This window comes from Actinokineospora auranticolor, from assembly GCF_002934265.1.
Classification (GTDB): Bacteria; Actinomycetota; Actinomycetes; order Mycobacteriales; family Pseudonocardiaceae; genus Actinokineospora; species Actinokineospora auranticolor.
In genome coordinates this window covers 1-57,671 of the sequence record NZ_PTIX01000034.1, presented here as the reverse complement: position 1 = coordinate 57,671, position 57,671 = coordinate 1, and the positions used below count along the sequence as shown (strand labels likewise).

Sequence of the window (57,671 nt, the reverse complement as noted above, 5' to 3'; positions counted from 1 at the left end):
TCGCGTCGGTGCACGTCGTCTTCGTCGGGGTCGCGCAGCGCTACCAGGCGGGGGAGCTGGATGAGGGGTGGGTGCTGCGCTACGTCAGCCGGCTCGTCCGCGACCACTGGCACGCGGACGACCTCGTCCGGGAACTCCCGATGGCGCGGCTCTTCGGCGGTGACGACGCGTGGAGCCGCGGTTGGGGGCCTGCCAAGCCCGAACTCCGGGCACTGGTCCGTCAGGCCTGCGCGGACGAGTTGGCCCTCACCTTCAACGCGGAGAGCTGAGCCCCGGTCAACCGGTCCGACCGGGCCACCGCGGTGTACCGGCCCGATGGATCCCGGTGCAGGGCAACGGGATCGGTGAACATGGGGAACCGCGACGCGTCGGCCAGGGCCAGGGTCGCGCGGTCCGGGGGCCAGCCCAGTGCCGATGCCAGGTCGTCGGCGGTGATCGGGCCGCCCGCGTGCATCACGGCCGCCACGACGGTCAGCATGTCGGCGGTCGGTGAGCCGGGGCCGCCGTCCATGTCCTTGTTCAGCCGCTCCAGGAAGTGCGCCATCTCGGCCAGCCGGTCGCCGACGGGGGTGCCGGGGCCGTAGAGCCGGGCGCCCTCGTGCGCGGCGTCGGCCCAGGCCGCGTTGGAGCGGGCGCTGGCCAGCCACGTGCGGGTCCACATGTCCGGGCCGACCAGGTACCGCTCCCGCCGGGCGGTGCGCTCCCGGGTGACCAGCCCGATCCGCTCCAGGTACGCCACCGCCTTCGACACCGACGCCGGGCTCACGCCCAGCCGCGCCGTCAACTCCGTCGCCGTCAGCCCGCCCGCCGTGCTGGTCACCAGGCCGACCAGCACCCGCGCGGCCATCCGGGGCAGGCCCATCTCCACCAGCGGTGCCGCCAACCGCTCGGCGAAACCCCGGTCGGTGGGCGAGACCGCCACCCGGTCCGTGCCCGGTGGCCGCCGCCGGGCCCGCTCACCCGCCGCCGCGCTCGCGTCCGACGCCCGGTAGTCGGCGCCGCCGCCGTTGCGCGCGACCTCCCGGCTCACCGTCGACGTCGGCCGGTCCAACCGGCGCGCGATCTCCGCGTACCCCAGCCCCGCGGCCAGTCCCTCGGCGATCACCCGCCGGTCCGCCGCCGTCAGCCTGCCACCCGGCATCCGTCCTCCACTCTCGCGGGCACCAGTGTGCGTTCACCGGCACGACAACGCAACGGTGATTGCGTTCACCGTCAACACCATTGCAATGATTGGCACAAATCGGCTCTGATAAGCCAAAACTCGCCGCTCCAGCCTTGACAGATCCTGAAACGCAACGTAGCTTTCGAAGTACGTCAACGATCCAGGGGGAGAGGACATGACCACCTCGTTGCCCGCGCCCGCCCCGCTGCCCTTCGGCCAGTCACCGGAGCGGCCGTTCGACCCGCCCGCGGGCCTGGCGGAGCTGCGCGCCGAGCACCCGCTCAGCAGGCTGACCTACAACGACGGCCACATCGGCTGGCTGGTGACCAACCGCGAGCTGATCCGGGCCGTCATGGCCGACCCGCGGTTCAGCTCCCGCACCGAGCTGATGCACTTCCCGTTCCCGGGCGTGCCCACCGACAGCACCCCGCCCGCGGCCCCGCCCGGCGCGTTCGTCGACATGGACGCCCCCGAGCACACCCGCTACCGCAAGCTCCTCGTCGGCCAGTTCACCGTCCGCCGGATGCGGCAGCTGACCCAGCGAATAACCGAGATAACCGCCGACCGGCTCGCCGCCATGCGCGCGCACGGTCCCGGCGTCGACCTGGTCGAGGCCTTCGCCCTGCCCATCCCGTCCCTGGTGATCTGCGAGCTGCTCGGCGTCCCCTATGACGAGCGCGCGCACTTCCAGCAGCACGCCGCGACCGTAGTCGGCGAGTCGTTGGACATGGCGGCGTGGGGCGACGCCTTCCGCGCGCTCCAGGAGTACCTGGGTGTCCTGGTCACCGCGAAGCGCGCCAACCCGACCGACGACATGCTCAGCGGCCTGGCCGAGTCCGACCTGACCGACGAGGAGCTGACCAACATCGGGGTCGTGCTGCTCGGCGCGGGCATCGACACCACCGCCAACGTGCTCGGCCTCGGCGCCGCCGCGCTGCTGCGCGACCCCCGGCAGGTCGCCGCCCTGCTCGACGACCCGGACCGGGCCGTGGAGGAGCTGCTGCGGTACCTGACCATCGCCCCCACGACCGTGCGCGCCGCGCTGACCGACGTCGAACTCGGCGGTCAGCTGATTCGCGCGGGCGATTCCGTCACCCTTTCCCTGGAATCGGGGAACCGTGATTCCGCGCACTTCACCGAAGCCGACAGCCTGGACGTCGGCCGCGGCGGCAGCGGGCACCTGGCCTTCGGCCACGGCATCCACCAGTGCCTCGGTCAGCAGCTGGCCCGGGTCGAGCTGCGGGTCGCGTTCCCCGCGCTGTTCAAGGAGTTCCCGTCACTGCGCCTCGCCGTCGCCGACCGCGAGGTGCCCTACCGGACCGGTGGTCTCATGCGCGGCGTGCGCGCGCTACCGGTCGCCTGGAGCGATTGATCGTTATGCACTGCCCCTTTCGGAAGTTTTGTTTTTGTGCTATAATCAGGAGAACGCGGGATATGTTCCACAGGTGAACTCCTCGCCTGAAGAATCAGAGCAACCCAGCGCTTCCGCCTTGTTCGCCGCCGCCGCGCGCGCGGCCCACCTGGTCGTCGACGAACCACCGGTCATCTTCCGCGACACCGCGGCGGCCGGGTTGCTCGGCGACCGCGCCGACGAGCTGATCGGCTACCACCGCGCGCACGGCTCGCACCCGGTCCTCGCGGGTGCCCGCGTCCAAGTGCTCGCGCGGGCCCGCTACACCGAGGACCACGTCACCGCGACCCGACCCGCCCAGTACGTCGTGCTCGGCGCGGGCCTCGACACCTTCGCCCTGCGCGGGGGCGTCGAGGGGACCGCCGTGTTCGAGGTCGACCACCCGGCCACCCAGGCGTGGAAGCTCTCCCGCCCGGGTGTGCCCGGTGGGGCCGCCACGTACGTGCCGGTCGACCTCGCGGCGGACCCGCTGCTGGACCGCCTCGTCGACGCGGGCTTCGACCCCGGTGTGCCCGCGGTCGTGAGCTGGCTCGGCGTCACGATGTACCTCACCCGCGACGCGGTCGAGCGCGCGCTCGCCGACCTCGGCCGCCTCGCCCCCGGCACCGAACTGATCTTCGACCACGTCCTGCCCGACCACCTCCGCGACGACGAGGGCCGCGCCTACGCCACCGCGGTCGCCGCCGCCACGGCGGAGAACGGCGAACCCTGGCGCACGACGCTGACGCCGGAGGAAGCGGGCGCGCTGGCCGCGACCCACGGCTTCCCCGAGGTCCGCCACCTCCACCTCGCCGACGCCGTGCCCGCCCGGCTGTGGGACCGCGCGGACGCCCTGCGGCCCAGCGAACTGCTGGTGCTCACCCACGCCGTCCGCCGCGGCTGAACCCGGGACGGCACCCGATTGGGTGGGATGTGCGGCAGGCCCGCGCGATCCGGTGCGGCCGACGGCAATGTCCTGGGGTGCGGCACCGATCCCGGTGCCGCACCCATCGTCCTCTATGGACTGTCCGGCCAGGAGACCCGCATGCCGCTCCCGCTGTCCGCCCCGCTGCTCGCCATGGCCGCCGTCGCCGGGGCCGTGCCCGCCGCGGCCACCGTCCCCGTCGGCCCGGTGCCGGGCATCGTCGCCATCCGCTCCGCCGCGGGCGACGGGTGCCTCACCAGCCCCGCCCGGCTCGGTCCGGTCGCGGTCGCCGACTGCCGCGCCGACGGCAGGCGCCAGCAGTGGCGGGCGAGCAGGCCCACCGACGGCGAGGTGTGGTTCGCCGCCCAGGGCCCCGACTGGTGCCTCGGGCACGACGCGGCCGACGCGGTCCTCGTCGACTGCGACGTCGCCGACCGCGCGCAGGCGTGGAACGTGGTCGAACTGGGCGACGCGGCCTACCTCGTCCAGGCGGCCGAGGCGCCGTACGCGCGGGCGGGCGAGTGGTGCCTCTGGCACGTGCCGGGCTACGTCGGCCTCCAGCCGTGCGACGCGGACGTGGCGAGCCAGCGCTGGGAGCTGCCCGGCACCGACGACGAACGCTGATCCGCGCCCGAGCACCGCTCCCGGTCCCCATCGACCCCAGGGCCGAACGGGTGAAGCGGATACCGGACAGGACTGTCGCGATCGCCCACCACCGCGCCGGGCCCCGGTGTCCCGGATCGCCCGGACGGCCCGCCGCCACTAGACCGAACGCACCACCGGGACCGCCCGTTCCAACCGAGACAGCCCCGCCACGGTGCGGGAACGGCCCGCCGCGGCGACCCGGAGTGGTCGCTCGCCAACCGCTCCCGGTCGCGGGTGAACCAATCGATCGCCGAGGGGTAGCCGAGTTGGCACCCGATTCTCGCACCGAACAGGCTAATCTGAGGAAGATCGCCATGCCGTTCACCGCGCGGTCGCTCCGGACGGGCCGGTCCAGAGTAGAACTGCGGTAGAAATGGACGCGGGCGCGCCGCACCGTGGCGGACGCGGCACGCCCGGTGGCGGTGTGGCGGTGTGGACCGCGGCGGCGGGCCAGGGCGGGTCCCGGCGGCGCGGGTGGGCGACGAGCGGCGGGAGAGATGGCGCATGGAAACGCGACGGAAGCGGCTCGCGCAGGCGCGCAAGGCCGCGGGCCTGTCCCAGGAGAAACTCGCTGAGCATTTGCGCCTGCATCCGGGCACCATCCACCGCTGGGAGTCGTGGGGCCGCGAGCCGCGCGGGTACGTGCTGCCCAAGCTCGCGCACCTGCTCGGCGTCACCCGCGAGGAACTCGACGAGATGCTGGCCGAGGGCCGCGACCCGTCGCGCACCCCGGGGCCGATGCGCAGGCGCCCCGGCTCGCGGGCCGCGCAGCGCGAGGCCGAGTCGGTGGCCACCCCCGCCGAGGGCGGGGACGCGGGCGACCCCGCGCCGTAGCCCGAGCCGCCGCGACCATCGAAGTCCACAAAGGACTTCGATGGTCGCGGACTTGCCTCGACGAACCTCCCCGCGCCGACGGCGGCTTCGAAGTCCCCGCGGCCGCGGCGCCAAGCCGGGAACGGCGCCGGGTGGTGGGAGAAAGTGTTACAGCGCGGCGGAGTAGTGCGACGCGTCGCCGGTGCGCACCACGCTGGGCGTGCCGTCGATGCTCACCGGCACGTCCCCGGCCAGGGTGATCCGGTGCAGGCGGCGCGCCTGGTCGTCGTAGTCGGCGATGGCGTAGTGCTGGGTGGCGCGGTTGTCCCAGATCGCCACGTCGCCGTGCTGCCACTGCCAGCGCACCGTGTTCTCCAACCGGGTCACCCGCTGCTGCAGCAACTGGAACAGCGCCTGCGACTCGGTGGAGGTCACCCCGATGAGCCGCTTGACGAAGTGGCCGAGCAGCAGCGAGCGCTCACCGGTCTCCGGGTGCACGCGGACCACCGGGTGCTCGGTCTCGTAGAGGTCGGACTGGAACTCCTTGCGGTACTGCTCGGTCTTGACGTCGACGCCGCCGATGCGCAGCTCGTCGATGTTGGCCGCGTAGTCGTAGGAGTTGGTGTGCACCGCCCACAACCCGTCGACGAGCGCCTTGAGCGAGAGCGGCAGCGACTCGTAGGCGGCGACGGTGTTGGCCCACACGGTGTTGCCGCCGTACGGCGGCAGGTGCACCGCGCGCAGGATGCTGACCGCCGGGACCCGGTCGACGAAGGTGACGTCGGTGTGCCAGCTGTTGGCCTTGCCGTACTCCGAGTCGATCGGCAGGATGTTCGGGTTCTGCACCCCGCGCACGGTGGGGTGCGCCAGGGTCACCTCGCCCAGCAGGCCGCCGAAGGCCAGCTGGCCGTCGTCGTCGAGGTGGTCCTGGCCGCGGAAGAAGATCACCTTGTTGGCCAGCAGCGCGGCCCGGATCTCGGCCACGGCCTCCGGCGAGAGGTCACCGCCGAGCCGGACGCCATCGATGCGGGCGCCGATGTTGGAACCGAGCTTGACGACCGAGACCCCGGTCTCCACAGGCGTGCTCACAGCAGCAGTCCTTTCCAGGTGGGGGCGCCGCGACCGCGGCGAGAGGCGGGGGACCCCGCACCACCGAACCTACGAACGGCGCGCGCGGCCCAACAAGCTTCCGTCAAGCACTGAAATTAAGTGATCCTCGATATTCCATATCCCGGACGTCGTTGACATCCCGTGTGGACACACGGAGTCTTCCCCTGTGCGCCGTTGTTGATCCACCCCACCGCCCCCGTGCCGGGCGCCCGCCCCCGACTTCTTCTCGCCCGCGAATAAAAGCGGGCAAACAGTTATGCCTAGAAAGGGCATCCGTGACCGACATGCGACCCGCCAGGCCCGGGGTGCGCGCCACCAACGCCGCCGCCGTGCTGGCCGCGATCCGCCGCGAGGGACCGCTCTCGCGCGCGGCGATCGGTGAGCACACCGCGCTGAGCATGCCCACGGTCAGCAGGCAGGTCGCGGTGCTCATCGAACTGGGGCTGCTGCGCGAGTTCCCCGAGCTGGTGCCGGTCGGCGCGATCGGCCGCCCGCGCGTGCCGATCCACCTCGACGACACCCGCTACGCGGCGTGCGGCGTGCACATCGGGGTGAGCACCATCACCTACGGCCTGGCCGACCTGCGCGGCACGCTGCTCGACTCCGAGGAGATCCCCACCCCGTCCGGCAGCGCCGAGGACGTGCTCGCGCACATCGCGGGCAAGGTGCGGGCGTTCCTGCGGCGCTGGTCGCGGCGCCGGGTGCTGGGCATCGGCCTGGCCACCGGCGGCCTGGTCGACGCCGAGCGCGGCCTGCTCGACCACGACCGGCTCGGCTGGCACCGGGTACCCGCCGCCGACCTGCTGCGCCGGGCCACCGGCCACCCCGTGCACCTCGACGGCCACGTCGCGGCCATGGCCAACGCCGAACTGCTCTTCGGCTGGGGGCCGCGGGTGTCGAGCCTGCTGTACTTCTACGCCCGCGAGGTCGTCGGCGTCGCGCTGTCGGTCGACGGCAAGCTGCACCGCGGCCCCGGCGGTGGCGGCAGCGTCGCGCACCTGCCGATCGGCGGCGACACCCGATGTCCCTGCGGGGCCACCGGCTGCCTGGAGGCCACGGTCGCCGACCGCACCGTCGCCGAGCGCGCGGTGCGCGACGGCGTCGTCGCCGAACCCGACATCCGGCTGGTCCGGCAGGCGGCGCGCGCGGGCGAACCGCGCGCCGAGCAGCTGCTCGCCGACCGCGCCACCGCGCTGGGCCGGGCCGTCGGGCTGCTGCGCGACGCGTTCAACCCCGACCGCGTGGTGCTCGGCGGCCAGGCCATCACCGACCAGGCCGAGCGGCTGCCCGACCTGCTGCGCGCCTACTCGGCCACGACGACCCTCCCGGGCGCCGACATCGTGTCGGTGACCCGCTTCGGCGCCACCCTGCAGGCCACCGCGGCCTGCACCGGACTGCTCAACCGGCTGTTCGACAACCCCCTGGACCTGTTGGAAACAGCCAAGGTCTCCACCACAGACGACAAGCACGCACGAAAGGCCCCCACCCGATGAACGTATTGCCCAGACGCGCGACTCTGCGGGCGCTCGCGGCGGCCGCGCTGCTGCTGACCACCGCTGCCTGCCAGTCCGCCGTGGACGCCCAGACCGCCCCCGCCGGCGCGTCGGCGGCCCCGAAGTCGGGCGGCGTGGCCGAGCTCGGCGTCAACCTCGACCTGGTGCCCGCCAACCTGTTCACCAACAGCAACGTCTCCATCACCACCGTCGTCGGCCTGGTCTACGACAGCCTGGTCCGCTACGACCGGCAGAAGCTGGAGGCCAAGCCCCGGCTGGCCACCGCCTGGGAGCAGGCCGACGGCGGCAGCACGCTGAACATCACCCTGCGCAAGGGCGTGAAGTTCCACAGTGGACGCGAGTTCACCTCCGCCGACGTCAAGTTCTCGCTCACCTCCTACGCCGACCCGAAGTGGAACGGCCAGCTGGCGGGCACGGCCAAGACCATCACCGCCATCGAGACCCCGGCGCCGGACAAGGTGGTGCTCAAGCTGGCGCACCCGGTGAGCAACCTGCTCGACCTGCTCGACACCGTGCCGATCATCGACTCGGAGACCGCCGCCGAGATCGGCACCGGCAAGAAGTTCGTCGGCACCGGCGCGTTCAAGTTCGACTCGTGGCGGCCCAACACCGACCTCACCTTCTCCCGCAACGACGACTACTGGGGCGGCAAGCCCTACCTCGACGGCGTGCACGTGCGGGTCATCCCCGACGCCCAGTCCCTCGCGGCGGCGGTGAAGTCCGGCCAGGTGCAGCTCGCCCGGGGCGTCGGCTACCGCGACGCCGAGGCCGCGGAAGCCGCGGGCGGGCTCAAGGCGATCCCGCTGGAGGGCGCCGAGTTGCAGGCGTACGTCGGCATCAACGTCTCCGCCCCCGGCCTCGACGACCCGAAGGTCCGCCACGCCATCGCCTACGCGCTGGACAAGGAGCGGATCGTCAAGGAGGTCTACCGGGGCAAGGGCTACCCGGTGTCGCTGCCGTGGCCGCGCACCAGCCCCGCCTACGACCAGGAGCTGGACAACCGCTTCCGCCGTGACGTGGCCAAGGCCAAGTCGCTGCTCGCCGAGCACGGCGCGGCGCTGCCCGAGGTCCCGCTGGCCTACCCCGGCACCGACGGCGTGCAGGCCAACATCGCCCAGATCGTGCAGAACAACCTGGCCGAGGTGGGCATCGCGGTGAAGCTGGAGCCGGTCGACTCCACGCAGTTCATCAAGCAGCTCATCGGCGCCCAGTTCCCCGGCCTCTGGGTCACCAACCACTCGTGGGCCCAGTTCACCCCGTCCACGCTGACGGTCAGCGCGTACCCGTTCAACGCCAAGCGCAACTCCTCGCACTTCAGCTCCCCGGCCTACACCGCGGCGGCCGACAACGCGTGGAAGCTGCCCGACGCCACCGGCGCCGCGGCCACCGCGGCCTACAAGGAGCTGTCGAACCAGCTGCTCGACGGCACCTTCCTCGCCGAGATCGGCGTCGTGTTCGAGCAGGTCGTGGTCCGCGACGGCCTCCAGGGCGTCGACTGGACCCGCAGGCGCGAACTCGACCTGAGCAAGGCGTTCCTGGCGTGACCCGGTACCTGCTGCGCCGCGCGCCGTCGGCGCTGATCGTGCTCTGGCTCGCGTCCGTGCTGATCTTCCTGGTCATCCGGGCGATCCCCGGCGACGCGGCCGCGGTGCTGGCAGGTGCCGACGCGCCCCCCGAGGTCGTGGCGGCCATCCGGCACGACCTCGGGCTCGACCTGCCGGTGGTCAGCCAGTACCTGCACTGGCTGGGCGGGCTGTTCACCGGCGACCTCGGCCGCTCCTACCTGATCGGCGGCGACATCGCCGACCTGGTCGGGGCCGGCCTGGGCAACACCCTCACCCTGACCCTGGCCGCGCTGGTGATCGCGGTGCTGGTCGCGCTGCTGCTCGGCCCGCTGTGGGCGGCCACCCGCAACCGCTGGGTGGACCGCGCGCTCACCGCCTTCCACACCGCGGCGGTCGCGCTGCCGACCTTCGTCACCGGCGTGGTCCTGATCATCGTGTGCGGCGTGTGGTTCCGGGTGCTGCCCACCGGCGGCGTGCCGCCCAAGGGCATGTTCGACCGGCTCGACATCACCGCGCAGTACCTGGTGCTGCCCGCGGTGTGCCTGGCCCTGCCGGTGGCGGGCGTGCTGACCGGCTTCCTCGCCGAGACGCTGCGCGCGGAACTGCGGCAGGACTACATCACCACCGTGACCGCCGCCGGTGTGCGGCGCCGGGAGGTGGTCGTGCGGCACGCGCTGCGCGGCGCGCTGCCGGTCGTGGTGACCACGCTGGGGTTGCAGACCGGGTCGCTGCTGGGCGGCGCGGTGCTGGTCGAGTCGATCTTCTCCTGGCCCGGGCTCGGGCTGCTGGTGGAGCAGGGCATCACCCGCCGGGACTACCCGGTGGTGCAGGTGCTGCTGATCCTGTCGGTCGCGGTGTTCGTGCTGGTCCAGCTGCTGACCGACGTCGTGCACGCGTACCTGGACCCGCGCGTCCGGTTGGGGGGCAAAGCGTGACCGCCGTGCTGGAGGACCCGGTCGAGCCGGTCGAGGTGGCCGTGCCCGCGCGGCCGCGGGTGTTCGCCCGGGGCAAGGGGCTGATCGGGCTGGTCCTGGTCGGCGTCGTGGTGCTGGCCGGGTTGGTCGGGCCGCTGCTGGTGCCGTGGGACCCGTACGCGCAACTACCCGACGCGAACCTGCTCGGCCCGTCCGGCGCGCACCTGCTGGGCACCGACGACCTCAACCGCGACGTGCTGGCCCGGCTGCTCGCCGGGATCCGCGTCGACTTGCTGATCAGCTTCACGGCGGTGCCCGTCGGGGCGCTCATCGGGTGCGCGGTCGGCGCGCTGGCCACGGTCAACAACGTCCTGGACGTGGCCGTGCAGCGGCTGTTCGACGTGCTGCTGGCGTTCCCGCAGCTGATCCTGGCCATCGGCTTGGCCGCGGTGATCGGGCCGGGCACGAGCTCGGTGATGGTCGTCGTGGTGTTCATCGAGATCCCGGTGTTCGGCAGGCTGCTGCGCGCGGCCGTGCTGAAGGTGCGGGAGGCGCAGTACGTCACCGCCGCCGAGGTCGTCGGCGCGCGCAAGGCGCACGTGCTGCGCACCCACGTGCTTCCGAACTCGCTGGAGCCGGTGCTGGTCCAGTTGGCACTGTCCATGTCGGTCGCGGTGTTCATCGAGGGCGCGATGAGCGTGCTCGGCATCGGCGTCAGCCCGCCGGAGCCGTCGCTCGGCGCGGTGCTCAAGACCGCACTGGGCTATTTGGACCTCAACCCGCTTTTCGCGGCCGGACCCCTGGTGGTCACGGCCGTGCTCGTGCTGGGCTTCCAGTTGATCGCCCAAGCCGCGAACGCCGCCCGCGGCGCATAGAGAAGGACAAAACGCATGACTCTCCCAGACAACGCACGGGGCTACGACGGCTTCACCGGCAAGGTCGGCCGGGTCTTCGCCGAGTCGCGCCCCGGCTGGCCCGCCGAGCGGCGCGCGAAGGGCCCGAACATCGTCGTGGTGCTGGTCGACGACCTCGGGTACGCCGACATCGGCCCGTTCGGCGGCGAGATCGCCACCCCGACGCTGGACGCGCTGGCCGCCGGTGGTCTGCGGCTGACCAACTACCACACCACCCCGCTGTGCTCGCCGTCCCGCGCGGCGCTGCTCACCGGCCTCAACCCGCACCGCGCGGGCTTCGCGTTCCCCGCCAACTCCGACCCCGGCTACCCCGCGTACTCGTTCCAGTTGCCGGACAACGCGCCGTCGCTGGCCGAGTCGCTGCGCGCGTCCGGGTACGCCACCTTCGCCGTCGGCAAGTGGCACCTGACCCGCGACGCGGCCAGCCACGACGCCGCCGACCGCGCGTCCTGGCCGTTGCAGCGCGGCTTCGACCGGTACTTCGGCAGCCTCGAGGGCTTGACCAACCTGCACCACCCGCACCGGCTGGTCTGGGACAACAGCCCGTACGACGGCGACTTCCCCGAGGGCTACTACCTCACCGACGACCTCACCGACCGGGCCGTGCGCATGATCGACACGTTGCGCGCCAACGACCCGGACAAGCCGTTCTTCCTCTACTTCGCCCACCACGCCATGCACGGCCCGTTGGGTGCCAAGGAGTCCGACCTCCAGCGGTACAAGGGCCGCTACGCCGCGGGCTGGGACGCCATCCGCGAGCAGCGCTTCGCCAAGCAGCTCGCCGAGGGCCTGTTCCCGGAGGGCACGCTCCTGCCGCCGCGCAACAGCGAGCCGGGGCGGGACGTGCCGCCGTGGGATGAGCTGTCGGACGAGCAGAAGCAGCTCTTCGCCCGGTACATGGAGGTCTACGCCGCCGCGCTGGACAATGTGGACCAGAGCGTCGGCAGGCTGGTCGAGACCTTGCGCAGGCACGGGGAACTCGACGACACCATCATCGTGTTCACCTCCGACAACGGCGCCACCGCCGAGGGCGGGCCGGCGGGCACGCGCAGCTACTTCAGCCAGTTCGTGCACGTGCCGGGTGTGCCGGGCTCGTGGGACCGCGACGTCGAGCGGGAACTGGACCTGCTCGGCGGCCCGCAGACCACCATCCACTACCCGCGCGGCTGGGCGCAGGCGTCGAACACGCCGTTCCGGCTGTACAAGTTCGACACCTACGCGGGCGGGGTGCGCACGCCGTTCATCGTGCACTGGCCCGCCGGTCTGGCACCGGGGTTGCGGCACCAGTACGTGTACGTCACCGACGTGACCCCGACCCTGCTGGAGCTGGCAGGCGTGCCGCGCCTGCCGGAGCGGCACGGCCTCGCGGCGGCGGAGGTCGACGGTGTGAGCGCGGCCTCCTTGCTGCACGACTCCACTGTGGATAGCAGGCACACCAGCCAGTACACGGAAACCGGTGGCAACCGCGGCTACTACGCGGACGGCTGGAAGATCGTCACCCGGCATATCCCAGGAACCCCTTACGACGACAGCGAGTGGGAGCTGTACCACGTCGCCGAGGACCCGACGGAGACCACGGACGTCGCCGCCGCCAACCCGGAGAAGTTGGCCGAACTCGCCGCGGCGTGGGAGAAGGCCGCGTGGAACAACGCGGTGTTCCCGCTCAACGACTACAGCCCCGCCAACAACCTGCGCAGGCCCGACGACGAACGCCTCGAGCGGCCGGTGACCCTGTACCCGGGCACGCCGCTGCTGGAGCGGTACCGGTCGGCGCAACTGGTGCAGTTCCGCGACTTCACGGCCATCGCGGCGCTGGAGTGCACCGTGGGCGACCGGGGTGTCCTCTTCGCGCACGGTGACCAAGGCGGCGGCTACGTGGTGTACGTCGAAGACGGCGCGGCCTACCTCAGCTACAACGCTTACGGTGTCGTGCACCGCACCGCTGGCGTACCGCTGGGCACCGGCCCGGTCGAGGTCCGCCTGACGGCCGAGGCGTTGCCGGAGTTCCGGTGGAACCTGGTACTGGACACCGGTTCCGGCACCGGCGAGGTCGGTCCGGTGCCGCAGATGATCGGCTTGGCCCCGTTCACCGGCATCAGCGTCGGCGCGGACCGCGGCGGCCCCGTCGACTGGGACCTGCACACCCGCGAGCGGACCTTCCCGTACTCCGGCGCGCTCCGGCACGTCCGCTACGAACCCGGCAAGCAGGCCGACTACGACCCGGCCCTGGTGGCCCGACTCTGGGCGGAGGCCGAACGTGTCTACGACTGAGCGGAACCCGGTGCTGGCGGTGCGCGGGCTGGAGGTCTCCTTCGGCCCGGCACCCGCCGTGCGCGGCGTCGACTTCTCGATCGCGCCAGGGGAGATCCTGGCGCTGGTCGGGGAATCCGGCTCCGGCAAGTCCGTGACCGCCCGGGCCGTGCTGGGCCTGCTGCCCGCCACGGCCGCGGTGCGCGGTTCGGCCAAGCTGAAGGACCGGGAACTGGTCGGGGCGGGGGAGGAGGAGCTGCGCGAGGTCCGCGGACGCGGGATCGCGATGGTCTTCCAGGAACCGGCCACCGCCCTGAATCCCGTGCACACCATCGGTTGGCAGCTCTCGGCGGTCCTGCGTGCGCACCGGAAGGCAACGCGTGCCGAGGCCCGTGCGGAAGCGGTGCGCCTGCTGGAACTGGTGGGCCTGCCCGCCGCTTCCGTGGTGAAGTACCCGCACCAGCTCTCCGGCGGGCAGAAGCAGCGGGTCGTGATCGCGCTGGCGCTGGCCAACGAGCCGTCGCTGATCATCGCCGACGAGCCGACCACCGCGCTGGACGTGACCGTCCAGGCGGAGATCCTGGCTCTGCTGCGCGACCTGCGCGACCGGCTCGGCACCGCGATCCTGCTGATCACCCACAACATGGGCGTGGTTGCCGACCTGGCGGACCGGGTCGCGGTCATGCGGCGCGGCGAGCTGGTCGAGCAGGCCGAGGTGGGGGACCTGTTCGCGCGACCGTCGCACACGTACACCCGGGAACTGCTCGCCGCCGTGCCCCGCCTGGGGCACCGGGACCCGGCGTCCTACTCCGCCGAGTCGACCACGGACGCCCTGCGGCTCGCCGAGATCGTGGTGCGGTTCAAGGACTTCACCGCGGTCGACCACGTCGGCCTGCGGATCGGCCACGGCGAGGTGCTCGGGCTGGTCGGCGAGTCCGGCTCGGGCAAGTCGACCATCGGCCGGGTGGCCGCGGGCCTGCTGCGCCCGGCCTCGGGCACCGTCTCGGTGTTCGGCGGCGACCCCGTGGCCGCTCGCCGCGACCTCGGCTTCGTGTTCCAGGACGCGGGCGGCTCGCTCAACCCCCGGATGACCGTCGCGGACTGCGTCGGCGAACCCTTGCGGGTCCACAAGGTCGCTCGCGGCGAGGAGTACCGCCGCCGGGTCGCCGAGCTGCTGGACGCGGTCAAGCTCCCCGCGTCCTACGCCCGCCGCAGGCCCCGGGAGCTGTCCGGGGGCCAGCGGCAGCGGGTCGGCATCGCCAGGGCGCTGGCGCTGGGACCCCGGCTGGTGATCGCCGACGAGCCGACCAGCGCGCTGGACGTGTCGGTGCAGGCGGCGGTGCTCGACCTGGTGACCGGCCTGCAGCGCGACCTCGGATTCGCCTGCCTGTTCATCAGCCACGACCTCGCCGTGGTCGACAGCGTCGCCCACCGCGTTGTCGTGCTGTGGCAGGGGAAGGTGGTCGAGGAAGGCGCCCACCACGAGGTCCTGCGGGCGCCCCGCGAGGAGTACACCCGACGGCTGGTGTCCTCAGTGCCCGATCTCGACCGGGCGTTCGCGCGGGTGTGACAAGGTACAGTTCCACGCGGACCAGCGCCGAACGCACCGGGATGGCACACGTGTGGGACACCATGACCGACATGATCGCTTCGGCGCGTGACCACCTGGCGCGGTACCCGGCGCTGTCCATCGGCAGCGTCGGGGTCTCGGCCACCGACCTCGGGCCGCGGCAGGTCGAGGTCTACGTCCCCACCGGCGCGCACGCCGAGGTCTGCGCCCACCTGCTGGCCTGGTGGGACAGCCTCGACGACACCTCCCTGCTCCTCAAGGTCGGCGACGACCCGGAGGACGCCCGGGTCCTGCTCTACGGGCGGCTCGTCGACGGCATCGCCATCACCGTCGTGGGACTGGTGGAGGAAGACGCGCTCGACGGCGTCCTCGACGACCAGTTCGGCGAGTGGGTCCTGCACTGGCTGCGCGAGCACGCTGTGTGAATGGCCTCGGCTCCGCCGAGGCGGCGAGATCGCCCTTCAGCCGATCTCTTCCCCCGCGGTTCAGAGACCGGCGCGATCTCGCGGGTGTTCAGCGTCCTGCCTGGTAGTGGGAGTTGACCTGGGTCGCGGTCAGCGCGAACGGGTAGTACGAGATGAACGCCAGGTGGTCCCACCAGTGCGCCGCGGACTGGTCGGTCCCGAACCCGTTGGTGAAGCCGTTGGTGTTCTCGTACCCGATCCGGAGGTACCCGGTCAGCGCGGTCGGGTGCACGCCCGACTGACTGGCCGCCAGGGTGTTGTCGAGGTAGAGCTTGAGCCCGTAGGACGCGTCGTGCACGGCGACGACGTGGTGCCACGAACCGTCGTTGATGCTGTAGCCGCTGACCAGTTCGTAGGTGACACCGCTGCCCTGCACGGCGAACACCAGCCTGCCGGTGCTGTTGACCAGCACCAGCAGGTTCTTGCTCGGCGACGCCGCGGTCTGGGTGCTGCCGATCGCGACGGCCACGCCCTGGCTGTTGACCGTGCGGACCCACGCCTCCTGGCTCGAACTCGTCGTCGGGGAGATCGAGATGGTGCCCGGGGTCGACACCCAGTGCGTCTGGTCGACCCGGGGGTAGGCCTCCAGGTTGCGCACGCACGCGTACGGCGACGCGTTCACCGTCTGCCGACCACCCTGGTAGGTGCCGTTCTGCGCGCTGGAGGACTCGTCGATCGCCGTGGTGCCGGTGGTCTCGTTGAGCGGGTAGAGCCGGGTCGCGCCGTCGGACAGCGGGACGTAGTGGCAGTCCGGTGGGGCCGAACTGACCGTGTCGGTGGTGTTCACCAGCCGCGCCAGGTAGGCGCTGATGGTCGAGTTCGTCCCCAGGTAGGCGACCAGCACGAGGACCCCGGACAGCGCGAGCAGCCGCCGCTTGGTCCTCGCGGTGGTCATCGGAGCCTCCGCTGCCGGTAGAGCGAGATCAGGAACGGCACCGCGCACAGCACCAGGCACACTGTCCACCACTGCCACGGCATGTGCGCGTTGACCGTGATGGGGATGCGGCCGTGGTCGTCGGCGGCGTTGCTCAGCAGGTCGGCGACCTGGCCGGAGTGCAGGTCCGCGAACACACCGTCGGGGGTTTCCACCCGCACGGGCAGGATTCCCGTCGACACCACGGTCGCCCGGGTGCCGTGCTCGTCGCCCATCGTGGTGAGCAGGGTCGCGTTCACCAGGGGGCGCAGCACCACGATCGCCGCGCTCACCGCCAGCGGGTACCCCACGAGCCGCAGCGCGCTGCGCCAGCGCGGCGCGGCGCGGCGGGTGAGCAGCCAGATCAGGCCGCACCCGGGGATCAGGATCGGCAGCGACTTGATCAGCCACGCGATGCCCCACCAGCGCGCGACGACCTTGCCGACCAGGTTCTCCTGGGTGACCGGGGTCGGGTCCATCGCCCCGTTGATGTCGCCCTTGGTGTGCACGCCGCCCGCGGTGTCCATCACGCGGTGGGTGTGGATCCGGCTGTCGCCCGGGGGGATGAAGGAGATGATGTCGCCCGTCCGCAGGTCGGCCACCCGGGCGGGGCGGGTCAGCACCAGCGTGCCGACCGGGGCGGCCTCGCCCATCGACGGGGTGTCCACCGACATCCAGCGGCCCCCGGTGATCGACCACCCCAGCACCATGACCACCCCGGCCAGCACGATGGCGGCCAGGGTGGTCAGCAGGCGTCGGTGGTCATGGCTCAGGGAGGCGCGGTGCTTGCCGCGCCTCCCCGGGCGCTGGCTGAGAACCAGCGCCCGGACTCGGATCAGGAGCTGAACGTCCATGTGAGTGGCTGCGAAGCGGTGAGTCCCATGTAGCTGTTGCCGAGGGACGAGGGCAGGCTCACCACAAAGGTGTACTGCTGGGTGGCCGACGGCGCCAGCGCGGTGAGCGAGATGGGAGTGGTGAACGCGGCCAGGGTGCCGTTGTAGGAGGTCGGGCCGGTGGCGGTGGCCGCCGCGTAGATCTTCAGGGTGACCTGCGAGCAGAAGTCCGACGCCGGGGTGATGCCCGAGACCGAGCCGGACTGCGAGCAGGTGCCCGGGGTCAGGGTGAAGGTGGCCGGGGTGATGGTGCCGTCGTTGGCCAGGGTGACGGTCTTGGTCGCCGAGCCGCCGGGCAGCAGCGTCGAGCCGCTGTACTTGTTGATGGTGGCGCAGTTGGCGGCGTTGGTCGACGAGCTGGTGCTGGTGCAGGTGTTGCTGCCGTCGGTCTCCCGCAGGATCAGCGACCCGGTGGACAGCGTGTCGGTGGTGTTGGTGATGGCCGCGGTGAAGGCGGACAGGGTCCCGGTCAGCGCGAGGGCGAGCAGGGTGGTGCCGACCAGACCACCCGCGATGACGAGCAGAGCCGACTTGCGGTCGCTGAGGCGACGACGGGTGACCGAGGCCATGGCCTTAACCTTTCTCGACCCGGCGGGTTGTGCTGCCGGTTGGCGGGGACGCTCGTGGGGCGCGGGAGCCGTTTCACTATCCATCGCGGACTGTGAGCCGGTTCTTATGCCAGACACGAACGAGTTTGCCCCGCATGACGGACGCTGCCGCCGGGTCGAGTGGTTTTAAGGGGTCCAAGTAGGACGCTGCGTAGCACTGCACGGTCGGCGGGGTGGGTGCCCCCGGCTCCAGTGGCCACAAAAGGCGGAAAATTACACTCTGGGTATGAATTTCCCGGGTACTGCGTCGCCCGTCACCGGGAAGGGTGAAGTTTAGGTGTCGACCAGTGACGGAACGGGTGTCACCACCGGGTGTCTTCACTCGATCGCGGTAGGTGTGCGCTCCATACGAGTTCACCATAGCTTTGACAACACTATGCCCGGGGGATTGAGCGGGTCTCAAGTGCCAACCGGTTGCGACCCGGTTGCCGCCCGCCTCGTCGCGGGTCCTACCTGGGGCCCGTGACGGGCCACTCAGCACTCCTGGCGCCTAGCCCTGCCGGACCGGCAGCCCGGTGCCGGTCTCCAGCAGGGACTTCAGGCTGGCGATGATCTCCGGCCAGCCGTGGGTCACGCCCGCGAGCAGCTCGCTGCCCGGCTCGAAGCCACCGTGCACCACGGTCAACCGGACCCGCTCGCCCAACTGCTCGATCTCGAAGGACACCCGGGACCGCGGCTCCGCCGCGAACCTCGCGGCCACCTCGTGGTCGAAGTCGTGGGAGTCGCGCCACTCGTCGGAGATGGTGTGCCAGGTGTAGGAGAGCCGCCGGGGCGGGTCCGACTCCAGCACGACCTGCTCCGGGTCGGTGATGGTCACGCCGTTCTCCACCCACGTCATCGGCGTGCCCGCGGTCCAATCTGAGGTGAACTCGACGCCCCAGTACCGGCGCGTGAACGCCGGGTCGGTGAGCGCCTGCCACAGCTTCTCCGGCGTGGTGGCGATGTACGTCGTGTACGTGAACTCGGTGGGTGCGGCCATCGGTTGCTCCAGTGCTCTCTTCAGGTCGGCGAGCGCTTGAACCCGCCCGCGGTCGTAGCGCTTGATCCAGCGGTCGGCGATGGCGTTGACCGGCTCGGCGTTGAGGTGGTGCAGCTTCTCCCTGCCCCGCCGCGCGGTGGTCACCAGGTTGGCCGCCTCCAGCACGGCCAGGTGCTTGCTGACCGACTGCCGCGCCATGTCCAGCCCCGCGCACAGCTCGCGCAGCGTCTGCCCGTCCCGCTCGTTGAGCGAGTCCAGCAGCCTGCGCCTGCTCGGGTCGGCCAGCGCCCGGAACACCTCGTCCATCCCGCTCCCGGAAAAAGGCAGCCAAGCGGCTGCGTGTTCAGCATAGGCAGCCGGACGGCTGCCTGTAAACCCGGCCGGGTCAATGCGCGACCCGGCCGGGTGGAGTCGCGGGCCGGGGTGACGACGCGGCGGCGGCGCTCCGGTAGGCCGGTCAGTGGGCGCGGTCCGCCCGGGCGCGCCCGCCGAGGTGAGAGGACCGACATGACCCAGGTCGACAGCCGCCCGTCCGCGCTGCGCGGGGACGTGTTCACCGACGACATCGCCATCCCCAGCCAGGAGGTGTGGAGCACCTACCCGCCCACACCGCCCACCCCCGACCAGCTCAAGCTCAAACGGACCGGGTTGACCCCGGCCGAGCGCGCCGCCGCGCTGGACCGGCTCGCCGCCTACGTCGAGTACAAGCGCGACCACCTGCTCGGCTACCAGATCAACTCCGACATGAACGGCTACGCCGAGGACCTGTCGCGGTTCCTGCGCACGCACATCAACAACATCGGCGACCCGTTCCAGGACGGCGGCCTCAAGGTCAACAGCAAGGTGGTCGAGCAGGCGGTGCTCGACTACTTCGCCGAGCTGTGGCACGGCAAGCCGTACGTGCAGGCCGACAAGGAGTCCTGCTGGGGCTACTCGCTGAGCATGGGCTCCACCGAGGGCAACATGTACGCGCTGTGGAACGCGCGCGACTACCTCTCCGGCAGGCGGCTGCTGGGGGAGGAGGAGTCCGACCAGGCGGGCGCGCTGACCTACGCCAGCCCGCAGGACGCCACCGCCGACAACCGCGCGTACCAGCCGGTGGTCTTCTACTCCGAGGACACGCACTACTCGTTCAACAAGGCCGTGCGGGTGCTCAGCCTGCCGACCTTCGGCGAGCTGGGCCGCGACCTCTACAAGAACGAGTGCCCGATCAACAACGGCGTCTGGCCGGACGAGGTCCCGTCGGCGCTGCCCGAGACGAGCAACCCCGACGAGCGGTACTCGACCTTCGGTCCGGGCTCGATCGATGTGGACAAGCTCGTCGTGCTCGTCGACTTCTTCGCCCGCAAGGGACACCCGATCATCGTCAGCCTCAACTTCGGCAGCACCTTCAAGGGCGCCTACGACCCGGTGCGCGAGGTCAGCGACCGGCTGCTGCCCATCTTCCACGCCAACGGGTTGATCGACCGCGAGATCCACTACGGCCACGGCCGCCGCACCGACCACCGCCGCGGCTTCTGGATCCACGTGGACGGCGCGCTCGGCGCGGGCTACGTGCCGTTCCTGGCCAAGGCGGCGAAGGAGGCCAAGTACGGGTACAACCCGGACGCGCCGGTCCCGGAGTTCGACTTCGGCCTGCGGTCGCGGCACGTGCCCGAGCACGGCGAGCCGGTGGAACTGGACATGGTCGCCTCGATCGTGGTCAGCGGGCACAAGTGGATGGGCGCGCCGGTGCCGTGCGGCATCTTCGCGACCAAGGTCAAGTACCAGATGCAGCCACCGAGCAAACCGGACTACATCGGCTCCCTCGACACCACGTTCGCGGGCTCCCGCAACGGGTTCTCGCCGATCGTCATCTGGGACCACATCGCCAAGAACCCCGACGACCGGCAGATCACCCAGGCCACGCACGCGCAGCGGATGTCGGCCTACCTGGTGGACCGGCTGGTGCAGGTGGAGCAGTACCGCAAGGCCAAGTTCAACGAGGACAGCCTGTTCATCGACCGCACCCCGCTGGCCATCACGGTCCGCTTCCGGCGGCCCGGCGCGCGGCTGGTCGCCAAGTGGTCGTTGTCCACGGTGAGCCTGCGGATGCGGCCGAACGACGACAGCAGCATCCGGCACATCGCGCACGTGTTCCTGATGCCGTCCACCACCCAGGAACAGATCGACGCGTTCACCGCCGACCTGTACGCCTATGACGCGTTCGACCCGATCGAACCGCAGTCCGCGCTGTCCCGCGCGACCGCCGTGCTGGCCGAAACGCCCTTCGTCGACCGCGGCTTCGCCTGAGCGCGCGTGGCCCGGCCGCGCGCGGCCGGGCCACGTCGACGATTCCCGGTCGACGGGTCTCGCGCGCGGACAATCGCGGCCCCCTGCGAGGTGAACCACACAGCACGCGGGCCCGCTCGATTCCGGCAATCGAGCGGGCTCGGGTGTTCGGTGAATTGTTGCCGTTGTCCAGACCATTAACCTCGGCTGGAGTGGTCCGTGCCCCAATCAATCGGCCCGCGCCGCAGGTTCGCCATCGCCCGGGCCGCTATCGTCACCGCCAGGAACACCGCGACGTCGGCCATGTAGGCCTGCCGGTCGCGCAGCAACCCGACGACCGTGCGCACCCCGGTCGGGGGGCCCGCCGCGCGGACCAGCCGCGCGTTCCCGCTGTGCACGCGCTGCCGCCTGCGCACCAGGCTGCCCAGGTCCCGGGGCGCCCGCACGGTCACCACGGCCTCGGGTACCACCACCCGCCGCTCGATCGACGCGCTCACGTGGCCGTCGTCGCTGATCAGGTCTCCCGGCAGGGGGAACAGGCGGTCGTGCGCGCGGGCGTCCAGCACGTACACGCCCCGCCCGGCGCTGGACCGGTGGACGGCGGGCAGCCGCTGCCACACGGCGTAGTAGCGCCGCACCGCCCAGGACGCCCCGGTTAGGTCGATCCGAGCAGCGGGCACGGCCGCCTCGAACTCCGGCCGGGCCGCCGCGGCGGCCAGCGCGTCGAGCGCGCGTCCGCCGAGTTCGACGTCGGCGTCCAGGTACGCGCGCGGGAACCCGGTGCAGCGGGCGTCCCCGGCGTTGAGCGCGGCCGCTTTCCCGGCGGTTCCCAGAACCACCACGTCGGGCGCGCTCGAATGCGCGCGCGCCACTTCCGCGGTTCGGTCGGCGCACCCGTTGGCCACCACCACGACTTTGCCCACCGCGGTCGATTCCGCGAGCCGGTCCAGGCAGGCGCTGATACCGGCTTCCTCGTTGTGCGCGGGCACAACGACATCCATGCTCATCCCCCTTGCGCGATGCCGCAAACATTCTCTTAATCGCCGCGCGGCCGGTCGCGTTACCGAATTCGCCGAGCGGTCACGCCGACTTCGTGGACTCGTTCCCCGGGACCGTTGGGCCATTCGAATGAAAAGTCCCTGGACGTTCCGGGCGTTCGGGGACAAACAATCCGCGCGAGTGCGCGCACCGCGCGCACCGGCCGCGACTTCTTTGGTGCCAACGGGCAGCGAAAACGCGACAGAGCTACACTCCGTCGGTTGTCGGTCGCTTCCTCAACGCGGCAAACAATCCAAGAGGAAAATAACAACCAATGTCGGTCAGTGGTTGTCCTCGTTGCCATTACCAGCGGCGTCGTCGGCGCCGATCGCGGAACCGCGGACCCGGACGACGAACAGCGCGATGCCCGCGAGCAGGAAGACGCCGCCCGCGAGGTACCAGCGGTTGCGGTTGGCCCAGGAGTCGTCCGCGGACCCGGCCTCGCCGCGCAGCCGCGCCGAGTGCGACGCGCACACCAGCGGCGGCGCCTCGTCCGCGGTGCGCGCGCAGGCCACCGTCGCCGCCCTCGGCTGGCCCGCGTCGGATTCGAGCACGGTCATGGTGGAGTGGATGACCGTCTCGCCCGCGGGCTCGATGTCGACCTGCCAGCTCACCCCGGACCCGGCCGCGGTGCCCGCCGGTTCGGCGGTGTCGAAGCGCAGCCCGGCGGGCACGCTCTGGGTGAGCCGCAGGTCGGTGACGTCGACGGTGCCGAGGTTGCGCAGCCGCAGGGTGTAGGTCATCCGGTCGCCCGCCGCGGCGTCGGCGCGCGCGTTGTCCACGGAGATGCTCAGCACCGGCGCCGCGGCCACGTTCGCCTCCCCCTCGCCCGCCACGGGCGGGGACGCGAGGAGTGCGGCGGAGAGGAAGGCGGTGGCGATCACGTCGTCTCCTAGCTCGCGGACTGGTCCGCGGCCGGACACCGGTGCCGGGCGGATGGGGTCGTGATCAGCGCCCGCCGCGCCGATCGCGGCACGCTCCGGGCGCGGCCCCACCCTACGGATCACGGTGGGAAATGCCCGGTCGAGCCACCCGATCGTGTGGTCGCCGCCGGTCGGTTTCCCTGTGGCAGTACCGGTCTTGACCTATGCGCCTATATGGGGTTATCTATAGGGGTACACGAACGAGAGGGGTTGGCGATGCCGAAGATCAACGTCTACCTGCCCGACGACCTGGCCGAGGCCGTCAAGGAGTCCGGGGTGCCGGTGTCCGCGGTGTGCCAGCGGGCGCTGGAGCAGTCGGTGAAGCGCGTGACCGCGATCCGCGCCACGGTGCTGGGGGAGCTGGCGTCGGGGGACCCGACGGAGCGGTTGACGCAGTTCACCCAGCGGGCCAGGGAGGTCATCCGGCTGGCCGTGGACCGGGCCCGCGCCGACGGCGCCGCGCAGGTCGGCACCGAGCACCTGCTGCACGCCCTGCTGGTCGAGGGCACCAACCTGGCCCTGCACGTGCTGCGCGCGGTCGAGGTCGACCCGACCGCCATCACCGTCCCGCTGTCCACTGGGGACGGGCGGGCGGACCGCTTCGGCGGCCAGGCGGCCAACGCGCTGGAGCTGGCCGTCACCGAGGCCGTGAGCCTGGGGCACAACTACATCGGCTGCGAACACCTCCTGCTCGGCCTGCTCGGTGAACCGGACGGCGCGGGAGGTCAGACCCTGCGCGCCGCGGGCGCCGACCCGCGCGCGGTCCGCGCCGCCGTCGTCGCGGCCCTGGCGGGGTACGTGCACCTGCGGGCCCAGACCGGCGCGACCGACCCCGCGGCAGCTATGGCCGCCGCCCTGCGCAAGGAACTCGCCCCCATCCTCGACCGCCTGACGCGGCTGGAGGAGAGCGCGGGCCTGGCCGGGGCCTGACCACCCCGGGGAACGCGCGCTCCACTGTTGTCGCCGTGGGAAAACCGGCCGCGTTCGGCACCGGTTGGTGCGGCAGGCATGACCCGAACGGGTGACTCAGGCCACATCGCTCCCCCTTCGGTGTGGCGCGGGTGGGGGTGGGGTACCTGCACGGTGGGATCAGACCGACGCCGAGAGGGGACCGTCCAATGTGGATCGCGCTCACCATGCCGTTCGTGCTGATGCTCGGCGCCGTGGCGATGCAACGCCTGGAGCCGACGCCGTTGGCGCCCGTGACGAGCGACGATCCGTTGCAGCACGCGGAAGTCTGAGGCGCCACCGCGACGTCGGACCGCCGGGCCCGACTCGCCCGGACAGCCCAGGTCAGTCCCTTGTGGACAACCGTCACCCGGGCTGTTCCGGTGAATCGGCCGCCACACCCCTTCCCCACCCACCGACCCGGCTGCTTCCCTGTCGTCCGCCAGCACCCCCGACGACATGAACCCGCCATCATCTGGCCGGTCATCGCCGCCGCTGTCGACCATGCCTTGACGCGCTTGGCCGCGTTGCCGAAACGACCGAGTACGAGGCCGTTGGGGCGCCTTGCCTGCCACACCGTGGACGAGCCCCGACCACTAGAACAGCGGCGCGATCACCGTGAGGTCCAGCCCGTCGGCGCGGGCCAGGTAGGTGGTCGGGCGCGGCGGCCCCGCCGGGGAGCCGGGCCAGTCGGTCGTGGCGAGCAGCGCCGCCGTCGCCGGTTGGGCTCTGGGGGCGGTGAGGTCGCCTGCCGCCGCCAGCGCCGCGGCGAGGTGGACGCCGTCGTAGCAACCCTCGGCGTAGGCGTCGAGCACGGGAGCCCGGGGTCCGAAGAGCGCGCGGTGCCGCTCCGCCAGCGCGACGCGGCGCTCGTCGCCCTGGCCCGCGAACGACCGCATGGCCGCGTACAGCTCACCCGTGTCGTCCCCGCCCGCGGCCAGCAGGCCGTTCTCCTCCAGGGACCCCGACAGCCGCACCACCCTGGCGGCCAGCGGCGACTCGGCGAAGACCCGGTTGAACGCCACCAGGTCGCGGCCGACCAGGCTGAGCAGGATCGCGTCCGCGTGCGCGCGGCCGATGGCGTCGACCAGCTCCTCCGCGGCCACCCCCGACCCGGGGAACGGCACCAAGCGCTCTGTCACGACCTCCGCGCCCAGCCCCCGCACGATCCCGCCCGCGACCCGGTGCACGGCGCGCGGCCAGATGTAGTCGCTGCCGACCAGCGCCCACCGCCGCAGGCCCCGGTGGTTCACCAGCCAGCGCACCGCCGGGGCGAGTTGCCTGCCGGGGCTGTCGCCGAGCAGCACCACCCCCGCGCGCCGGGTGCCGCCCTCGTGCGGCGGCGTGAAGATGTACGGGACGCGGTCGCCGAGCGCGGTCTCCAGCGCGCGGTGCACGTCGCTGGTGTGGAAGCCGACGAAGGCGTCGACCGCCGTCTCGACGGCCTCGCACGCCACCTCGGCGGGCGCGCGACCCGCGTCGACCAGCACCAGTTCGACCGGCCGACCCGCCACCCCACCCGCGGTGTTGACCTCGGTCGCGGCCAGCGCGGCGGCCATCAACCCGGACGGCCCGGTCAGCCCGAGCGCGCCGGAGAGCGGCAGCAGCAGCCCGAGCCGCAGCACGGCCGGGTCCGGCCCGCCCACGGCGACCGCCACCCGGTCCCGCACAACCGCGCGCACAACCGAGGTGGGGTCCATGACCGGACAGTATGCTCGCCGTGTCGTCCACGGCGGAAGGCTCATCATGGCTGGTCAACGCGATACCCGCGTGCCCGACCTGGTCGATCTGCTGACCAGGGCGCAGCGGGCGCTGGCCCGGGACCTGGGCACCCGCCTGGAGGAGGAAGGCGCCTCCGTCGACCAGTGGCGCGTCCTGCGCGCACTGGTCACCGCCCCCGACGGCCGCTCGATGGGCGAGCTGGCCGTGGCCGTGGAGATCCCCCACCCCACCCTGACCCGCCTGGTCGACGGCCTGGTCGACGCGGCGCTCCTGTTCCGCGGCCACTCCCCCCAAGACCGGCGCCGGGTGTCGGTGCACATCTCGGAGCTGGGCCGCACCAAGCTGGACCGCCTGGAAGCCCTCGCCGCCGCCCACGAGCACAGCGTCGCCGAACGCCTCAGCCACCAGGCCGTCGACGAGTTGTCCGCCCTGCTGCGATCCCTGGAGGGCTAGCCCCGCGGGCGCTGCGATCCCCGGCTCGCGCCCGGCCCCGGCGGCCGGTCCGCGCACGATCACGGCGTCGCCGCACGGCCCAACCACCGGGCACCTTCGAGCCGCTCGTCCACGAACTCGCGGGCCGGGTCTCCAACCAGGCGTTCGGCCGTTGCCCACCCATTCCCCGGAAACCGCAGCAGAACCCCAGCCCCCACTCAGCGCGACATGTCCCCGCCGCAGCTCCAGGCCGTTCTGTTCCTCTCCGGACCGCCCCCTCAACCGCCGCAGAAGCCCAACCCGCCACTCGGCGCAACGTGTTCCCGCCACCCGGTCCGAGCTGTTCCGTTCCTCCCCGGACCCACCCCTCAACCGCCGCTTGAGCCCAAGCCCCCCAGAACGCAACGCGGCCCTGCCACACGCCTTGATTGGGTGGACTTGCTTTGCGTGGGGGGACGGGCCTGCCAAGCTCGCCTGCGGGTGGGGTGGGCTTGCCCCTCCCACCGCTTTTCCCCACCGCAGGTTCGTAGGGGCCCCGCGCAAAGCAAGTTCGCCCAATCGAGGCCGCGCATCTTTTCCGCGAACAGCCGGACAAACCCAACGCGCACAGCCCACCCACGCCCACACGCCCAGCAGCCCACCGCAGGCTCGTAAGGCCCCACGCAAAGCAAGTTCACCCGATCAAGGCCACACAGCTCTCCGCGAACAGCCAGACCGATCACCCCAGCCACCGCCCCAAGCAGCACCCTGACACGACTCGGCGAGGCTCGACGTCGCCGAACGCCCCAGTCGCCAGACCACGCCAACCTGCGCCCCGGGAGAGCTAGCCCCGCAGACGCACCGGCAGCGTCTCCACCCGCGCTCCCTGAATCGTCCCCGGCATGACCTGCCGCAGCTCGGACCCCGGAACCAGCAACCGCGCATCGGGATAGTCCGCGCGCAGAACCTCCACCAACACCGTCAGCTCCAACTGCGCCAAATGCACCCCCAAGCAGTAGTGATGCCCCGCGCCGAACGTGAGGTCGCGGGCGGTGGTCTCGTTGATGCCGTCCGTGTGCGCCAGGATCGGGGCCCCGGCGGGCACCCGGACCCCACCCAGATCCACCTCCGCCGTCGTGAACCGCCACAGGCCGAACGGCGCGGCCGGGTGGTCGCGCAGAACCCCTCGGACGAACTCGGCGGCGGGCTCATCGGTCGGGGCGCTCAAGTGCCGGGCCACGACGAACCCCACCGACCGGTCGGTGGTGATCTGACCCGCGACGAGCATGGCCAGCACGTAGTAGGTGACCTCGTCGTCCGGGGTATCGTCCGGCATGCGCTGCCGCAGCTGCTGGGCGATCCCCGGTCCCTCGGCCGTCCCCGCCACCGCCAGCAGCCGCCGGATCGCGTCGCCCTGGTCGAGTCCGAGTTGCCCGCAGGCCGCCTTGGCCTCGTCGACCTTCGAGCGCGGCACGCCGAGCAGGTCGAGGACCACCGTCAGCGGGAACCGCACGCTGAAGTCCGCGACCAGGTCCGCCTCGTCCGCTAAGGCCGCCAGCAGCTCGCGCGCCACGGACCGGATGTGGTCGGTGTACTCCTGGATGCGCGCGGCGGTGAACATCGGCGCGTGCGCCCGGCGGGCCTCGGCGTGCGCGGGCCCGTCCAGCGTGGTCAGCGACGGGTGGTCCGCCGCCGTCGGCTCCAGGCCCGCGCCGACCCGGTCCCAGGCCGTGGGCGCGCTGCCCGGGTCCTTGACCACACCGGGGTGCACGAGCAACTCTCTAGCCACCGAGTCCTCGGTGACGACCCACACCCGGCCGCCCGCCGGGGCGTCGACCTGCACCACTGGCCCGGCCGCGCGCAACACCCGGCGCAGCGGGCTCGGCTCCTCCAGGCCGCGCACGGATGCCGCGGTCAGGTCGACGTCACCCAGGTATGGAGCTTCCCGCATAACCCCTCCTGCATGGTGAAGTAGCTTCACTGTGAAGCTATCGAGTCCGGGGGGTAGGTTGTCAACACCCAACCGCGCTCGACGGAAACGAGATCCGGTGACCCACTCGCACCAGCCCGCCGGCCGCGGCGAGCACGCAAACCGCGTACTGGAGGGGTTCCGCGCGTTCGGCGCGGACTACGGCGAGTTCGCCAACAGCTTCGCCGCGTGGCTCGGCCTGCACTCGACCGACGCGACCGCGCTCGTCGAGATCTTCTACGCCGAGGACAAGGGCGACCCGCTCACGCCGACCCGGCTCAGCGAGCGCGTCTCGCTGACCACCGGCGCGACCGCGAACCTGCTCAACCGGCTGGAGCGGCTCGGCTACGTCGTGCGCACCCGGGAGAACGCCGACCGCCGCGTGGTGACCCTGCGGACCAACCCCGCCATGGCGCACCCGGCCAAGGTGTTCTTCGGCCCGTTCGTCGACCGGGTGCAGGCGCTGGTCGACGAGTACCCCGCCGAGCAGGTCGCCCAGTTCGAGGAGTTCCTGTTCAAGATGAGCGCCACGCTGACCGCGGTGCTCGCCGAGGGGCCACCCGAGCCGGTCCCGCCGACCGTGTGACCTGCGCGGACACCGGTTCGCGGACGACTATTTCCAAATGGAAGGAATCTGTCTACGCTTCGCCGCACACGCGCACCGCGTCGGCGAGGAGGGTCCATGAGCGAACAGGCCGGGTTGGCGCAGTACGGCTACACCCAGGAGTTGCGTCGATCGCTGGGTTTCCGCGACCTGGTGGTCTACGGGCTGGTGTTCATGGTCCCGATCGCGCCGTTCGGCATCTTCGGCACCGTGTTCTCCGGCTCCGGCGGCATGGTCGCGCTGGCCTACGCCATCGGCATGCTGGCGATGCTGTTCACCGCCAACTCCTACGCCCAGATGTCGCGCGCGTTCCCGATGGCGGGCTCGGTCTACACCTACGCCGGGCGCGGCATCGCGTCACCGGTCGGGTTCCTGTCCGGCTGGATGATCCTGCTCGACTACGTGCTGGTGCCGAGCCTGCTCTACCTGATCGCGGGCATCGCGATGAACTCGCTGCTGCCCGCGATCCCGGTGTGGTTGTGGCTGGTCGTGTTCGTGCTGCTCAACACCGCGGTCAACTTCTTCGGCATCGAGATGACCGCGAAGGTCAACCGGGTCATGCTGGTCGGCCAGTTGATCATCCTGGCGATCTTCCTGGTGATCGGCGTCGTGGCGCTGGCGCAGGGCAAGGGCCGCGGCTTCGACCTCACCCCGATCTTCGACAGCGGCACGTTCTCCTGGCCGCTGATCTTCGGCGCGGTGTCCATCGCGGTGCTCAGCTTCCTCGGCTTCGACGGGATCTCCACGCTGGCGGAGGAGAACCGCGAGTCGGCCAAGGCGATCGGCCGCTCGATGATCGCCGCGCTGCTGCTGACCGGCGTGCTGTTCATCGTGCAGACCTGGGTCGCCGCGCTCCTCGTGCCGGACCCGGCCGCCCTGATCGCCAACGGCGACGCGGCGGGCACCTCGTTCTACGACGCGGCCCGGGTCGCGGGCGGCGGCTGGCTGGCCACGCTGACCGCCGCGGCGACCGCGGTGTCGTGGGGTTTCGCGAACTCGCTGGTGGCCCAGGCCGCGACGTCCCGCCTGCTGTTCGCGATGGCGCGCGACCGGCAGCTGCCGAAGTTCCTGGCCAAGGTGCACCCGACCCGGCGCGTGCCGGTGAACGCGACCCTGCTGGTGGCGGCGGTGTCGCTGGGGTTCGGGCTGTACATGCAGTCGCGCGACGACGGGGTCTCGCTGCTGAGCTCGCTGGTCAACTTCGGTGCCATGACGGCGTTCCTGGTGTTGCACGTGTCGGTCGTCGTGCACTACGTGGTGCGCAACCGCAGTAAGGACTGGTGGAAGCATCTGATCGCGCCGGTCATCGGGTTCGGCATCCTGGCGTACGTGGTGATCAACGCGCAGGTGGCCGCGCAGACCACCGGGTTCGTGTGGCTGGGCATCGGGGTTGTCGTCCTAATCGGACTTTTGGTGACCGGACGTCGTCCGGAGCTGTCCGGGATCGCGGGGGAGTCGAAGTGAGGGTCGTCCGTCTGGAATCCGAGCCCGCGTACGCGTTCGGCGGTCGCGCGCCCGCCATGACCGTGGCACCGGGTACGGTTGTCGAACTATCCACAGAGGACTGCTTCGGTGGCGCCGTGCGCGGGATCGATGACCTGCCGAGCCAGGTCTGCACCTTCCCCTACCTCAACCCGGTCACCGGCCCCATCGCCGTCGAAGGCGCCGAACCCGGTGACACCGTCGCCGTGCACTTCGTCGACATCCGCCCGACCCGCGACTGGGCCATCTCCACGACCTTCCCCCACTTCGGCGCCCTGACGGCCACCCACACCACGGCCATGCTCCACGACGCCCTCCCCGAACGGGTCTGGCGCTACGACGTCGACGCGGAGCGCGGTATCTGCCGCTTCAACGCCCGCGACTCCGACCTGTCGATCGAACTCCCCCTGGACCCCATGCACGGCACCGTGGGCGTCGCCCCGGCGGCCCACGAGGTGATCATGAGCATCACCCCGGGCGCCCACGGCGGCAACATGGACACCCCGGAAATGCGCGCGGGCACCACGGCCTACTTCGGCGTCAACGTCCCCGGCGCCCTCATCTCCCTGGGCGACGGCCACTGCCGCCAAGGCGAGGGCGAGGTCTGCGGCACCGCGGTCGAAGCGGCCATGTCCACGGTCATCGTCGTCGACCTGATCAAGGGCGTGTCCACCCCCTGGCCCCGCCTGGAATCCGACACCCACCTCATGTCCACCGGCACCGCGCGTCCCCTGGAGGACGCCTTCCGCATCAGCCAGCACGACCTGGTGACCTGGACAGCCGACCTCCTGTCCCTGGACGCCCTGGACGCGTACCAGTTCGTCAGCCAGGCGGGCCTCGCGCCTGCGGGCAACGTCGTGGACACCAACTACACGATGCTCGCCAAGCTCCCCAAGCGGTACCTCGCCGAAACCCGCGCCTACGAGGACGTCCACACCCGCCTCCGCACCACCGCGACGCACTACCTGAACCAACGCTGAGCCGGGAGAGGCGGGGTCCGCGCAGGGTGACCCCGCCTCACCCACCCGCTCGGCCCAACGCGAAGCGGGCACTTGCCGACTCGGTGGGCGAAGCGCCGTTTTCCCCTCGGTGGCACAGCCCGATCGTGCGATGGATTTCCGGCACCGGGACCGGTCATGATCTCCCCAAGCCAGTTGCGGATTGTGGTCTGGAGGCGAGTGGATGTTCGGGGTCGATCGGCGCGCCCTGCGCCCGAGCCGCGGTCGCTACTGCAGGACCTTCGCCAGCGCCCTGCCGCCCGCCCGGTACCACCGGCCGACCCGCATGGGGCCGCAGCCGCTGAGGTCGACCTCGACGACGACGCGGTCGGGGCCGTACTGGAAGACCAGGTCGAACTGGGAGCCCCCCATGGCGGTGCAGGCATCGGGCCACGGGGCGGGCAGGTCGTTGATGGTCTTGACGAGTTCGGCGGTCTTCTCCCGGACCTCTCGGGCGGGCATCGTGTGCTCCGCCCGGGTGGCGCAGATCCACACCGTGTCCGGGGGCGTCGCCGGGAGCAGCGGGCCGGGTGGGCCGACTTGGTCGCGCCCGAAGTCCGGCTCCGGCGGAAAAGGAGCGCGCGGCGGCGGGCAGCCGACGCCCGGGGTCGGGATGGCCGGGTCGCCCGGGGCCGCCCCGGCGGGCTCGTCGCCCGCCCCGGCGATCACCAGGGCCGTGACCGCCACGACGGCCGTCGCCGCTGTCGCGAGCCACAGCTCGCGTTGTCGGCCACCGGCCACGGCAGGCTCCTTGTGTTGTCCCGCCACCACGGTAGCGCGATCACACCCCGCTCAGCGGCAGCCAGACCTGGAACCTGGTGTCGCCCGGCGCCGACTCCACCTTGATGTCCCCGTGGTGCTTGTTCACCACGATCCGCCACGAGATGTCGAGCCCCAGGCCCGTGCCCTCGCCGACCGGCTTGGTGGTGAAGAACGGTTCGAAGATCCGTTCCCGCACCTCCGCCGGGATGCCCTCGCCGGTGTCGCCGATCTCCACGACCAGGTCCCGCTCACCGTTGCGGAATGTCCGCACGGTCAGCGTGCCGTCGCCGTCCATCGCGGAGACCGCGTTGTCGATGAGGTTGGTCCAGACCTGGTTCAGCTCGGCGGCGTAAGCCGAGATCCGGGGCAGGCCGCGGTCGTAGTCCCTGACCACGCGCACCCGGTCGCCGATCTTGCCGCCCAGCATGACCAGCGTGGAGTCCAGCAGCTCGTGCACGTCGACGACCTGGAACGGGGCCCGGTCCATCTGCGAGTACTGCTTGGCCGCGCCGACCAGCGTCGACACCCGCGTGGTCGCGTCGGCGATCTCGTTCATCAGCATCTCGGTCTCGACCGTGTACGCCAGCCAGCGGATGGCCGGGTCGGCGACCGGCGACGGGCACTCGGCCACCGCCGTGGACAGCCACTCCACGTCCAAGCCGCCGCCGACCAGCACCGGCGCCAGCAGCCACGGGTCGGAGATGCCCCGGTCCTCCAGCCAGTCGCTGAGCTCGTCCTCGGCGTCGCTGGTCTCCAGCGCGCCCAGTTCCGGCGCCTTGGCGACCCGCTCCACCGCCGCTTCCTGGAGCTTGACCAGCGCGGGCAGCGCGGTCGGGTCGATGGCGCCGCCCGCCAGCATGGCCAGCTTGTGCCGCATGCCCGCCACCCGCTCGCGCAGCGCGGCCGTGGCCCGCACCGCCGCGGCGGCCGGGTTGTTCAGCTCGTGCGTCAGCCCGGCGGACAGCGATCCCAGCGCCACCAGCCGTTCCCGGTGCGCGACGACGGCCTGGCTGTTGCGCATGCCCCAGAGCAGGCCCTCCAGCAGGTGCATCGCCATCGGGAACCACTCGCGCATCACCGCGCCGAACTCGGTGGCGGGCAGCTGGGCGAGTCGCACGTCGGTGACCGCGCGGACCGTCATCTGGTAGGTGTGCCGCTCCTCGATCTCCAGGTATGCCTGCGTGGCACCGAAGTACGCGCCGCGCGTGTCGCTGCGGGAGATCTCCGGCTGGTCGCCGCCGATGGTGCGGTGCAGCGAGACCGTGCCGTCGAGCAGCAGGTAGAAGCAGGTAGCCGGGGCGCCCTCGGTGAGGATCTCCTCGCCCGCGGCGAAAGTCGTGGTCTCGACGTGTTCGGCCAGCCAACCGATCCGGTCGTCGTCGAGGCTCTCGAACAGGAACAGGGTGCGCAGCTCGTCGGGGGTCACAGCTTCTCCAGGTACCGGTGGACCAGGCTGACTGCCATGGCGCCCTCGCCGACCGCGGACGCCACGCGCTTGACCGACTCGGCCCGCACGTCGCCCGCGACGAAGACGCCGGGCACGGAGGTTTCCAGGTGATACGGGTCGCGGTCGGGATACCCCGCGGGGCGGCGGCCCCCGATCACCAGATCGGGTCCGGCGAGCACGAAACCCCGCCCGTCGCGGGAAAGCGTGCCGTCGAGCCAGTCGGTGCGCGGCGCGGCGCCGATGAACACGAACAGCCACGACGCGGGCACGACCTCGGACGCCCCGGTGCGGTTGTCGCGGATGGTGATGGTCTCGAGGTGGTCGGTGCCGTCGCCGCCGGTGACCTCGACGCAGGTGCGCACCTCGATCGCGTCGACGGCCTCGATCTGGTCGATGAGGTAGCGCGACATGGACCGGTCGAGGGAGTCGCCGCGCACCAGCATGACGACGCGGCGGGCGTGCCTGGCGAAGTACATCGCGGCCTGACCGGCGGAGTTGGCGCCGCCGACGATGTAGACGTCCTGGCCGACGCAGCTCGGGCCCTCGGTGGTGGCGGCGCCGTAGAAGACGCCGCGGCCGGTGAGGTCGGGCAGGCCGGGGGCGTCGAGGAGGCGGTAGGAGACGCCGGTGGCCAGGATGACGGTGTGCGCGGCGAGCTCGGTGCCGTCGGCGAACCGGACGACCCGGGCCGATCCGCGCGGTTCCAGCCCGACGACCTGGCGCGTGGTCAGCATCTCGACCGCGAACTTGGCCGCCTGCCTGCGCGCCCGCTCGGTGAGCTGCTCGCCGGAGACGCCGTCGGGGAAGCCGAGGTAGTTCTCGATGCGGCTGCTGGTCCCGGCCTGGCCGCCGGTCGCCATGCGCTCGACGAGCACCGTGCGCAGGCCCTCGGACCCGCCGTAGACCGCGGCGCCGAGGCCCGCGGGTCCGCCGCCGACGACGATGAGGTCGTAGAAGTCGGTGGAGGGGGTGGTCGACAGCCCGACCCGCGCGGCCAGCTCGCCGTCGGACGGCTCGACCAGCGCGTCGCCTTCCTCGGTGACGACCACGGGGAGCCGCGTGCCGTCCTCGCCCGCCGCGGTGAGCAGGCGGTCGCCCTCCGGGTCCTCGCCGAGCGCGTGCCAGCGGTAGGGGACGGAGTTGCGGGCGAGAAAGTCCCGTACAGCGTACGACCTGGCGGACCACCGGTGACCGACGACCCGGATCTGCCGGACGGGCCCGCGGTCGGCGGCGGACCAGGAGGTCAGCAGGTCGTCCAGCACCGGGTAGAACTTCTCCTCCGGCGGATCCCACGGCTTGAGCAGGTAGTGGTCGAGGTCGACGACGTTGATCGCCTGGATCGCCGCGTCGGTGTCGGCGTAGGCGGTGAGCAGCACCCGGCGCGCGGCGGGGAACAGGTCCATGGCCTGCTCCAGGAACTCGATGCCGCTCATCCTCGGCATCCGGTAGTCCGCCAACAAGGCGGCGACGTCCTCACCCCGGAGCTTGATCTCCCGCAACGCCTCCAACGCCTGAGCCCCGGACTCGGCCCGCACCACCCGGTACTGCTCCCCGTACTTCCGCCGCAGGTCCCGGGCGATGGCCCGCGACACGCTGGGGTCGTCGTCCACGGTCAGGATCGAAGGCCGCGCCACCCGAGGCCCCTCGGTCGTCGTCATGGGGCCAGTCAATCACCCGGGCGGACGACCCGGAAACCACCTCATCCCCAACGGGTGCACCAGCGGCGTTGTTTCGTCCTTTGTGGATGAAATCGGTGAGCTGGCTCGCTGGTTCGACAACACTGGGTGATACCCGGCAACTATTGGTTGATGAGACCGGGATCACCGACCGAGCGACGTGTCGCATCGGTTCTTGTGGACCGGTCCAACTGTCGCTTGAGAACAGTCGGGCCGTTCGGTTGAGCCAATTCCGGCATTGGTCGGTGGGCTGGTCGAGGCTATCCGGTCGGACATTCCCCGTCCTGTCAGGTACGCCCGGCCGGGTTGGGTTGTTCCGCTCGGATGGGGTACGCGAGTGAGCGAGTTTGTGGGAGTATCAGTTGGCATTAGCGCGATCGAGCAGCCGCCGCGCACATTTCGTTGGCGGTTGTTTCCGCGCGCGTGCGCACGCTCGTGCGGTGTCGCGTAACGCGGACAACCGCGACACCGATGCGGGGGAGGGCGAGATGTGCCGGCAGGACCGGGTCGGCCTGTCCCCAGGAGCCTCGACGAGCGGTCGGTGCGCGCGGACGGCGAACTCGGAGGGGGCACGATGAGCGACCGCCCGGAACGAGTGCTGACCAAGCCCGAGTTGCTGCGCGCGATCGGGCACCAGCTCAGGACCGCGAGGGAAAACCTGGGGTGGTCCAGACAACAATTGGTCGCGAAGCTGGAGACCGGGGTGCACGCGCAAACGGTGGCCACCTACGAACTCGCGATCAGGCAGTGCTCCATCGGCCGGTTCGTCGCCATCTGCGAAGCGCTGGGTTTGAACGCCCCGTACGTCCTCGAGACCGCCATTCGGTTGGCGGAGGCCGACCCGCATCACATGGTGTGCGCGGTCGACCTCCGCGCGGTCGTCCGGGATCGCGACCCCGCCTTGGAACCAATGCGCCGTTGGGCGCGTACCCAGTTGACGCGGGATCCGGATTCACCGGTGGTGCAACTGGAACCGAAGCTCGTGGCCGAACTCGCGATGTTCTGTGGACTTTCCCAGGCGGACCTCTTCAACCGGATCACCGGTCGTTCCGCCGCGCGGGAACTCGACCAGCCCTGAGCCGTCCTCAGCGGACTGCCGTCGACTCAGAAGTGGCTCCACCAGGCGACCGAGGTGGGGACGGGCTGTTCCTTGGCGGTGAAGGTGCACGTCACCACAGCGAACGCGAGGATCAGGGCCGCGAACAAAGTCGCGCCACCCAGTTTTCGGTACAAGAAATCCGCCTTCTCAGACAGTGCGAACGCGTCGCGACCGGGGTTGTCCATCCTCCGGGCGTCGCATAGACGCGCCGGTGACGCGGGCTATGGTGCCGCCCTCGATGGGGTGAGTCAACCCATGGTTATGCTGTAGGCGGTTTTTGGTGCACTACTAGGTGTGAGAATTGCTCGTATAGTGCTGTTGATCAGCGACGAAAAGCGAATAAATCGCCGATTGTAGAAAGATAATATCTCGATCGAGTGAAGTGTGTGGCGGATTGTCGCGGGATTGGCGGCATCACTTCAGTGGTTGAGTGCGCTCCGGCCACTCGATCGGCGTCCCTCTTGTGGTGGTATTGAGTTCGGAGGGTAGCGTCGAGAGTTTGGTGTTAACGGCCTGCCGCCGCGCCGGATCGCTCATGGACTTGTACAGCGCGGACGCCTCCGACCAGGCCGTTCTCGCCTCATTCGGTCTGTCCAGGTCGGCGACAGCGTCCCCGAGGGCCTCGAGACACCGCGCGAGCAAGGGGGCGTGCCGGATCTGTCCCGCCAGCGCGATGGCCTGCCGCGCGTGCTGTTCCGCGTGGCGCGCCGCGCCCCGCGCGCGCTCGACCTCGGACAGGGCCAGCCGGATCTCCACGATCGCGGGTGCGTCGTGGGCCGATTCGGCGGTCCGCAGCGCGGTGGTGGTGTAGGCGACCGCGTCGTTGTGCTCGCCTCGAACGGCCCAGACCGCGCCGATACCCGCGAGAACCCGCGCCTGGGCCGATTCGTCCCGTGCCTCCAAGGCGTGGTGCTGCGCCTCGCGGAGGTGGAGCAGCGCTTCGTCCAACCTCCCCGTCGCGCACAGCGCCACGCCGAGTTGTTGGTGCGTCCAGCGCTTGGCCTCGGTGTTGCCGCTCGCACGAGCGAGGTCCAGGCTCCGCCGCAGGAGGGGGACAGCCTCTGCGGGCGAGCCGAGCAACAGTGCCAACCGGCCCAACTGGAAGTGGATCACACCGCGGGCGCGGTGATCTTCCGCTCGGTCCGCGTACTCGAGCGCACGGTGCAGGCAGTGACGCGCGTCGGTGAACTGCCCACGGGCCATGTAGGTCAGGCCCAGGTCATTGGCCGACGACGCCTCCGCCTCGTGGTCCCCACCCGCACGTGCCGCGGCGACCGCTGTCTCGAGGGCGGCCCTGGCGTCCTCGCTGTAGCCGTGTCGCTCGAGGTACGTGCGCACCGCGTGGGGCAGTCGCCAGGCGTAGTCGTGGTTGGCCGTTTTGACCGCGAGGGCGATGGCCGACGTCAGGTTCGTGTGCTCGTCGCGGAACCATGCCCGGGCGGTGTGCGGTTCGGTGAACCCCACGGGGGAGATCTGTGGTGCCGGGTCCAGCGGCGGTCCCGTCGCGTGGTCGGGGTACAGGGTTTCGTGGGCGGCGGTGGCGGAGGTCAGGTAGAAGCTGAGCACGCGACGTTCAGCGGCTCGGCGGTCGGGCGGGGACTCATCGGTGTGCGCGAGGGTGTGGGCGCATTCCTTGAGCAGGTCGTGCAGGCGGTAGCGGTCGGGTGCTTCGGTGCGTTCGAGCAGGTGGGCGCCGACCAGAGCGGAGAGGTGGTCGCGGGTTTCGACCTCGGGGCGACCGGAACAGGACGCCGCCGCGGCGATCGCGAACTCGCGTCCGGGGTGCAAGCCGAGCAAGCGGAACAGTCGTTGTGGACCTTGTGGCAACCTGCGGCAGGTCGCGGAGAAGGCGGTCTGGGGCGAGAGGTCGCCGTCGGCGGTGAGTCCGAGTTCGAGCAGGATCCGCGCGGGATCGCGTTGTGTGCTGGAGCGCAGATGGCGGTAGTCTGCGATGTGGTGCGCGGCAACGGTGAGGACCAGGGGCAGGCCGCCACAGAAGCGCACAAGCTCCTCGCACAGGTCGCCGTACATCCGTGTCTCGCTGCCGAGGTGCACTGCCAACAGTCGCGAACACTCCGCCGTGGACATCGGGTTGATGGTGATCCTCTTGGCGCCGTAAGAGGCGCACAGCGTGGTCAACGTCTGCCTGCTGGTCACCACGACCAAGCCGTCCGCCAGCAGGGGCAGCAGTCGCTGGACGTGTTCGGAGTTGCGTGCGTTGTCGAGTACCACCAATGTGCGGCGGTTCGCGAGCGTTCGCCGCAGGGCCACCTCGCGGGAACGCGGTGTGGCCGAGAGGACCGGCTCCTCGCCGAGACCCGCGAGGAGTTCGTCCACAACGGACGCGTGGGTCAGTGCGGGCTCCGAGTCCGCGGCGAAGCCGTTGAGGTCGACGAACAGGTCACCGTCCGGGAACCGCGCGCGCCATCGGCGTCCCCAGTGGACCGCCAGGGTTGTCTTCCCCACGCCGCCCATACCTTCCAGCACGACCACGCCGGGTATCGGGTTGCCGTCGTGGTCGAAGGCGGCGGCATCGAGTGCCGCCAGCTCCTGTGCGCGGCCGATGAAGTCGCGGATGCCGTGCCGGAGCTGCCGGATCGGGAAACCGGTCGCTCCGTACGCGACAGCGGCGGTACCGCTTTCCTTCGCGATGAGGCTGTTCTGGTGCTGCCGCAGGTGGTCGGCTGCTTGGTGCTCACCCGCCTGCCGGAGCGCGCGGTGGAGGTCGAGGTAGTACTCAGCGGCCTCCTCGTTCCGGTTGAGGGCTTGTAGGGCGGTGAGGCGGAGTTTGTGGAAGGTCAGGTTGTCCGGACTGTCGGACTGGAGGTCGTCGAGGAGGGGGAGGGTCTCGCCCGCCCGACCGAGTTCGACCAAGGCGCCGAGCCGAGCCGCGTGGGTCGGGGTGAGTTCGTTGCGCTCGAAGGCTGTGCGCCAGGCGTCGGCTTTGCGGGAGTGCAGGTCCTCCAAGGGCCTGCCGCGGACCAGGGCCAGCGCGGCCTCGGCGAGGCGGATGGCCTCGGCTGGATCGCTTTCGCGGGATCGTTGAGCGGCGGTCGACAGGTCGCGGAACTGGAAGTAGTCGATTGCCCCCCGCGTGGTGTCCAGCAGGTACGCGCCTGACTTGGCCTGCAAGTGGGCGTGGATCGGCAGCCGTTCGAGGCGGGTGCGGATCTGGGTGGCGTACTTGTGCAGGGCACCGTCCGGTTTGCGGGGGCGGTCGTCGTCGCCCCAGATCCAGTCCAGCAGGGTGGCCACGGGCACCTTGCGGTTGGGGTGCAGCAGCATCGTGGTCAGCAGCGCCCGGGGTTTGGGGTAGCTCCACCTCGCCTCGAGGACTCCGTCCAGGCGTAGGGCGGTGGGGCCGAGGATGCCGAATGCCGCTTCCACCAGCTTCACCTCTCGACCGGTCCCCCCGGACACCGTTGGTTTGGAGCAGCGAAATGCGCTGGGCGCCGGGAGGAAGTGTAGTGACTGTGTCTTGGCGCACACACTGAAAGGCAAGTGAAAGTCAGCCGCTTGGACGAACGAAATCCGGGTGGTTCGAGCGCGCTTCCCACGTTCGGCCTACGCCGTTGGTTCCGCGTTGTCAGCCTTTTGACGCAGGTGTGGTGCAGGAAACGAGAGTTCGGCTCAGGACGCTGGTTAGCGCCGGTCTGCGGCATAACAAAGTGCGGAGGCGACAATGGCAACGCAGAGTTGGATTCGCGGCCCGATGGGTTTGGGGGCCGAGCGGCGGATTACCCGGTGCGGCGCCCGCCGGGTGTTGGTGATGGTCCCGACGATGACCGCCGGGAACCGGTTGCTCGACCTGCTCCCGGTGCTCGACGGCGACCACCGCGTGCAGGTCGTGTTCACCGTCCCGCGCGAGGACGACACCACGTGGCACGGGGTGGACCGGTTCGTCGCGGGGCTCGGGGGACTGGTCGTGCCGTGGGGGCAAGCGGTGCGGCACGAGTGGGACGCGGTGCTCGGCGCCAGCCACCGGGGGATCGCGCAGGTGCACGGGAAGCTGCTCCTGCTCCCGCACGGCGTCGGGGCGGTCAAGTCGCGTCGGCACAGCAGGAAGGGTGGGCAGGTGAGTCGGGAGACGACCGGGGTCGACCGGGAGTTGCTGACCTATCGCGGCCGTTTGCTGCCTGCCGCGTTGGCCATTCCCACAGTGGCCGAGATGGGATTGTTGCGGCGTAGATGCCCAGAGGCTGTGGGTGTCTCGTTTTTGTCAGGAGATGTGTGTTTCGACAGCCTGCGCGCCGGTGTGGAGTTCCGCGACCGATATCGCTCGGCGCTCGGTGTCGAGTCCGGGGAAGAGTTGGTGTTGGTCAGTTCGACCTGGTCGCCCAATTCGCTGTTCGGGCGGTGTCCGACCCTCTACGATCGTTTGCTCGCCGAGCTTTCCGGTACCGGGACAAAGGTGGCCACCGTATTGCATCCCAACATCTGGGCGGTGCACGGCGAATGGCAGATCCGTTCCTGGTTGGCCGGGGCGGTCGCAGGCGGGCTGCTGGTCGTACCCCCGGAGCGCGGCTGGCAAGCCGCCACCGTCGCCGCCGACGCGGTGGTTGGCGACCACGGCTCGACCACGACCTACGCCGCCGCGCTCGGCAAGCGGGTGTGCCTGGCCACCTGGCCCGAGGGGCACCTGCGGCCCGAAAGCCCGGCCGCCGCGCTGCGCCGCGCGGTGCCGCTGCTCGACCTCGACCGGTCCCTGCGCGACCAGCTCGCGCACGTGCCGCCGGTGGCCGCCTCCCGTGTGGTGCGCACGGTTTCCGGTGTGCCCGGTGGAGCGCACGCGCGGTTCCGCAAGGTGCTCTACCGGTTGCTCGACCTGCCGGAGCCCGCTTGGCCCGCGGCCACGCCGATCCCGTTGTCCCCCAGGGTGTCGTGATGACCGTGATCACGTTGACCCGCCTCGCGGAAGGGGTGCACATCGCCCGGTGGTCCACATCGGCCCTGGGTGTGGGTGACGCCTTGGTCGTCCGCACCTGGGCCGCGGCCGAATGGCGCGGCATCGCCGATGTCCTGGTCGGCGCGGGCGAGGACGCGATCCGCCAGGCCGTCGCGGCTTATGTGTCTGATTTGGGCATTCGAGTGAGCCGTGCGCGCACCTCGTCGACTCGCGGGTCTTGGAGCTGTTCGTAGAGGTGCGCGGCGCGTGCCCAGGAAGCGGCGGCGGTGGTCGGATCCTCCGCCGCCGCTGCCACGTCGCCGTGGTGGACGAGGATCTCCGCTTCGTACTGCGGGGATTCGAGTTCCTGGATCGAGGTCAGGCACTCCGCCAGGATGCGGCGGGCTTCCTCGGTGTCACCTGCTCCCAAATGGACGGTGGCCAGCAGTGTCATCGCCTTCGCGTACTGCGCCTGGTCGCCGAGTTCGGCCATGGCCGCGGCCGCCGCGGTCAGCTCCTCGACGGCCCGCTCCGGCCGGTCGAGCCGGGAGTGCAACTCGCCGAGGCGCCTGCGGGCCAGTGCGACGCCCCGGACCCGCCCCAACCGCTCGTGCACGGCCCGCGCGCGCTCGAAGTACCCGACCGCCGCGTCGAGATCCCCGGTCTCCCGGGCGATCCGCCCCAGCTGGGACAGCGCGGTCGCCTCCGTCGGACCGTCGCCCGTCGCCTCGGCCAGGCGCACCACCGCGTGGCTGTGCGCCTCCGCCTCCGCGTAGGAACCCGTCTTGGCGTAGGCGAAACCGGCCTGGGTGTGCAGTCTGGCCTCGGCGAGGCGTTCGCCGAGGCGGTGTGCGGCGGCGATTCCCTTGAGCTGCATGTCGATCCACTCGCCGTAGCGGCGGGTGTGCAGGAAGTGGCCCCACTGCGCCTCGCACAGCTGCCACACCAGCTCGTCCCAGTGGTGGCGGGCGGCGGTGTTGACCGCGGCGCGCAGGTTGTCGCGTTCGGCACCCATCCAGGCCATCGCCGACGCGCGGTCGGGGAAGGGGTCGCCCGGTCGCAGGTAGCCCGGTCCCAGGTGTTCGCGCAGGGGGTGGATCACCAGGTCGGCGGCCACCGCGCGGCCCAGGTACCACTCGACCATGCCCCGCTCCTCGCGGTCGGCCGCCGCGGTGTGCCTGGCGTGCAGGCGGATCAGGTCGTGCAGGGCGAAGCGCTCTTCGGTCGGCTCCGCGACCATGTTGGCCTCCACCAGGTCGTCCAGCGCGTCGGCGACCCGGTCGGGTTGCCACCCCAGCGCGCCCGCGACGGCGGGTACGGTGAACTCCCGGCCCGGGTGCCAGGCGCAGCACCGGTAGACCTCGACCGCGTCGCCGTCCAACTCGTCGCGGGCGTGGTCGAGCACCACGGCGACGGAGGTCTCCGCGTCCAGCTCCAGCCCGCGCAAGCGGACCCGCTCGTCGCGCAGCTCCCGCACCTCCCGCGACAGGGTCCGACGACCGCGCGCGGCCAGGCGGGCGCCGACCACCGCCAGTGCCAGCGGCAGCCCGCCGCACAGCCGGGTCAGCTCCTCGGCCGCTTCCGGCTCGGAGGAGACCCGGTCGACGCCGAGCACGGAACCCAGCAGCCGCAGCGCCCCGTCCGGTGGCAGCGGTTCGACCGGCAACCAGCGCGCGCCGTCGAGGGCCAGGCCCGAGAGCCGCGACCGGCTGGTCACCAGGACCACCGAGCCCGCGCCGGTGGGCAGCAGCGCGCGGACCTGGGTGGCGCTGAGCGCGTTGTCCAGCAGGATCAGCAGCCGCAGGCCCGCGGTCACCGAGCGGAACAGGGCGGCGCGGCGGGCGGGCTCGACGGGGATCTTCTCGGCGGGCACCGACAGCGACAGCAGGAACCACTCCTGCGCGTCGGCGGCCGACACCGGGCCGCCGGTCGCGTCGGTCAGCTCGGCGACCAGCTGGCCGTCGGGGAACCGGTCGCGCGCCGAGCGCGCCCAGCCCGCGGCGAGCGTGGACTTGCCGACCCCGCCCATTCCGGTCAGCACGACCAGCGCGGTCCCGCCTGCGGTCAGCGCGTCGAGCTCGACCAGCTCGGCCTCGCGGCCCGCGAAGACCGCGGGCACCGGCGGCAGCTGGTACGGGATGCCGAGGTCGGCCTGCTCGGCGTGGAAGTTGATCGCGCCGACGGTGCCCGCCTGCACCACCTGCCCGGACACCTGGCCGGGGACCGCGTTGTGCACCGCGGATCCACGGTCGTCCACACGGCCACCCCCGCTCGTGTCGGCTACCCCCGTTCCTAGTCGCTTTCCGGGGCCCCGGCATATACACCGGGCCCGGATTCCACCCGGTTGTCGCAGGCAGGCGCTTCGCGGGCGCGCCGCACTGGTCCGGACCAACGCTTCGGTTGTCCAGCATTTGTCCGGAATTTTCCAGTGCTTGTACCCGATGGTGAACTTCCCCTCAAGTGGCCGATCGGGATATGATCGGTACGTGCTCGACCTGAATCAGGTCGAGCGGGGGGAAGGTATGGAGGCGAGTGGTCGTGGTTGAAATGGGGTGTGGAGTAGGCATGGAGGAGCGGTCGTGGTTGACGATGGTTGGCGCAAGCGGATCGTAGGATGTCGGTCTCGTGACCTGCGAGGACCGGCCTGGTCGTCGCGGAGGTCACGAAACGACCAGGCCGGTGCTCGTCATTCTTCGCTTGCTCCATAAATACAACTGCTCGTGGTTCGACCAGTGGATCGCCAGCCGGGGGGCTGGCTTTTTTGTTGCGCGAAAACGCCCGTGAGCTGTGATTTCCGGGGGGCTCCGGTTCTTGTGGAGTGTCCACCGGGGAGGTTGGGGCGGTATGTCCGGTCCCGCGTCCGGGGTGCCCGTGGTCACCCTTGCTCTGTGGCAACCAACTGCTTAGCCTAGCTAAGTGATTGGAGTCCAGAGGTGGACAGCAGGACGGAACCGGGGCCGCGCTACAAGTGGGTCGCGTTGTCGAACACCACGCTGGGGATGCTGATCGCGACGATCAACTCGTCGATCGTGCTCATCGCCCTGCCCGACATCTTCAAGGGGATCGGCATCAACCCGCTGGAGCCCGCGAACACCGGCTACCTGCTGTGGATGATCATGGGGTTCCTGGTGGTCACCGCCGTGCTGGTGGTGAGCTTCGGGCGGCTGGGCGACATGTACGGCCGGGCCCGCATGTACAACCTGGGGTTCGCGGTGTTCACCGTGTCGTCGGTGCTGCTGGCCGTCACCTGGTTCAAGGGTGACGCCGCCGCGCTGTGGCTCATCGGGTGGCGGGTCGTGCAGGGTGTCGGCGGCGCGTTCCTGATGGCCAACTCGTCGGCGATCCTGACCGACGCCTTCCCCGCCAACCAGCGCGGCATGGCCCTGGGCGTCAACGGCGTCGCGGCGATCGCCGGTTCGTTCCTCGGCCTGGTCGTCGGCGGCGTGCTCGCGCCGGTCAACTGGAACCTGGTGTTCCTCGTGTCGGTGCCCTTCGGCGTCGGCGGCACCATCTGGGCGTACCTGAAGCTGCGCGACACCGGCGTGCGCCACCACGCGCGGATGGACTGGTGGGGCAACCTGACGTTCGCGGTCGGGCTGGTGTCGGTGCTGGTCGGCATCACCTACGGCATCCAGCCGTACGGGGACGCGCAGACCGGCTGGGGGAGCCCGCTGGTGCTGTCGTGCCTCATCGGCGGCGCCCTCGTCCTGGTCGCCTTCGTCGTCGTCGAGCGGCGCGTGGACAACCCGCTGTTCGACCTGTCGCTGTTCCGCCTGCGGTCGTTCACCTGGGGCAACGCCGCCAACTTCGCCGCGTCCCTCGGCCGCGGCGGGCTGCAGTTCATCCTGATCGTGTGGCTGCAGGGGATCTGGCTGCCGCAGCACGGGTACGGCTACGAGCAGACACCGCTGTGGGCGGGCATCTACATGCTCCCCATGACGGTCGGCTTTCTGGTGTCCGCCCCGACCGCGGGCATCCTCTCCGACCGCATCGGCAGCAGGCGCCTGGCGTCCGGCGGGTTGCTGGTGACCGCGCTGTCGTTCGGGCTGCTGATCGCGCTGCCGGTGGACTTCCCGTACTGGGCGTTCGCGGCGGTGTTGGTGCTCAACGGGATCGGCATGGGGATGTTCTCCTCGCCGAACCGCGCGGAGGTGATGAACAGCCTGCCCCCGCACGCCAGGGGATCCGGCTCGGGCATGATGACCACCTTCCAGAACACCGCGATGGTCCTGTCGATCGGCTTCTTCTTCAGCCTGATCATCGCGGGCCTCGCCACCTCGCTGCCGGGGGCGCTGCGCACGGGGCTGGAGGCGCACGGGGTGTCGGCGGGGTCGGCGGAACAGATCGCCGGGTTGCCCGCGGTGGCGGTGCTGTTCGCGGCATTCCTCGGCTACAACCCGATTCAGCAACTGCTGGGCGACCAACTCACGACGTTGCCGCACGAGCAGGCCGCGTACCTGACGGGCCGGGGCTTCTTCCCCAGCCTCATCTCCGGCCCCTTCGCCGACGGCCTCGCCATCGCCTTCGGCTTCGCGATCGTGCTGTGCGTGTTGGGAGCGGTGGCGTCGTGGTTGTGCGTACCGAAGAAGCTGCCCACCGACCACGAGTCCGTCGGCGCCGAACTCGCTGCTGCGGCGGGGGAGCGGGTCTGACTACGCGGACGCGCCGATGAGGTGGGTGGCGGCGGCGTCGGTGTCGCGGATCTCGTAGTACCCGGGCGCCGTGGTGACCGAGTGCGCTGCCACCCAGTCCCGCGCGTCCAGTGGCGGTCTCGGCGGTGAACCGGGCGCCGTCGAGGAACACGGCGGCGAACTCGCGGGCGAAGACGGTGTCGTGGTCGGCCGCGATCAACCGCACCAGGCCGAAGACCTCCTCCTCGGCGAGGACGCGATCGATAGTCCGGGCCAGATCGGGGTTCGACGGGTCGAAGTGCGGTTCGAGCACGAGGTCCCGCGCACCGCGGGAGGTGCGGCCGTGCTCGCGCAGGAGGTCGAAGGCGCAGGCCAACTCGACGACGACGACGCCCAGCCGGACGAGCCGCCGTGCGGTGTCGGGCTCGCGGTCGACGCCCGGGCCTCGTGGCGGATGCGGAAGATCGTGCGCAGGAGCCGCGTCTCGGTGGTGTGCGGCCAGGTGAGGGCGGCGAGCCGTTCGCGCGCCGGGAGGGCGGCGAAGTCTTGGGCAGAGGCCAGGATCGAACCGCTCGCCTGGCGGATTCCCCGCGCGGGCGCGGGCTGGACCGGCACGGGTTCGGGTGCGTCGGTGCGGCCGAAGCGGAAGAGGAACCCGGCGAGCCGCCGTTCGGGTGGGTCGGCGCGGGCGAGGTCGTCGAGGTCCGTGGCCTTGAGTGGTCCGGTGACCAGGACGCAGCCGTTCGCCCGGCCGCGAACGTCGAAGGTCGGGCTGGTCACCACCCCTCTGACCGGGGCAGCCGCCGCAGCCGGCCCCCGGTCAGCCCGTGCGTCGCGTTCGCCCCACGCCGCAGGCCCCTGGTCGATCGCCGCCCGCAGGTAGTCGCGCCACTGCTCGGTGACGATGCCGCCTTCGTCGCCGCCCACACGGCGAAGATCACCTCGGGAACGGCGCGGGTGGACGGTTGCCGGGCGGAGACTCCGTTATGCCCCCGCGTCGCGTTCTGCCGCGTCGAGGACGGGGTCGGTGAAGCGGCTGATGGGGATGAGCAGCAGCAGGGTCAGCGCGCCCGCGATGGCGAAGACCGGGCGCAGGCCCAGCCACTGGGCGAGGAGGCCGCCGGTGGCCGCGCCGAGGGGGATGGTGCCCCAGGCGACCAGGCGGTAAGCGCTGTTGACGCGGCCGAGGATGTGGTCCGGGGTGATGCGTTGGCGGAGGGAGACCAGGATGACGTTGGACAGCATGATGCCCACGCCGCCGATGAAGAACCCGGCGCCGACCAGCCAGGGGTTGGGGGTCAGGGTGGGGGCGGCTATCGAGAGGGCGATGACCAGGAACGCGGCCAGGATGGACCTGGAGCGGCCCAGCGCTCGCTCGATCGCGGGCGCGGCGAAGGAACCCACCAGGCTGCCCGCGGCGGAGGTGGTCAGCAGGATGCCGTATTCCGTCTCCGTCAACCCCATGGCCCCCACCGCGTACAGGACCAGGACGGCCATCCGGGCGTTGCTCGCGAAGTTGCTCACCCCCACCGCGATCGCGAAGGTGCGCAACAGGTTGCGGTGCCACAGGAACCGCAGGCCCTCGACGATGTCCGCGCGCATGGTGGCGCGGTGGGTGCGCGCCGGTCGGTAGTCGCCGCGCAGCAGCAGGAGGGCGCCGATCGCCGCCACCCACAGCCCGGCCGGGGTGGCGAAGGCGACGAGGGTGCCCGCGCCCGCGAGCAGACCGCCCAGCGGCGGGCCGACGAACTCGTTGGCGGTCATCTCCACCGCGTACAGCCGGGCGTTCGCCCGGGACAGGTCCGCGCGCGGCACGACCTGCGGGACGATCGACTGCGCGGACGTGTCGTACAGGGTCTCGGCGACCCCGACGCAGAACGCGATGGCGTAGAGCACCCAGATCGACCCCGCGCCGAAGGCCAGCGCCGCGAGCAGGGCCGCGCGCGCCGCGTTGGCCGCGAGCATGGCGTGCCTGCGGTCCAGCCGGTCGGCCAGCGCGCCCGCGGGCAGCGCGCACAGCAGCCACGGCAGCGCGGCGGCGAAGCTGACCCCCGCGACCAGCACCGGGGACCGCGTGTAGTCGATCGCGACCAGTGGCAGCGCCACCTTGAACACGCCGTCGGCGAGGTTCGACAGCGCCGACGAGGTCCACAACCGCCAGTAGCTCACCGGCGGAGGATGACACATCCACAATCCGTCGGGGTGCGGATCGCGGGGAACGGGGGCCGCGGTGTACCCCCAGAACACCGCGGTACCCGCTCACCCGGTTCTCCAGTGTCGGCCGGGCGGGCGCGCGGCGCGACCTCAGGGAGGTGGACAGAAAGGGGTCATTTTGGGAACCGCGGGTCGCGGCCGCGCGTTCCCCGGACGTGGGCTGGTTGTGGGCTGTGAGTCTGCCTGGACTCGTCGTGCTGCTGGTGGTGCTGGCCGCGGTCGAATCGGCCGGTACCCGGCTGCCGTGGCGGCGCGGCAAGGGGACGCCGGTGGCGGCCGCGGGGTTCGACGAACTGGGCGCGGTGTTCTCCGGCGGGAAGCGCGAGGAGATGGAGTACCGCAAGATGTCGCTCGTGCTCCGCGACGACGAGGACGACGGCGCGCCGCCGCGCGGTTCGGTCGACCTCGACGGGTTCGGCGTGCGGGTGGTGCTGCCCGAGCGGGACTAGGGCTTCTCGAAGTGCTGGTAGTCGATGGGTGAGGTCCAGTAGCCACCCCAGTCCCAGTCGCGGCCCTCGAACGCGCGGACCGTGTGGTCGTCCGCGTGGATGAGGCCGGGGTCGGTGCGGGTGCGGTCCACGTACGGGGCGCCGTTGGGCGGGTACACGGTGCCGCTGCCGGAGATGTACGGGTTGCGCACGGGGTTGATGTCGATCGCCCGGCCGTACGAGTGGTTCGACCACTCGGTGCCCCCGGTGATCGGGCGGCAGTTGAAGGCGGACGTGTTGTTGGCGGCCATCGACCTGTCGTCGTCCGCGTCGTACTTCTCCACGGTCTCCATGCGTTCGACGGGGTACCGGTGCCGGTAGAGGTCGCCGAAGATCCGGACCACCTCGACGGCGACGTCCTTCGCCACGATCAACTCCCCGCGGTGGGTCCGGCCGTCGAATCCCCGGGTCGTGAGGGTCACCAGGCGTAGATTTTCCGGCGGGACCGGGCAGCCGGGGCGCCAGCTCGCGCCTAGCCGCTCCTTGCTGACCGGGAAGATGAAAGCCAGGTACGGTGCGGTGGCCGCGGCGGGTGCCGCGGTCGCGAGCAGGAAAGCGGACGTCAGCAGTGCCGTGGCCGGTTTCCGCATCACGCCTCCTTGGTCGGGTGGGTCCTTGAGCGTACCCGGCCGCGGATTGTGACTATCCACTGTGGAATGCAATGGGGTAGAAGGTCCCGACGATCCGGGCCGGGTGCCCGGTACCGCGGTGATCGCCGACCCAACAGGGTTGCCTGCGAGGAGGCAACCATGCCGGGTGAGCCATTTCCCGTCGACGCGGCGATCGCGCGGGCGGTGCGCGCGGCGGGGCGGGTGTCGTCCCCGTACGGCACGCGACCGTGGCGGTTCGTGGTGCTGGAGCGGCGGGTGGGGGTGAAGCTGGACCCCGACCGGGTGCTGCGCGTCGCCGACCCGCACGGCCAGGGCGCGCGGGTGGCCTGCGGCGCGACCGTCTACGCCCTGCGGCTCGTGCTGGCCGTGACCGGGTGGTCGTCGTCGGTGGCCGTGCTGCCGGACCGCCGCGACCCGGACCTGGTGGCCGAGGTGCGGGTCGGTCCCCGGCACCGCACGACGGCGGAGGAGCGCTCCCTCGCGCTGGCCGTGGAACGCGGCGGCGGCAACCGCTGGCCCGTGCTGCGCCGCGCCGTCCCCGAACCCGCCAGGGCCGCCCTGGCCAAGGCCGCCCGCCTCGAAGGCGCGCGGCTGCACCTGATCGAGGACCCCGACGACCAGGCCACCGTAGCCGCCGTCATCCGCCGCGCCGACTTCCTCCGCAGCCGCGACGACGAGTACCGGGCCGAACTGCGCGCCCGCCAAGCCCGCGAAGAGGGCACCTACGGCCTCGACACCATCGGCGGCGGCCCGGAACCGCTGCTGGCCGTGCTGACCACCCCCACGGACACGACCGTCGACCAGGTCATAGCGGGCCAAGCCCTGCAACGGGTGCTGCTCGAAGCCGACATCGCGGGCCTGGCGGTGTCGTTGCTGCCGCGCCCCGTCGAACTACCCCAAACCCGCTCCGCCCTGCACACCACCACCGGCGCCACCCCACACGCCGTCCTGCGGATCGGCTTCGGCCACGGCTCAGGCCCAGCCCCCCGCCGCGCGGGCAGCGAACCCGGCCGCGCGGTCACCGGCTTCTCACCGCTGGGCTGAGGTATCCCCGGATCGGGTGCTTTCCTTCCACACCCGCCACTCGCGCGTCGCCGAACCTTGGCCTGACCTGGAGTTTCGTCGGATCTCGGTTATCCACATCCTCGGCGACCATCCACAGCCCGTCCGCACTCCCGTTCCCACCGCTCCACCCCGAATAGACTGGAACAGGGCCGTCCCCCAGAGGATAGGGCGGGGGCTGCCCGGGTGGCAGCGGTGGGTGTTGGCGGTGGGTGTTGCGAGCGCGAGGCGCGGCGGTGGGCGTGGGTGTGCGCGTAGCGCCTACCCCAGCGGTACCTGCCACCGGAGCACCGTCCCGCCGCCGTCCGTGGAGGTGATTTCGCAGCGGCCGTGGCAGGCGGCGGCTCTGCGGTCGATGTTGTCCAGGCCGCTGCGGCGGCCGGTCGACGTCACCAGGCCGACCCCGTTGTCGCGCACCTCGACGGTCAACGAGTCCGCCGCGCCGACCGTCACCGTGATCTCCGACGCCCGCGCGTGCCGCACCGCGTTGCTCAGCGCCTCGCGCAGGACGGCTACGGCGTGCTCGCCGATCTCGGCGGGGACCAGGGTGTCGATCGCGCCGGACATCGACACCGCCGGGGAGACCGCCGTCCCCGCGCCGACCTCCGCCACCACGTCGAGCAGGCGGCGCCGCAGGCTGTTGGCGTCCTCGCTGGTGGACTGGAGGTCGAAGATGGACGTGCGGATCTCGCGGACCGTCTGGTCCAACTGCTCCACCGACCGGTGCACGCGGTCGCGGGCCGCCGGGTCGTCGATCCGGCGCAGGGTGCCCTGCAGGCTCATGCCCGTCGCGTACAGCCGCTGGATCACGTGGTCGTGCAGGTCCTGCGCGATCCGGTCCCGGTCGGCCAGCACGTCCAGCAACCGCTGCGCGCGCTGCTTCTCGGCCAGTTCCAGGGCCACCGCCGCCTGACCGGCGAACGACGCCAGCAGCGGCGTCTGGTGCACGCTGAACGGCCGCGCCCCCTTCTCCCGCGCGGCCAGCAGCACACCCCCGGCCGTCCGCAGCGGAACCACGACCGCGGGCCCCAGCGACCCCGCGTGCGTACCCAACTCGGCCGCCAGGTCCGCGACCTCGCGCGGTTCCTCCTCCGCCAGCACCGCCTCGATCAGCGGCGCGAAGGCCGCCACCTCCTCGTCGCCGAGCAGGTCGCCGACCGTCCCGGTGGCCGCGCCGACCCGCAGCAGGTCCCGGGTGGCGTCGTCGACCAGCAGGATCAGCGTGCAGTCCGCCCCGGCCAGCTCCAGCACCCGCCGGGCGATCAGGTCCAGCGTCTCGCCCTGGGACGCGCCCGCCAGCAGTTGCGTGTTGACCTCGCCCGCCGCCGTCAGCCACCGCTCGCGGTCGCGGGTGCGCTCGAACAGCCGCGCGTTCTCGATCGCCACGCCCGCCGCCGCGGCCAGCGCGCTGACCACGGCCTCGTCGTCGGCGGTGAACTCGGTGCTGCCGCGCTTCTCGGTCAGGTACAGGTTCCCGAAGATCTCACCGCGCACCCGCACCGGCACACCGAGGAAACTGCCCATCGGCGGGTGGTTCTCCGGGAACCCGACGGACGCGGGGTGCCTGGTCAGGTCCGGCACCCGGATCGGCTCGGGGTGCTCGATCAGCAGCCCCAGCAGACCGCGCCCCTCCGGTAGGTGACCCATCCGCGAGCGGGTGCGCGAGTCGATGCCCTCGTACACGAAGCGGGACAGCCCGCCCGCGTCGCCGAGCACGCCCAGCGCGCCGTAGCGGGCGTCGACCAGCCCGACGGCCGCGCGCACGATCCGTTGCAGGGTCGAGTCCAGCTCCAGGCCCGCGCCGACCGCCATGACGGCGTCGAGCAGGCCCTGGAGGCTGTCCCGGGTGTGCATGAGTTCGCCGAGGCGTTCGTGCAGCTCGCGCAGCAGTTCGTCCAGCCGCAGGCCGGACAGCAGTGGCGCGGCGCTGTTGGTCGCCTGCTCGGTGTCCTGTCGCTCCATCTCGACTCCCGCATCGTCTGGCCCGCAGGAGCGTTTCACGGCTGCCCTCGCCGGGCAAACAGCCGACCGGATGGTTCACCTGAACCACACGGCCGTCCTACTGGGGACTACGGCTGTTCGGCCCGTGGCCGCACGACCGCGACCGGGCACGGCGCGTGCCGGATGAGCGCCTGGCTGGTCGACCCGAGCAGCATCCCGGCGACGCCGCCGCGACCCCGCGAGCCGACCACGACCAGCGCCGCGCCGACCGCCTGGTCGAGCAGCAGCCGGGCGGGCCGCGCCCTGGCCACCAGCGGTTCCACGGCCACCTCGGGGAACTTCGCCCGCCACGGGTCCAGTCGGGACGTCAGCAGCTCGGCGGCGCCGCGGGCCAGCGGCTCCCAGTCCAGCTGTGCGTAGCCGGCGGCCCGGGCCGCCTCCAGCACCACGTCGCTCCACGCGTGCACGGCCGCGACCGACGAACCGGAGGCCTTGGCGTACTCGAAGGCGAACGCCAGCGCCGCGTCGTCGGTGTCGCTGCCGTCCACACCGACCAGTACGCGCCCCTCGAGCGACGGGTGGTCGCCGCGCACGACGACGACCGGGCAGTGCCCGTGCGCGACGAGCGCGACGGCGGTGGAACCCAGCAGCATCCCGGAGAAGCCGCCCAGGCCCCGCGAACCGAGCACCAGGACCACGGCGCCCCTGCTGGCGTCGCGCAGGTGCGCCACGACGTCGCCCTCCAGCGCCTCGGACCGGATCTCCAGGTCGGGCTCCTCGGCCGCGGCGGCGTCGACGGCCCGGTTGAGGTTGTCCTTGGTCTGCGCGCGCAGCCCGGCGAGCAGCTGCCGACCGTCGACCAACGTGTCCGGGTAGCCCGCTATCGGCCACGGGTGCACCGACACGACGCGCAGCCAGGTGCGCCGCCGGGCGGCCTCCGCGGCGGCCCAGCGCACGGCGTCCAGCGCCGACTCCGAGCCGTCGACCGCGGCCAGGACGGGCAACTCGGTGCTCATGCGCGGACCTCTTGGACGGCGTGGACCTCGGCGCGGACCACGCCGGGGACGGCCTCGGCGAGGACGCGGGCGATGTGGCGGTCACCGGCGTCGTCGAACCGGTCGGTGATCTCGGCGGCGCCCCCGACGACCCGGACGGTCCAGCGGGTCGCCCCGCCGAAGACGGCCAGCCGCCTGCGGACGTCGGTCTCCAGGTCGTGGTCGGAGCGGGCGAGCACGCGGATCAGGTCGCCGCGGGTGACGACCCCGACGACCTTGTCCCTCTCCACGACGGGCAGGCAGCGGTGCCGGTCGCGCAGCATCACGCGGGCCACGGCGGCGACGTCGGTCCCGGCGGCCACGGCGGCGGCGGGGGCGGTCATCACCTGGCCGACCAGCTCAGGTGGCGCGGCGGCGGACTCGTCGACGGCGGTGCGGAACTGCGGGTCGACCGGGAACCGGCCGCGCAGCACGTCGGCCTCGGTGACCACCCCGGCCAACCGCCCGTCCGCGTCGACGACCGGCAGCGCGGTGAACCCCTCGGCGGCGAACACCTGCGCCACCCGCTTGACCGGGGTGTCCGGGCGCACGGTCACCACCGGGCTCGACATGATCTCTCTGGCTCGCATCAACGCTCCTCACTGGGGTTGCCTCCACGCTAGGCCGGGGGAAGACCGCCGCGCCGCCGTCCGAGGTCCCGCCCGCACCGGGACCTTCGCCGCCCGACCCAGGACTCCCGCCCACACCTGATCGGGTGATCACACCCGCGACCGGACACGGTCACAGGTCCGGTGGCGCGTTGCGCTCGCCGGTGTCCGCCCCGGACGGCGACAGTTCGCCGCGGAACCGCTGTCCGCACTGATCGGGTGATCGCACACCTGCCGTGACTCACTCGGGGGCAGTCGTCCGCACGCCCGAAATCGAGCGCGGGCCCCGACCTCGGTGGGTGCGGAGAGGGCGGCGAGGAAGAGCGCGCGTATGAGTTCGCGGGTGCCGGTGCGGGCCGGGTGTTCGCCCTGCTGGAGGTGTCGGACGGTCACGTGACGGTGCGATGCCTGCGGAGGCGGTCAGGTGCGCCGAGCCTGCGAAGCCGGGGGCGTCGCCGATCTCCGGCAGGATGCGGGTGGCGGGTCCTGACGCCGATGCCGGGGGCCGAGGTCAGGACCCCGGCGAGAGGTGCGTATCGAGTGTCCCTCAACTTGGTCTTCGGTCTGTCTGCGTTGGGCGAGAACGGTTTTCAGACCGTCGGCCAGTCGTGGCAGGACGGTGTGCGGCTGTGCCCGGGACCGCGGCGGTCTGTTCGTCGAGGGCGGCCATGAATGCCTCGACCAGCTTGAGGCCCATACGGGAGGCATGGACCCGGCGGGTTCGCGTCGCCCGGCTTGGCGATTCCCGCAGGTCCGCCGCATTCCAGGACGGCCGAGTGACTGGTCCTGGGTCCGATGGCGCGTTCGAGGGCGGGGCGGATGCAGGTGGCCGATCCCCCGCGCGGTTGGTGATGTGGGTGGTCTTGTCGGCCAGGTCGTCATCGCCGAACTCCCGCCCACGCCTGACCAGGTGATTACACCTGCGGCCCGCGTTGGCGCGCCTCCTGGTGGCGTCCGTAGTCCGGCGGGCGCGACGTTGTCCACCCAATGCCGCCCGGGCGAAGAGTTTTCGCTGCCAGGCGGGTGACTCCCGCCCGCGCTGATCCGGGTGATCGCACTGGCCACGACCTCACTCGGGGGAGGCCATCCACACACCCCGAATCGAGCGCGGCCCCCTTGAGATCAAGACCCAACACCCGGCCGATAAACCGGAACGACCGCCTCGCCCGCAACTCCCGCGAGATCATCTCCCGCTCCTCGGCACTCAAACTCACCCGACACACCACGACATGATCTCCGATCACTCACCCACGAAGATCACCTCATACCCGGTGCATCGACCAGTTGAGGTCAAGCCCCGCCCTCCTCTGGGGGGACAGCCCTGCTCCAGTCTATCGGCCACGGGGTGGCGGGGAGGGTTCGCGGAAGTCCTGTGGACAGGCACGGACCATGTGGACAACCGGAGTCATCCGGTTGTCCGGTCGGCGCGGCCTGCCCGGCATCGGTGGCCGAGATTCGCAGGTGACCTACAACCTTGCGTGATGCCGTTGTCCACATACCCCAGGGGCATCCACAGGTCCCGGGACGTTGCCGCGTTCCGACCCCAAGCCGGTAGGCGCACACGGCATGGGGCCACCGCGGTCGCGGTGGCCCCATGCCGAAATCCGTTGCGGCTCGGTCAGTTCTGGCCGCGGCGGAGTTCGGCGGCGAGGACGGCGGCTTGGGTGCGGCGTTGCATCTTCAGCTTGGCGAGCAGGTGGGAGACGTAGTTCTTCACCGTCTTCTCCGCCAGGAACATCCGCTCGCCGATCTCGCGGTTGGTCAGGCCCTCGCCGATCAGGTCGAACACCGTGCGCTCTTGGTCGGTGAGTTCGGCGAGGGGGTCGCTCTGGGAGCGTTCGCGGCGGATGCGGTCGAGTAGGGCGGAGGTGGTCTTCGGGTCCAGCAGCGATCCGCCCGCGCCCACGGTCCGCACGGCCGCCACCAGGTCGGTGCCCAGGACCTGCTTGAGCACGAACCCGGACGCGCCCGCCAGGATGGCCTCGAACAGGGCCTCGTCGTCGGCGAAGGACGTCAGCATCAGGCAGCGCAGGTCGGGCAGCGCCGACCGCAGCTCGCGGCACAGCTCGACGCCCGTGCCGTCCGGCAGCCGCACGTCCAGCACCGCCACGTCCGGTGTCACCGCGGGTACCCGGACCAGGGCCTCCGCGACCGAGGCCGCCTCGCCGACGATCTCCAGGTCCGGTTCGTCCAGCAGGTCGGCCACCCCTCGGCGGACGATTTCGTGGTCGTCGACCAGGAAGACCCGGATGGTCATGGTGCCCCCGCCTCCAGCGCAGTGCGTTTGTCGTCGCACCCAACTGTAGGCCCTGTCCCGGGACCTCTGCCTGCGCCGGCTGGCCGTACGGGCCCGGGACTTTGGTCCTTCAGCGGGTCGGTGGTTCGACGGTTTCCGACAGCGGCCTGCGCGGTGTCCGGGGTAACGCCTGGGCGGGGGCAGCGGCCCAGCCGACGCGCAGCACCAGCTGGGGGACCATCGCGTCGTCGAGTACGCGTTCGCGGAGCAGGTCACGCGTTCGGGGGATCTCGACCGGCTGAGACAACGGGCAGGTGGCCAGGCGCAGCGTGGTGGCGGCCAGCAGCACCGCGCTGGTCGCCTCGCCCGCGCGCAGCCGGGACACCCGGTCGTCGGACGAGGTGCCCAGGACCAGCAGCTCGCCAGCCCCGCCACCGGTCGCGCGGTCGTGCTGGGTGAGCAGCGGTGCGGAGAAACGCCTGGTCACGAGGTCGCCGTAGCGGGTGTCGCGGACCGTGTTGGCTGCCGGGACACCGTCGTCGGACCCGGCGTGGCGGCCCGTCCACACGGCCAGTTCGGTGCGGTAGTCGCCGTCGGCGTCCTGGTGCGCGTCGGCCTCGGCGATCAGGCGGGTCAGCGCCGTTCGGGTGTCACCCGACAGGTGGCGGGCCAGGACGCCGCTGCCGCCCGCGGCCAGGACCAGTTCGTCCAGGTGCTCGGCGCGGACCGGCCAGGCCGCGTAGGCGCGCCGGTCGCTGCGCCTGCGGGTCACGGCGGCGGCGCGGACGATGTCGTCCCTGGTGGGGGTGGACGGGGACACGGTGACGGTGGCCAGGTGGTCGGGCAGTTCGGGGTCGGGCAGCCTGCGCACGTGCGCGGTCCAGCCGAACGCCGCGAGCGCCACGACCAGGTGGTGCAGGGCCGCGCCGCAGCTCAGCAGCAGGTCGCGCCCGTCCGGGTCGGTCGCGGGCAACCGCCGCGACTGGTCCGCGTACAGCCGGATCTCAGCGCGCCCCACCCGCCACCGCCACGGCTGCGTGTTGTGCACCGACGGCGCGCAACACGCCAACCGCAGCGCGGTGTGCACGGTTTCGCGGTCAGGAAATCCGTGCGCGCCGGGCCGGGTGGGCACATCGATCCGCGGAACAGTCATCGCATTCCCCTCATCTCCCGCCATCCCGGCGCTCCCGTCTATCCAGAGTCGACGCCGGGAGACGGTCGGCCACAGTGCGGGAGGTCCCGAGCGGCAGGGACCTAAGAGCCTGCTGGCGCCCGCCGCGGCGCCCGAGCCCGCCCCGCTCGCCCGGTTCGTCCCGGTCGGCGGGCGGATTCAGCCCGTTGTCCACAGGCCCGGCTGGGCCACTTCTACCTGCCCGTCGTCGCGAATAGAGGCTTATTCACAACCCCGGGGTGAGTACCCGAAAGTAAGAGGTAGCGGCCCGTTTGAGAGAATTCAGTTACCACGCATCACTCTCAAAAACAGACCGCCTTCATGTATCATACCACCGGCCTCACCCGAGGCCGTGTCGAGGAATTGTGCGCTTTGATTCACGAAGCCGCCAGCGAATCGATTCGCCGGTGGCCGCCGGTTCTGGGTCTATATCGCTCCGTAGTGGTCACGTTGGCGTACTTGCGGCAGAATCGGGTTCAAGCGGAGTTGGCGGAAGCGTTCGAGGTGTCACAGCCGACGATCGGTCGGGCGATCGCGGCGATGACACCACTGTTGGCCGGCGTGCTCGAACAGTACGTTCCCGCGGCCGACGATCTCGACGACCGCAACTCCCCCATAGTGGACGGGACACTGCTGCCGTGCTGGTCATGGGCGTCCCGCCCGGAGTTGTTCTCCGGGACACACCGCACGACCGGGCTCACCGTCCAGGTCGTGTGCACGCCGGACGGACGTCTGAGATGGGTGTCGGATCCTATGCCGGGATCCCGTAACGACATCGTCGGCCTGAACGCCTCGCGGGTTCTCGACGGAC

The 57,671-nt window shown here is 71.3% G+C and carries 49 protein-coding genes (1 of these 49 running past the window's edge); 25 read left to right on the top strand and 24 right to left on the bottom strand.

The features are described 5' to 3' along the window. Positions 1–269, top strand: the 3' portion of a protein-coding gene (locus CLV40_RS34260) for a hypothetical protein (protein WP_146108380.1). 232 nt of this gene lie to the left of the window's left edge; 269 of the gene's 501 nt are visible here — the last part of the coding sequence; its start codon lies beyond the left edge, outside the window; the stop codon is at positions 267–269. On the opposite strand, the gene CLV40_RS34255 is transcribed toward CLV40_RS34260, so the two are convergent. Continuing rightward, complete coding sequence (locus CLV40_RS34255; protein WP_104483181.1) at positions 221–1,141, bottom strand: helix-turn-helix domain-containing protein; 921 nt, start codon at positions 1,139–1,141, stop codon at positions 221–223. The genes CLV40_RS34260 and CLV40_RS34255 overlap by 49 nt on opposite strands. Before the next feature lie 196 nt (positions 1,142–1,337). On the opposite strand from CLV40_RS34255, the gene CLV40_RS34250 reads away from it, so the two are divergent. From CLV40_RS34250 to CLV40_RS34235, 4 genes are all read left to right on the top strand, one after another. Beyond that, on the top strand, positions 1,338–2,534 hold the full coding sequence (locus CLV40_RS34250) for a cytochrome P450 (RefSeq protein WP_104483180.1): 1,197 nt from the start codon (positions 1,338–1,340) through the stop codon (positions 2,532–2,534). A gap of 73 nt (positions 2,535–2,607) precedes the next feature. Further along, entirely contained in the window at positions 2,608–3,456 is an 849-nt protein-coding gene (locus CLV40_RS34245; RefSeq protein WP_219824193.1) for a class I SAM-dependent methyltransferase, read from the top strand. Between the two features lie 141 nt (positions 3,457–3,597). Further along, positions 3,598–4,101: a ricin-type beta-trefoil lectin domain protein gene (locus tag CLV40_RS34240; protein ID WP_104483178.1), complete on the top strand. Its 504-nt coding sequence runs from the start codon at positions 3,598–3,600 to the stop codon at positions 4,099–4,101. A 525-nt stretch (positions 4,102–4,626) separates the two neighbouring features. Next, positions 4,627–4,956: a helix-turn-helix transcriptional regulator gene (locus tag CLV40_RS34235; protein WP_104483177.1), complete on the top strand. Its 330-nt coding sequence runs from the start codon at positions 4,627–4,629 to the stop codon at positions 4,954–4,956. A 147-nt stretch (positions 4,957–5,103) separates the two neighbouring features. Here the strand turns inward: CLV40_RS34235 and CLV40_RS34230 are convergent, their stop codons facing one another. Beyond that, a complete protein-coding gene (locus CLV40_RS34230; protein ID WP_281261701.1) occupies positions 5,104–6,024 on the bottom strand; it encodes a TauD/TfdA dioxygenase family protein in 921 nt (306 codons plus the stop codon). A 305-nt stretch (positions 6,025–6,329) separates the two neighbouring features. Between CLV40_RS34230 and CLV40_RS34225 the strand changes: the two genes are divergently transcribed. The 7 genes from CLV40_RS34225 (at position 6,330) to CLV40_RS34195 (ending at position 15,197) form a co-directional block, all read left to right on the top strand. Next, positions 6,330–7,538 (top strand): ROK family protein, encoded by a 1,209-nt coding sequence (locus CLV40_RS34225; protein ID WP_104483175.1) that lies wholly within the window; start codon positions 6,330–6,332, stop codon positions 7,536–7,538. Then, a complete protein-coding gene (locus CLV40_RS34220; RefSeq protein WP_104483174.1) occupies positions 7,535–9,103 on the top strand; it encodes an ABC transporter substrate-binding protein in 1,569 nt (522 codons plus the stop codon). Before CLV40_RS34225 ends, CLV40_RS34220 begins: the two co-directional genes overlap by 4 nt. Beyond that, positions 9,100–10,059 carry an ABC transporter permease gene (locus CLV40_RS34215; protein WP_104483173.1) on the top strand — a complete coding sequence of 320 codons (960 nt, stop codon included), beginning with the start codon at positions 9,100–9,102 and terminating at the stop codon, positions 10,057–10,059. Before CLV40_RS34220 ends, CLV40_RS34215 begins: the two co-directional genes overlap by 4 nt. Then, complete coding sequence (locus CLV40_RS34210; protein ID WP_104483172.1) at positions 10,056–10,913, top strand: ABC transporter permease; 858 nt, start codon at positions 10,056–10,058, stop codon at positions 10,911–10,913. Before CLV40_RS34215 ends, CLV40_RS34210 begins: the two co-directional genes overlap by 4 nt. A 15-nt stretch (positions 10,914–10,928) precedes the next feature. Beyond that, positions 10,929–13,223: an arylsulfatase gene (locus CLV40_RS34205; protein ID WP_104483171.1), complete on the top strand. Its 2,295-nt coding sequence runs from the start codon at positions 10,929–10,931 to the stop codon at positions 13,221–13,223. Further along, entirely contained in the window at positions 13,210–14,772 is a 1,563-nt protein-coding gene (locus tag CLV40_RS34200) for a dipeptide ABC transporter ATP-binding protein (RefSeq protein ID WP_104483170.1), read from the top strand. The genes CLV40_RS34205 and CLV40_RS34200 overlap by 14 nt, the downstream gene beginning before the upstream one ends. Positions 14,773–14,843: 71 nt before the next feature. Then, complete coding sequence (locus CLV40_RS34195) at positions 14,844–15,197, top strand: hypothetical protein (protein ID WP_146108378.1); 354 nt, start codon at positions 14,844–14,846, stop codon at positions 15,195–15,197. Between the two features lie 88 nt (positions 15,198–15,285). On the opposite strand, the gene CLV40_RS34190 is transcribed toward CLV40_RS34195, so the two are convergent. The 4 genes from CLV40_RS34190 to CLV40_RS34175 form a co-directional block, all read right to left on the bottom strand. Next, positions 15,286–16,131: a LamG-like jellyroll fold domain-containing protein gene (locus CLV40_RS34190; protein WP_104483168.1), complete on the bottom strand. Its 846-nt coding sequence runs from the start codon at positions 16,129–16,131 to the stop codon at positions 15,286–15,288. Next, positions 16,128–17,003 carry a S24/S26 family peptidase gene (locus CLV40_RS34185; RefSeq protein WP_104483167.1) on the bottom strand — a complete coding sequence of 292 codons (876 nt, stop codon included), beginning with the start codon at positions 17,001–17,003 and terminating at the stop codon, positions 16,128–16,130. Before CLV40_RS34185 ends, CLV40_RS34190 begins: the two co-directional genes overlap by 4 nt. Continuing rightward, complete coding sequence (locus tag CLV40_RS34180) at positions 16,985–17,611, bottom strand: hypothetical protein (RefSeq protein ID WP_104483166.1); 627 nt, start codon at positions 17,609–17,611, stop codon at positions 16,985–16,987. The genes CLV40_RS34185 and CLV40_RS34180 overlap by 19 nt, the downstream gene beginning before the upstream one ends. Positions 17,612–18,140: 529 nt before the next feature. Then, positions 18,141–18,935, bottom strand: coding sequence for an ArsR/SmtB family transcription factor (locus CLV40_RS34175; RefSeq protein WP_104483165.1), 795 nt, complete (start codon positions 18,933–18,935; stop codon positions 18,141–18,143). 201 nt (positions 18,936–19,136) lie between these two features. Between CLV40_RS34175 and CLV40_RS34170 the strand changes: the two genes are divergently transcribed. Continuing rightward, the gene (locus tag CLV40_RS34170; protein ID WP_104483164.1) at positions 19,137–20,921 is read left to right on the top strand and encodes a PLP-dependent aminotransferase family protein; all 1,785 of its coding nucleotides are present in this window, start codon (positions 19,137–19,139) and stop codon (positions 20,919–20,921) included. A gap of 176 nt (positions 20,922–21,097) precedes the next feature. On the opposite strand, the gene CLV40_RS34165 is transcribed toward CLV40_RS34170, so the two are convergent. Beyond that, positions 21,098–21,901 carry a glycosyltransferase family 2 protein gene (locus tag CLV40_RS34165; protein WP_181043920.1) on the bottom strand — a complete coding sequence of 268 codons (804 nt, stop codon included), beginning with the start codon at positions 21,899–21,901 and terminating at the stop codon, positions 21,098–21,100. Positions 21,902–22,219: 318 nt separating this feature from the next. Next, positions 22,220–22,822, bottom strand: coding sequence for a DUF11 domain-containing protein (locus CLV40_RS34160; protein WP_104483162.1), 603 nt, complete (start codon positions 22,820–22,822; stop codon positions 22,220–22,222). A 255-nt stretch (positions 22,823–23,077) separates the two neighbouring features. On the opposite strand from CLV40_RS34160, the gene CLV40_RS34155 reads away from it, so the two are divergent. Next, positions 23,078–23,791 carry a Clp protease N-terminal domain-containing protein gene (locus CLV40_RS34155; protein WP_104483161.1) on the top strand — a complete coding sequence of 238 codons (714 nt, stop codon included), beginning with the start codon at positions 23,078–23,080 and terminating at the stop codon, positions 23,789–23,791. 188 nt (positions 23,792–23,979) lie between these two features. Continuing rightward, a complete protein-coding gene (locus CLV40_RS40465) occupies positions 23,980–24,102 on the top strand; it encodes a hypothetical protein (RefSeq protein WP_281261700.1) in 123 nt (40 codons plus the stop codon). 303 nt (positions 24,103–24,405) lie between these two features. Here the strand turns inward: CLV40_RS40465 and CLV40_RS34150 are convergent, their stop codons facing one another. Beyond that, positions 24,406–25,509 (bottom strand): ABC transporter substrate-binding protein, encoded by a 1,104-nt coding sequence (locus CLV40_RS34150; RefSeq protein WP_104483160.1) that lies wholly within the window; start codon positions 25,507–25,509, stop codon positions 24,406–24,408. Between CLV40_RS34150 and CLV40_RS34145 the strand changes: the two genes are divergently transcribed. Further along, a complete protein-coding gene (locus tag CLV40_RS34145) occupies positions 25,508–25,984 on the top strand; it encodes a MarR family winged helix-turn-helix transcriptional regulator (protein WP_245931756.1) in 477 nt (158 codons plus the stop codon). The genes CLV40_RS34150 and CLV40_RS34145 overlap by 2 nt on opposite strands. An 802-nt stretch (positions 25,985–26,786) precedes the next feature. Here CLV40_RS34145 and CLV40_RS34140 read toward each other — a convergent pair. Then, positions 26,787–27,893, bottom strand: coding sequence for a cytochrome P450 family protein (locus CLV40_RS34140; protein WP_104483158.1), 1,107 nt, complete (start codon positions 27,891–27,893; stop codon positions 26,787–26,789). A 97-nt stretch (positions 27,894–27,990) separates the two neighbouring features. Between CLV40_RS34140 and CLV40_RS34135 the strand changes: the two genes are divergently transcribed. The 3 genes from CLV40_RS34135 (at position 27,991) to CLV40_RS34125 (ending at position 30,977) form a co-directional block, all read left to right on the top strand. Then, positions 27,991–28,497, top strand: coding sequence for a MarR family winged helix-turn-helix transcriptional regulator (locus tag CLV40_RS34135; protein WP_104483157.1), 507 nt, complete (start codon positions 27,991–27,993; stop codon positions 28,495–28,497). 96 nt (positions 28,498–28,593) lie between these two features. Next, positions 28,594–29,979 (top strand): APC family permease, encoded by a 1,386-nt coding sequence (locus CLV40_RS34130; RefSeq protein WP_104483156.1) that lies wholly within the window; start codon positions 28,594–28,596, stop codon positions 29,977–29,979. Next, a complete protein-coding gene (locus tag CLV40_RS34125) occupies positions 29,976–30,977 on the top strand; it encodes an acetamidase/formamidase family protein (protein WP_245931755.1) in 1,002 nt (333 codons plus the stop codon). Before CLV40_RS34130 ends, CLV40_RS34125 begins: the two co-directional genes overlap by 4 nt. Before the next feature lie 246 nt (positions 30,978–31,223). Here CLV40_RS34125 and CLV40_RS34120 read toward each other — a convergent pair whose 3' ends face one another. Genes CLV40_RS34120 through CLV40_RS34110 form a run of 3 tightly spaced genes read right to left on the bottom strand, consistent with a single transcriptional unit; the run spans position 31,224 to position 34,838 of the window. Then, a complete protein-coding gene (locus CLV40_RS34120; protein ID WP_104483155.1) occupies positions 31,224–31,736 on the bottom strand; it encodes a hypothetical protein in 513 nt (170 codons plus the stop codon). Between the two features lie 40 nt (positions 31,737–31,776). Beyond that, positions 31,777–33,183 (bottom strand): sensor histidine kinase, encoded by a 1,407-nt coding sequence (locus CLV40_RS34115; protein WP_104483154.1) that lies wholly within the window; start codon positions 33,181–33,183, stop codon positions 31,777–31,779. Further along, the gene (locus CLV40_RS34110; RefSeq protein WP_219824195.1) at positions 33,180–34,838 is read right to left on the bottom strand and encodes an FAD-dependent oxidoreductase; all 1,659 of its coding nucleotides are present in this window, start codon (positions 34,836–34,838) and stop codon (positions 33,180–33,182) included. The genes CLV40_RS34115 and CLV40_RS34110 overlap by 4 nt, the downstream gene beginning before the upstream one ends. Positions 34,839–35,493: 655 nt before the next feature. Here CLV40_RS34110 and CLV40_RS34105 point away from each other — a divergent pair. Then, positions 35,494–35,958 carry a helix-turn-helix domain-containing protein gene (locus tag CLV40_RS34105; protein WP_245931754.1) on the top strand — a complete coding sequence of 155 codons (465 nt, stop codon included), beginning with the start codon at positions 35,494–35,496 and terminating at the stop codon, positions 35,956–35,958. Positions 35,959–35,984: 26 nt separating this feature from the next. Here CLV40_RS34105 and CLV40_RS40460 read toward each other — a convergent pair whose 3' ends face one another. Then, on the bottom strand, positions 35,985–36,113 hold the full coding sequence (locus tag CLV40_RS40460; RefSeq protein WP_281261699.1) for a hypothetical protein: 129 nt from the start codon (positions 36,111–36,113) through the stop codon (positions 35,985–35,987). Positions 36,114–36,393: 280 nt separating this feature from the next. Beyond that, complete coding sequence (locus CLV40_RS34095; RefSeq protein ID WP_146108377.1) at positions 36,394–39,366, bottom strand: AfsR/SARP family transcriptional regulator; 2,973 nt, start codon at positions 39,364–39,366, stop codon at positions 36,394–36,396. Positions 39,367–39,760: 394 nt separating this feature from the next. Between CLV40_RS34095 and CLV40_RS34090 the strand changes: the two genes are divergently transcribed. Next, entirely contained in the window at positions 39,761–40,864 is a 1,104-nt protein-coding gene (locus CLV40_RS34090) for a hypothetical protein (protein WP_245931753.1), read from the top strand. A 178-nt stretch (positions 40,865–41,042) separates the two neighbouring features. Here the strand turns inward: CLV40_RS34090 and CLV40_RS34085 are convergent, their stop codons facing one another. Then, entirely contained in the window at positions 41,043–43,121 is a 2,079-nt protein-coding gene (locus CLV40_RS34085; protein WP_104483149.1) for a tetratricopeptide repeat protein, read from the bottom strand. 742 nt (positions 43,122–43,863) lie between these two features. Between CLV40_RS34085 and CLV40_RS34080 the strand changes: the two genes are divergently transcribed. Further along, positions 43,864–45,516, top strand: coding sequence for an MFS transporter (locus tag CLV40_RS34080; RefSeq protein WP_104483193.1), 1,653 nt, complete (start codon positions 43,864–43,866; stop codon positions 45,514–45,516). A 195-nt stretch (positions 45,517–45,711) separates the two neighbouring features. On the opposite strand, the gene CLV40_RS34075 is transcribed toward CLV40_RS34080, so the two are convergent. Both CLV40_RS34075 and CLV40_RS34070 read right to left on the bottom strand, forming a co-directional pair. Further along, positions 45,712–46,422, bottom strand: a complete 711-nt coding sequence (locus CLV40_RS34075) for a hypothetical protein (protein ID WP_104483148.1) — start codon at positions 46,420–46,422, stop codon at positions 45,712–45,714. A gap of 57 nt (positions 46,423–46,479) precedes the next feature. Then, complete coding sequence (locus CLV40_RS34070; protein WP_245931752.1) at positions 46,480–47,664, bottom strand: MFS transporter; 1,185 nt, start codon at positions 47,662–47,664, stop codon at positions 46,480–46,482. A 218-nt stretch (positions 47,665–47,882) separates the two neighbouring features. Between CLV40_RS34070 and CLV40_RS34065 the strand changes: the two genes are divergently transcribed. Further along, a complete protein-coding gene (locus CLV40_RS34065; RefSeq protein WP_219824192.1) occupies positions 47,883–48,158 on the top strand; it encodes a DUF6191 domain-containing protein in 276 nt (91 codons plus the stop codon). Here CLV40_RS34065 and CLV40_RS34060 read toward each other — a convergent pair. Next, positions 48,155–48,787, bottom strand: a complete 633-nt coding sequence (locus CLV40_RS34060) for a M15 family metallopeptidase (RefSeq protein WP_104483145.1) — start codon at positions 48,785–48,787, stop codon at positions 48,155–48,157. The genes CLV40_RS34065 and CLV40_RS34060 overlap by 4 nt on opposite strands. Positions 48,788–48,946: 159 nt before the next feature. Here CLV40_RS34060 and CLV40_RS34055 point away from each other — a divergent pair, with 159 nt between their 5' ends. Further along, the gene (locus CLV40_RS34055; RefSeq protein ID WP_104483144.1) at positions 48,947–49,852 is read left to right on the top strand and encodes a nitroreductase family protein; all 906 of its coding nucleotides are present in this window, start codon (positions 48,947–48,949) and stop codon (positions 49,850–49,852) included. Positions 49,853–50,131: 279 nt separating this feature from the next. Here the strand turns inward: CLV40_RS34055 and CLV40_RS34050 are convergent, their stop codons facing one another. From CLV40_RS34050 to CLV40_RS34030, 5 genes are all read right to left on the bottom strand, one after another. After that, positions 50,132–51,832 (bottom strand): sensor histidine kinase, encoded by a 1,701-nt coding sequence (locus CLV40_RS34050; protein ID WP_104483143.1) that lies wholly within the window; start codon positions 51,830–51,832, stop codon positions 50,132–50,134. Positions 51,833–51,939: 107 nt separating this feature from the next. After that, entirely contained in the window at positions 51,940–52,827 is an 888-nt protein-coding gene (locus CLV40_RS34045) for a universal stress protein (protein WP_104483142.1), read from the bottom strand. Further along, a complete protein-coding gene (locus CLV40_RS34040) occupies positions 52,824–53,435 on the bottom strand; it encodes a CBS domain-containing protein (protein WP_104483141.1) in 612 nt (203 codons plus the stop codon). Before CLV40_RS34040 ends, CLV40_RS34045 begins: the two co-directional genes overlap by 4 nt. A 1,636-nt stretch (positions 53,436–55,071) precedes the next feature. Then, positions 55,072–55,710 (bottom strand): response regulator, encoded by a 639-nt coding sequence (locus CLV40_RS34035; protein ID WP_104483140.1) that lies wholly within the window; start codon positions 55,708–55,710, stop codon positions 55,072–55,074. 109 nt (positions 55,711–55,819) lie between these two features. Further along, positions 55,820–56,842 carry an Acg family FMN-binding oxidoreductase gene (locus CLV40_RS34030; RefSeq protein WP_104483139.1) on the bottom strand — a complete coding sequence of 341 codons (1,023 nt, stop codon included), beginning with the start codon at positions 56,840–56,842 and terminating at the stop codon, positions 55,820–55,822. Between the two features lie 459 nt (positions 56,843–57,301). Between CLV40_RS34030 and CLV40_RS34025 the strand changes: the two genes are divergently transcribed. After that, a partial coding sequence (locus CLV40_RS34025; protein ID WP_219824191.1) for a transposase family protein occupies positions 57,302–57,671 on the top strand: 370 nt, incomplete at its 3' end.

Bases quoted from the DNA above. Each gene is read 5' to 3' on its own strand.
- CLV40_RS34255 (WP_104483181.1), bottom strand. From the start codon at position 1,141: ATGCCGGGTGGCAGGCTGACGGCGGCGGACCGGCGGGTGATCGCCGAG.
- CLV40_RS34250 (WP_104483180.1), top strand. From the start codon at position 1,338: ATGACCACCTCGTTGCCCGCGCCCGCCCCGCTGCCCTTCGGCCAGTCA.
- CLV40_RS34240 (WP_104483178.1), top strand. From the start codon at position 3,598: ATGCCGCTCCCGCTGTCCGCCCCGCTGCTCGCCATGGCCGCCGTCGCC.
- CLV40_RS34235 (WP_104483177.1), top strand. From the start codon at position 4,627: ATGGAAACGCGACGGAAGCGGCTCGCGCAGGCGCGCAAGGCCGCGGGC.
- CLV40_RS34225 (WP_104483175.1), top strand. From the start codon at position 6,330: ATGCGACCCGCCAGGCCCGGGGTGCGCGCCACCAACGCCGCCGCCGTG.
- CLV40_RS34220 (WP_104483174.1), top strand. From the start codon at position 7,535: ATGAACGTATTGCCCAGACGCGCGACTCTGCGGGCGCTCGCGGCGGCC.
- CLV40_RS34205 (WP_104483171.1), top strand. From the start codon at position 10,929: ATGACTCTCCCAGACAACGCACGGGGCTACGACGGCTTCACCGGCAAG.
- CLV40_RS34195 (WP_146108378.1), top strand. From the start codon at position 14,844: ATGATCGCTTCGGCGCGTGACCACCTGGCGCGGTACCCGGCGCTGTCC.
- CLV40_RS34190 (WP_104483168.1), bottom strand. From the start codon at position 16,131: ATGACCACCGCGAGGACCAAGCGGCGGCTGCTCGCGCTGTCCGGGGTC.
- CLV40_RS34185 (WP_104483167.1), bottom strand. From the start codon at position 17,003: ATGGACGTTCAGCTCCTGATCCGAGTCCGGGCGCTGGTTCTCAGCCAG.
- CLV40_RS34180 (WP_104483166.1), bottom strand. From the start codon at position 17,611: ATGGCCTCGGTCACCCGTCGTCGCCTCAGCGACCGCAAGTCGGCTCTG.
- CLV40_RS34175 (WP_104483165.1), bottom strand. From the start codon at position 18,935: ATGGACGAGGTGTTCCGGGCGCTGGCCGACCCGAGCAGGCGCAGGCTG.
- CLV40_RS34170 (WP_104483164.1), top strand. From the start codon at position 19,137: ATGACCCAGGTCGACAGCCGCCCGTCCGCGCTGCGCGGGGACGTGTTC.
- CLV40_RS34165 (WP_181043920.1), bottom strand. From the start codon at position 21,901: ATGGATGTCGTTGTGCCCGCGCACAACGAGGAAGCCGGTATCAGCGCC.
- CLV40_RS34155 (WP_104483161.1), top strand. From the start codon at position 23,078: ATGCCGAAGATCAACGTCTACCTGCCCGACGACCTGGCCGAGGCCGTC.
- CLV40_RS40465 (WP_281261700.1), top strand. From the start codon at position 23,980: ATGTGGATCGCGCTCACCATGCCGTTCGTGCTGATGCTCGGCGCCGTG.
- CLV40_RS34145 (WP_245931756.1), top strand. From the start codon at position 25,508: ATGACCGGACAGTATGCTCGCCGTGTCGTCCACGGCGGAAGGCTCATC.
- CLV40_RS34150 (WP_104483160.1), bottom strand. From the start codon at position 25,509: ATGGACCCCACCTCGGTTGTGCGCGCGGTTGTGCGGGACCGGGTGGCG.
- CLV40_RS34140 (WP_104483158.1), bottom strand. From the start codon at position 27,893: ATGCGGGAAGCTCCATACCTGGGTGACGTCGACCTGACCGCGGCATCC.
- CLV40_RS34130 (WP_104483156.1), top strand. From the start codon at position 28,594: ATGAGCGAACAGGCCGGGTTGGCGCAGTACGGCTACACCCAGGAGTTG.
- CLV40_RS34090 (WP_245931753.1), top strand. From the start codon at position 39,761: ATGACCGCCGGGAACCGGTTGCTCGACCTGCTCCCGGTGCTCGACGGC.
- CLV40_RS34080 (WP_104483193.1), top strand. From the start codon at position 43,864: ATGCTGATCGCGACGATCAACTCGTCGATCGTGCTCATCGCCCTGCCC.
- CLV40_RS34060 (WP_104483145.1), bottom strand. From the start codon at position 48,787: ATGCGGAAACCGGCCACGGCACTGCTGACGTCCGCTTTCCTGCTCGCG.
- CLV40_RS34055 (WP_104483144.1), top strand. From the start codon at position 48,947: ATGCCGGGTGAGCCATTTCCCGTCGACGCGGCGATCGCGCGGGCGGTG.
- CLV40_RS34050 (WP_104483143.1), bottom strand. From the start codon at position 51,832: ATGGAGCGACAGGACACCGAGCAGGCGACCAACAGCGCCGCGCCACTG.
- CLV40_RS34045 (WP_104483142.1), bottom strand. From the start codon at position 52,827: ATGAGCACCGAGTTGCCCGTCCTGGCCGCGGTCGACGGCTCGGAGTCG.
- CLV40_RS34040 (WP_104483141.1), bottom strand. From the start codon at position 53,435: ATGCGAGCCAGAGAGATCATGTCGAGCCCGGTGGTGACCGTGCGCCCG.
- CLV40_RS34035 (WP_104483140.1), bottom strand. From the start codon at position 55,710: ATGACCATCCGGGTCTTCCTGGTCGACGACCACGAAATCGTCCGCCGA.
- CLV40_RS34030 (WP_104483139.1), bottom strand. From the start codon at position 56,842: ATGACTGTTCCGCGGATCGATGTGCCCACCCGGCCCGGCGCGCACGGA.